This is a genomic window from Streptomyces cinereospinus (assembly GCF_042430725.1).
Classification (GTDB): Bacteria; Actinomycetota; Actinomycetes; order Streptomycetales; family Streptomycetaceae; genus Streptomyces; species Streptomyces cinereospinus.
The window spans coordinates 2626-58747 of sequence record NZ_JBHMCY010000025.1 but is presented as its reverse complement, the minus strand read 5'-3'; the positions used below and the strand labels follow the sequence as shown (position 1 = coordinate 58747).

Below are 56122 nucleotides of genomic sequence, written 5' to 3'. Positions count from 1 at the left end.
GACGCCCGCGGACCTCGCCGCCATCGACCGCCGTCCACCCCCGACGCCCGCGGCCCTCGCCGCCATCGACCGCCGTCCACCCCCGACGCCCGCGGACCTCGCCGCCATCGACCGCCGTCCACCCCCGACGCCCGCGGCCCGGGGCGCCTCGCCCTCAGGCCGCCTCCGGGGCAGGCTGCTGCTCCCCCACAGGACGCTCCCCCACCGGGCGCTGTTCCACCACAGGCCTCTGATCCCCCACGGACCGCTGTTCCCCGATCGCACCCTGCTCCCCGACCGGCCGCTGCTCCCCCACCGGCCGCTGCCCCGACGCCGGCCACTGCCCAGACGCCGTCCGCTGCCCCGGCGCCGTCCGCTGCCCCGGCATCGACAGCCCCTCCGGCAGCACGGGCCTGCCCGGCTCCCAACGCTCCGGACGCGGCCCGGGCACCGGCACCGGCACCGGCAGTGCCGCCAGCGCCGTCGACACGGCGTTGGCCGACCGCAGGTCGAGCCGGGCGCTGGTGCCGCGCGCGCGGTGGCGCATCTCGACGGCCGCGAGGCGCAGCAGCTGGGGCAGCAGGTCGTTGCACCGGCGCACGATCCAGGCGGTGCCCGCGGTGGCCAGCCACAGCAGGCTGGCCGACCTGGTGGGCGGCGGGAACTCGGGGTCGGGCGCGGGCGCGCGCCCCGTCGCGAACCCGGCGTCCGCGAGCAGTTCGTGGAACCGGACGGCCAGCTGCCGGTGCCCCCGCTCCCCCGGGTGCAGCCGGTCGGCACTCCACATGGCCCGGTCGTCGATCCAGTCGCCCTCGGCCGCGTGCAGGTGCACGGCCCCGTAGCGTTCGGAGAGGGCGTGGACCACGGTGTTCACCGCGCGCTGCCGCCGGGCCAGCGGGTGCGCCAGCACCCCCGGCAGTCCGAGCATCCGGCCCGGGTCGGGCAGGCAGGCGGTGAGCACGGCCGTGCCCTGCACGGCGAAGGCCGCGTACACCTTGTCGAGGCGCTCGGTGATGTGGTGGATGTCGAACGTCCGGCGCAGCGTGTCGTTGACGCCGACGAGGACGGACGCGAGGTCCGGTCGCAGGGCGAGCGCGGCCGGCAGCTGGCTCTCCAGCACGTCGCGGGTCTGGGCCCCGCTCACCGCGAGGTTGGTGAAGTCGGCGGGTGGTTCGCACAGGCCGCCGGCGAGCAGCGCGGCCCAGCCGCGCCACCCGTTCCCCACGGGATCGCCCACCCCCTCGGTCAGCGAGTCCCCCAGGGCGACGTAGCGGACGGCTTTCATGCCGCGCCCTCCGCACGGGCGAAGGGGCGCTCGGGCACCGCCGCGTCGTGCACGGCGAGGAAGGCGTCCACCGCCGTGCCCCAGCCGAAGCACTCCGCCCGCGCGCGTGCGGTCTCCCGGCGCTCGCGCTCGGGACGGTCGAGCAGCATCTCCACGGCGTCCGCGAAGGCCTCCCCGTTGTCCGCCGCGGTGGCCCCGGCGGAACCGATCACCTCCGGCAGCGCGGAGGAGGCGCTCGCCACCACGGGCGTGCCGCAGGCCATGGCCTCCAGCGCGGCGAGGCCGAACGTCTCGGCCGGCCCGGGGGCCAGGGCCACGTCGGCGGTGGCCTGGAGCGCGCCGAGCAGGCTGCGGTCGGCGACGTGCCCGAGGAAGGTCACCGGCAGGTCGCGCTCCTGCGCCCGCTTCTCCAGACCGGCGCGCAGCGGCCCGTTGCCGGCCACCACGAGCACGGCGCGCACCCCGCGCTGGCGCAGCGAGTCCAGGGCGTCCAGGGCGGTGCCGGGCCGCTTCTCCACGGACAGCCGGGAGCACAGCACCAGCAGCTTCTCGTCCGCCCGCGCGTGGGTGTCGCGCAGCGCCGGGTCGCGCAGCGTGGGCCGCCGGTTCATCAGGTCGACGCCCAGGGGGGCCCGTACGACGTTGCGGGCGCCGATCCGGACGAACTCGCGTTCGGCGAACTCGGTGGTGCACACGACCTTCGAGTAGGTGTGGGCGGTGCGGACGTTGAGGGCGTCGGCGGCGCGCCGGGAGAGGTTCTCGGACAGGCCCCAGGTGCGCAGCACACCGTCGGCGGTCTCGTGGGAGACCATCACGGCGGGCACCCGGGCGCGCCGCGCCCACTTGCCGGTCCACCTCAGGGTCGTCCGGTCGGACACCTCCAGGCGGTCCGGGGCGAGTTCCTCCAGGAGGGCGGCGACGCGGCGCCTGTCGACCAGGACGCGGTAGCCGCCGGTGCCGGGCAGCACCGGTCCGGGCAGTGTGATCACCCGGCCCTGCTCGGTCTCGCGGTCGCTGTACTTCTCGCCCGGGACGATCAGGACCGGGTCGTGGCCCGCGACCTTGAAGCCCTTGCCCAGCTCGCGCAGCGCGGTGCGCAGGCCGCCGGAGGCGGGGGCGACGAAGTTGGCCAGGCGGACGATGCGCAGGGAGGTGTTCACGCCGCCACCGCCGGCCTGCGCGCGTCGAGCACGGCCTCGTAGTGCGCGAGGAGCTGGTCGCCGACGGCGGCCCAGGTGCGGCCCTCGACGGTGGCGCGCGCGGTGGTCCCGAAGGCGGTGCGCATCGCCGGGTCGGCGGCCAGGGCGGCCACGGCCTCCCGGACGGCGTCCGCGTCGCGCGGCGGGACGAGGAACCCGGTGCGGCCGTGGTCGACCAGGTCCCGGGGGCCGCCGGCGGCGGGCGCGACCACGGGGACGCCGCTGGCCATGGCCTCCTGCACGGTCTGGCAGAAGGTCTCGAACGGGCCGGTGTGGGCGAAGACGTCCAGCGAGGCGAAGATGCGGGCGAGGTCGTCGCCGGTGCGGCGGCCCAGGAAGACCGCGCCGGGCAGCGCCTCGGCCAGCCCGGGCCGGCTCGGCCCGTCACCGACGACCACCAGCCGCACACCGGGCAGGCCGCACACGCCGGAGAGCAGCTCGACGTGCTTCTCGGGTGCGAGCCGCCCGACGTAGCCGACGATCAGCTCGCCGTCGGGGGCGAGTTCCCGGCGCAGCGCGTCGTCCCGCAGCTCGGGGCGGAAGCGCACGGTGTCGACGCCGCGCCGCCACAGGTGCACCCGGGGCACGCCGTGGGCCTCCAGGTCGCCCTGGGAGACGCTGGAGGGGGCGAGGGTGCGGTCGGCGGCGGCGTGCACGGAGCGGATGCGCCGCCAGGCCGCGGCCTCGCCGGCGCCCACGTAGGTGCGGGCGTATCCGGCCAGGTCGGTCTGGTAGACGGCGACGGCGGGTACCCCGAGCCGGGCCGCGGCGGCCATGCCGCGGACGCCGAGGATGAAGGGGCTCGCCAGGTGCACGATGTCGGGCTGGTGCGAGAGCAGCGCGGCGGCCAGGCGCCGGCTGGGCAGGGCGACGCGGACCTGGGGGTAGCCCGGGAGCGGGAGGGAGGGGACGTGGACGACAGGGCACGGCGCGAGGGCGCCCACCTTGTTGCCCGGAGCGGGAGCCGGTGCGACGACGAGGGGAGCGTGACCGCGATCGACGAGGTGTCGGGCGGTCTGCAGCGCGCAATGGGCCACGCCGTTCACATCGGGGGGAAATGATTCGGTCACGATGACGACACGCATAGGGCTGTTGTCGCCACACTGGACGTGGCCGCGTCAACGTCGATCTTTCCGGCCGGGGAACGATCCATGAGCGTTGCACTGCACGCCCGGGCGCGTCGGCCCGCGGCCACGCGCCCCTGACCTCCGGGTCACCCGCCGTTCACCCGGCGGGTACTCCGGTGCCCGGTCACCCGGCGGGTGAGGGGGGCGGCGGTCACATGGCGTCCGGCCCGATCCGGCTGCGTACCGCCGTCTGGACCTCCGCCTCCTCGGCGGGGTCGGAGGCGAGCCGGCGCAGTCGCTCGACGACGCGGGTGTCTCCGGTCTCCGCGTGCCGGGCGGCCAGTTCCCGGGTGGTCTCCTCGCAGTCCCACAGACACTCGACGGCGAAGCCGGAGGGGAAGGACGGGTCGGTGGCGGCGAGGGCGCGGGCGGCCCTGCCGCGCAGATGGGACGAGGCGGTCTCACGGTACACGTGGCGCAAAACCGGTGCGGCGCACGCGATGCCGAGCCGGCCGGCACCGTCGACGAGGGTCCACAGGGTCGGCGCGTCGGGGCCCTCCGCCCGCACCGCCTCCCGGAGGGCGCCGAGCACCAGGCCGCTGTCCTGGGCACCGCCCCGGCAGGCGAGCACCCGCCCGGCGGCGGCGCCCAGCGGATCGGGCCGGCGGGCCCAGCCGCGGGCCCGGGCCACGGCGGCCGCGCCGCGCATCCGTTCGAAGGCGTCGACGGCGGCCTCCACGACCGGCGCCGGGCCGGCCACGACGGCCGCCTCGATCAGGTCGAGCGCCTCGGGGTCCTCGCCGTCGGCGAGGAAGCGCAGCGCGGTGCAGCGGGCACCCTCGCCGCCGTCCCTGGCGGCCTGGACGATCTCGGGCCGGTCCTCGGGTCCGGCGACGGCCGTGAGGCAGCGGGCGGCCGGGACGTGCAGCGCGACTCCGCGTTCGACGCCCTGCTGGGCCCACTCGAACACGGCTCGCACGCTCCAGCCCGGGCGGGGCCCGGCCGGCCGCAGCTGCCGCTGCCAGCGGTCGAAGCAGCCGGCCTCCCGGGCGGCACGCACCCGGGCACCGACGGACACGCGCGGATCGTCGGCCCACAGCCGCCATGGCCTCGGTTCGAAGGCGTCCCGCACGGCGGCGGCCAGTTCGGCCTCGCCCTCGGCGTCGGCCGGGAACCGGGCCAGCACGGGCGCGGCCAAGGCGCGCAGCCCGGCGTCGTCGTCGCGCAGGGCGAGCTCGTCCAGGGCCCAGGCCCAGTTGGCGCCGTGGGCGGCGTACCTGCGCAGCAGGGCGAGCGCGTCGCGCCTGCCGTAGGAGGCGAGGTGGCCGAGGACGGCGAGGGCGAGCCCGGTGCGGGACTCGTCGGTGTCGGCGAGGTCGTCGGGGTCGAACAGGTGCGCCTCGATCGCGTCCAGCCCGCCGTTCAGGTCGAGGTACAGGCGGGCGTAGTACAGGGAGCGGTTCTCCACCTGCCAGTCGTGGCGGGGGTCGCGCAGCACACAGTGGTTCAGGGCGGCGAGCGCCTCGGCGCGGGGGGCGGTGAGCGCGTGCAGCGTGCCGTCGCCGCGGCCCCGCTGGAGCAGGCCGAGCAGCGTACCGCTGGGCGCTATGACCGGATCGAACATGGGAAACACAGCCTCACATCAAGCGTCGACGCAACCGGGGAACGTGCTTTACCTGGCCGCGTGACGACACGTCGGGGCGCCCGCCGTCTTCTGCTTGCTGTAGACCATCTTTCTCTGCCTCTCGTCGGTGGCCCATGCGGGCCGCGTCACGGCCCGCGCGGTGCGGCAACACCTGCCCGGCCATCGCGTCCGTGAATCACGAGGTCATGATGACCCGGCGCTTCTCGATGCCGCGACCGAAATTTCCGGCGACAGTACCGCCTCCCCCGTTTTTCCGTGTCCTGCCCGGCCAAGAGGCCCGTCCTGCCCGGCCGGGTGGTGTCTCAGTGCGCGCCGAACAGTTTCAGCAGCTCCGCCTTGCCGAACATCCGGGCGGTGTCGACGGCCGACGGGGTGCCCGCGGCCGGGTCGGCGCCGCCCTCCAGCAGGGCCCTGATCACGTCTTCCTCGCCCTTGAAGACCGCCCCCGCGAGGGGGGTCTGGCCCCGGTCGTTGACCCGGTCGGCCTCGGCGCCGCGGGCGAGCAGCGCCCGCACCGTCCCGGCGTGCCCGTGGTAGGCGGCGAGCATCACCAGGCAGTCGCCGCGGTCGTTGGTGAGGCCGACCGGGACACCGGCGTCGACGTACGCCACGAGCGCCTCGGTCCGCCCCTGCCGGGCCAGATCGAAGATCTTGGTCGCGAGCTCCACGACCTCGGGGTCGGGGGCTTCAGTCATCGGCCGGACCGCCTCTCATCACGCACGAGTACGAACATCACCTGACCGCACCGCTGGGCTCTACGGGTGAATCGCCAGCGTACTGGCTGTGCGGCGACATGACGGGCCCCGCCCGAGGCAAAGATCACCGTGGCACCCGCCGGACGCAAGCCCACTGCGCCCCGGGCCTCCCCTGCTCGGCCGTCCGGTCGAAATCCACCAGTTTTCACCCACTTGCACCTTTAATCGTATGGATACATCCTGTGAGCCTGGAAGTACTCATGGTGACTGTCCCCCTCGACACCAGGAGACCTCATGATCCTCTCCATCTCTGGCGTGGTCCTGCTCGGCATCGTCGTCTTCATCTTCTGCCGCAAGGACGGACTGAAGTCGTCCCACGCGCTGATCGCGGCCCTGTTCGGCTTCTACCTGGCGAGCACGGCCGTCGCCCCGAGCATCAAGGCGGGCGGCGAGAGCCTGGCGAGCCTGCTGGGCGGTCTGAAGTTCTGACCCGCCGCCCTCCCGGACCCACCACCCCGTCCACCCGCACCTCCAGGAGACACCCGTGGCCCGGCGCCCCCTCCCCCGCATTCTGAGCAACGGCGGCACACAGCTCGCCCGGAGCCGGGATCTGGCCCGGACGGCGGCCGACAGCGCCACCGACGTCCTCCACCCGCTGATCCTGATCACCCGGGGTCTGCGCCGGCTGGCCACGGCCGGACGGCGCAAGTGGGCGGACACCCCCAAGGACAGGCGCGGCCCCCTGCTGTTCCTGGTGGCCTCGGTGATCCTCGTCGTGGCGCTGGCGCCCTACGGCCCGCTGCTCGCCGTCATCGCGCTGATGGCGGCGGCAGCCTGGCAGGGCCGCGAACGCACCCCGCCCACCCCCGAGGGGCCCGACGAGACCCGGCTCCAGCGCCTGCGGTCGCTGTACGAGGCGCTGGTCCCGTTCCTCTCCATCGCCGAGGACCCGGCACCCCTGTACGTCCACGGCGGCGAGTGGGACAAGGCCTTCCCGGAGTACGCGTTCGACGCCACGGGCCGGATCGCGCGGCTGGTGATCCAGTACCCGCCGTACTTCCCGGACGGCGATCCGGAGGCACGCGCGCGGGTCGAGCATCTGCTGACCGCCAAGTCGGGCCGCGGCCGCGAGTACCACTTCGCGTGGCACGAGGAGGGCAACCAGCTCACGGTCGCGGTCCTCGCGCCGCTGCCCACCGACATCGCCGCCCAGCGCTTCGTGACGGCGCCCGGTGAGACGGTCCTCGGTCTCACCGACGCCGGCGAGGTGCAGCGCACGCTGCCGCTCGTGCACGGACCGGAGCGGCGCGACGTGCCGCCCGTCGTCTGGCGCACGGGCATCCGCTCCACCGAGCCCCATCTGCTGGCCGTCGGCCAGCCGGGCAGCGGCACGTCGACCCTGCTGCGCTCCGTGGCGCTGCAGGCGCTGCAGTACGGCGACGTCCTCGTCGTCGACGGCGGCGGCACCGGCGAGTACGCCTGCCTGACGGGCCGGGACGGCGTCCTGGCCGTCGAGTGCGCGCCGGCCGGGGCGCTGGCGAGCCTGGAGTGGGCGGCGACGGAGACGGAGCGTCGGCTGATCGCCGTCAACCGCGCCCGGCAGGCGGGCCATCCGCCGCCGGAGGACACCAAGCGGCCGCTGTGGCTGCTGCTGGACCGCCCGTCCGCGCTGGCCCACGTGGCCTCCGCCGAGGGCCACAAGGACCCGCAGTCCCTGCTCCAGGTGCCGCTGCGGCACGGCCGCGCCGCGAACGTCACCGTGGTCGTCGCCGAGCACCTCGACCATGTGGACGCCCTGAGCGACCCGGTACGGCAGCACACCCGCGCGCGGGTGGTGCTCGGCCCCGCCACCAGGGAACAGCTCGTGACCGTCCTGGGCGCGCCCCCGCACACCACCCCGGTCCCGCACGCCCCGGCGGGCCGCGGCTACGCCCGCCTGGGCACCGGCCCGGTGCTGCGCCTCCAGGTCCCCGCGACCCCCGACCCCTACGACGACGCCACGAGCGACGCCCACCGCCAGGCGGTGCTGGACCTGCTCCCGCCGCGCACCACCCCGGCGGACGCGGAGCCGGACCTGGTCCCGGCGGCGGCGTCCGAGCCGGAACCGGTCCCGGCGGAGGCGGCGGTGGCGGAGCGCTCCTGAGCGGCCGACCGCAGCGCGGCAGCTCCGCAGGCCACGAACCCGGCCGGCCGGCCGCACGACCACCACACCACCAAGCGCTGACCGGCCGCGGCAGCACGGCAGCTCCGCAGGCCACGAGCCCGGCCGGCCGGGCTCGCACGACCACCACACCACCGACCCGACCGGCGGCCGGCCGCCCGCCGCGCTTCCCCTACGCCACGAACGTGCGCGGCGCCTCCGCGCCCACCGTCCCCCCGCTGCGCACCAGCCGGGCCGCCGCGGCCAGCCGGACCGCCGCCTCCCGCGCCACCGCTCCCCCCACGGTGAACGGCAGCCGCACATACCCCTCGAAGGCGCCGTCGACCCCGAAGCGGGGGCCGGACGGCACCCGGACCCCGACCCGCTCGCCCGCCTCCGCGAGCCGCGAGCCGGACAGTCCCCCGGTGCGCACCCACAGCGTCAGCCCGCCCCGCGGCACCTCGAACTCCCAGTCGGGCAGCTCCCGGCGCACCGCGCCGACCAGCGCGTCCCGGTTGTCCCGGGCCTGCCCGCGCCGCAGTTCCACGGCCTGCTCCCAGCCGCCGGTGCCGAACAGCCAGTGCACGGCGAGCTGCTCCAGCACCGGCGTGCCCAGATCGGCGTACGCGCGCGCGGCGACCAGGCTGCGGATGACGTCCGGCGCGGCCCGCACCCAGCCGATGCGCATCCCGGCCCAGAAGGCCTTGCTGGCGGAGCCGACCGTGATCACCGTGGAACCGGCCGGGTCGAAGGCGGACACCGGCCGCGGCATCCGCACGCCGGGGTCGAGCCACAGCTCGTTCATCGTCTCGTCGGCGACGATCACGGTGCCGGCCGACCGTGCCGCCTCGACCAGCTGCCGGCGCTGGTCCTCGCCGGCGAGCGCGCCGGTCGGGTTGTGGAAGTCGGCGACGACGTAGGCGATGCGCGGCGCCGCGTCCCGCAGGACCTGCCGCCAGCGGTCCATGTCCCATCCGGCGAGCCCCTCGGCCATCGCCACGGGCACCAGCCGGGCGCCCGCCGCCCGCATCAGCTGCAGGATGTTGGCGTACGACGGCGACTCGACCGCGATCCGCTCGCCGCGGCCCGCGAAGAGGTGGCAGATGGCGTCGATGGCGCCCATGGCGCCGGTCGTCACCATGATCTGCTCCGGCATGGTGGGGATCCCGCGCGCGGTGTAGCGCTCGGCGAGCATCGCCCGCAGCGCGGGCAGCCCGGCCGGGTAGTCGCCGTGCGTGTGCGCGTACGGCGGCAGCTCCTCCAGGGCGCCCTGCACGGCACGGGTGAGCCAGGGCTCGGGCGCGGGCAGCGCGGCACAGCCGAGGTCGATCATCGAGCCGAGCGCCTCCGGCGGCAGCGGCTCCAGCCCGCGCGCGGGGAGCGGGTTCCCGGCCGGCACGGCGGTCCAACTGCCCGCTCCGCGCCGGGATTCCAGGAATCCCTCGGTGCGCAGCGCCTCGTACGCGGCCGCGACGGTGGTCCGGCTGACGGACAGGGCCAGCGCCAGCTCCCGCTCGGCGGGCAGCCGCGCGGCCACCGGCACCCGCCCCTCCAGCACCAGCAGCCGGATGCCGTCGGCGAGCGCCCGGTAGGCCGGCGGACGGCGCGCGCCGGGGCCGGCCGGGCGGGTCTGCTGCGACTGGAGCTGCCGGGCCAGCTGTGCCGCACCCATCGCCGAGGTCCACTGCCCCATGCCGATCAGTCCACCTTCCCCGAATTGGCCTTTACGTGCGCTGTTCCTCCTGCCACAGCATGCCACGCGTCAGGCCACCCGTACCAACGGCGGTGGAACCGGCCCGCCCGGCGCGGACGGGTTCGCCGCCCCCTCGGCATCCGGCGGCAGCACCGTCGTTGCCACTGGTCAACCCCGGCGCGCGATACTGCGTCCGTGAGCACGCGCATACGCCATCCCTATCTCGACCACCCGGGCCCGATCGCCTTCGCCCACCGGGGCGGGGCCGCGGACGGTCTGGAGAACACCGTGCTGCAGTTCCGGCGCGCGGTGGAGGCGGGCTACCGATACCTCGAGACCGACGTCCACGCCACGCGGGACGGCCGGATCGTCGCCTTCCACGACGCGACGCTGGACCGGGTGACCGACGGGGCGGGCCGGATCGCCGACCTGCCCTGGGCCGAGGTGCGGCGGGCGCGCGTGGCCGGCGCCGAGCCGGTGCCGCTCTTCGAGGAACTGCTGGAGACCTTCCCCGAGGTGCGCTGGAACGTCGACCTGAAGGCCGAGTCGGCGCTGCACCCCTTCCTGAACCTGATCGGCCGCACCGAGGCCTGGGACCGGGTCTGCGTCGGTTCGTTCTCCGAGGCCCGGGTGGTGCGCGCCCAGCGTCTGGCCGGGCCGCGCCTGGCGACCTCCTACGGCACCCGGGGCGTGCTCAACCTGCGGCTGCGCTCCTGGGGCGTGCCGGCGGCGCTGCGCCACTCGGCGGTCGCCGCCCAGGTGCCCGAGACGCAGTCCGGCATCCAGGTGGTGGACCAGCGGTTCGTGCGGTTCGCCCACGCGCGCGGGCTCCAGGTGCACGTGTGGACGATCAACGAGGCGGAGCGGATGCACCGGCTCCTGGACCTGGGTGTCGATGGCATCATGACCGATCGCATCGACACGTTGCGCAAGGTCATGGAGGACCGGGGCGTCTGGGTCTGACGTCCGGGCCGCGCCCGCGCACGGCACTTCTCGGGGAAGCGAGGGCACGGGGTGGACACCGGGACCGTGCGCACGACGGCGGCCGACGACGCGGCCGGGCGGCGGCGCGAGCAGCGCGGCTGGTACTTCTACGACTGGGCGTGCTCCGTCTACTCGACGAGCGTGCTCACCGTGTTCCTCGGCCCCTATCTGACGTCGGTGGCCGAGTCGGCCGCGGACCCGGACGGCTTCGTCCACCCCCTGGGGATCCCGGTCCGGGCCGGTTCCTTCTTCGCGTACGCGGTGTCCCTGTCGGTGATCGTGGCCGTGCTGGTGATGCCCGTGGTGGGCGCCGCCGCCGACCGCACCGGCCGCAAGAAGCCCCTGCTGGGCGCCGCCGCCTACCTCGGCGCCGCGGCCACGGCCTGCATGTTCCTGCTGGACGGCGACCGCTATCTGCTCGGCGGCGCGCTGCTGGTCGTCGCGAACGCCGCGCAGTCCGTGGCGATGATGCTCTACAACTCCTACCTGCCGCAGATCGCTCCGCCCGAGGAACGCGACGCGGTCTCCTCGCGCGGGTGGGCCTTCGGCTACGCGTCGGGCGCGCTGGTCCTGGTCGCCGACCTCGTCCTCTACCTGGCCCACGACACCTTCGGCGTCTCGGAGTCCATGGCCGTGCGGATCTGCCTGGCCTCGGCCGGCCTGTGGTGGGGCACGTTCGCGCTGATCCCGCTCCGGCGCCTGCGCGACCGCCGCACGCCCGCGCGGGAGACGGCGGTCACCGGCTGGCGGCAGCTCGCCGCGACGGTCCGCGACATGCGCCGCCACCCGCTCACGCTCGCCTTCCTGCTGGCGTACCTCGTCTACAACGACGGCATCCAGACAGTGATCACCCAGGCGTCCGTCTACGGCTCCGAGGAACTGGACCTCGGCCAGTCCACGCTCATCGGCGCGATCCTGCTGGTGCAGGTCCTCGCGGTGTTCGGCGCGCTGGCGCTGGGCCGGCTCGCCCGGCGGTACGGAGCCAAACGCACGATCCTCGGCTCACTGGCCGCCTGGACGGTCGTGCTGGCCGCCGGGTACTTCCTGCCCGCCGGGGCGCCGGTGTGGTTCTTCGTGCTGGCGGCCGGGATCGGGCTCGTACTGGGCGGCAGCCAGGCCCTGTCCCGCTCGCTCTTCTCGCATCTGGTCCCGCCCGGCAAGGAGGCCGAGTACTTCTCGGCCTACGAGCTGAGCGACCGCGGGATGAGCTGGCTGGGCCCGCTGCTGTTCGGGCTCACCTACCAGCTGACCGGGAGCTACCGGGACGCGATCATCTCGCTGGTGGCGTTCTTCGTGCTGGGATTCGTGCTGCTGGCGCGGGTGCCGGTGCGGCGTGCCGTCGCGGAGGCGGGGAACCCGGTCCCGGAACGGATTTAGCACTGTCGGCGAAAGGGATGTAGTGTACGCGTTTGGCCTGCCAGGCGTACCGTTACTGCGCGTCAAAGATGCCGAAACGCTGGGTGACATCTGCTGTCAGATGTGACAAACCGGGCGCTGGTGGGTACAACATGGGCGGCTACGACGGCGACGCATGACCCGGAACGGGACTCCGAACGGGAATCTTTACCGCCGACCGGACGTTGACCGGATGACGACGACAGCGACACCTGTCCTGTGGGCGACAAGCCCGGGAGGCACGATTCATGAGTGAGCGAGCTCTTCGCGGCACGCGCCTCGTGGTGACCAGCTACGAGACGGACCGCGGCATCGACCTGGCCCCGCGCCAGGCCGTGGAGTACGCATGCGAGAAGGGGCACCGGTTCGAGATGCCCTTCTCGGTCGAGGCGGAGATCCCGCCGGAGTGGGAGTGCAAGGTCTGCGGGGCCCAGGCACTCCTGGTGGATGGCGACGGCCCGGAGGAGAAGAAGGCGAAGCCGGCGCGCACGCATTGGGACATGCTGATGGAGCGGCGCACGCGCGAGGAGCTCGAAGAGGTCCTCGAGGAGCGGCTGGCCGTTCTGCGTTCCGGCGCGATGAACATCGCGGTGCACCCCCGAGACAGCCGCAAGTCCGCGTAGTTCCTACCGGACCCGGGCGGGGTTTCACAGCACACGCCAGAGGACCGCGGGCGCCGTACGTGAAAGTGACGTACGGCGCCCGCGGTCACTGGTGTGCGGCGGGCGGTCACTGGTGTGCGGCGGGCGGTCACTGGTGTGCGGCGGGCGGTCACTGGTGTGCGGCGGGCGCCCCGTCCGTGGCCGTCGGGGACGCCCGCCGGGCTCAGCGGTTCAGCGGCGGGCGCGGCTCACGCGGGGCGTCGCCCGGCTCCTCCCGGATGACCTCACCCTGCACGACCTTCCCGTCCGGGCGGTGCATGCGGGCCTGCTGGAAGGCGTCGCCGAGGCTGCCGGGCGCGACGCGGCGCAGTCTGCGGTCCACGGCGCGCTCGGCACGGCGGGCGACGGCCTTCCGGACCGGGGGCAGCAGCAGGAGCAGGCCGGCCGCGTCCGAGACCGGGCCGGGCAGGATCAGCAGCAGGCCGCCGAGCATCATCAGGCCGCTACCGCCACCGCCACCGCCACCGCCACGGCCGTCGCCGGACGGCGCCACGCCGCGTTGCAGGGCCTCGTTCAGGTTCTGGAAGGCGCGCCGGCCCGCCCGCTTGACGACCGCCGCGCCGAGCACGAACCCGGCGGCCAGCAGCAGGAACACCGTGAACCCGCCCGCCGCGTCCGCGACCAGGGTGAGCAGCCAGATCTCCAGCACCAGCCACGCCGCGACGCCCAGCGGCAGGAAGGTACGCAGCCGCGAGCGCCGGGGCCGCGTGGCGGTGGAAGGGTTCGGTGCACCAGTCGTCATGCCCACAGTCTGCCCGGCCCCCGCTCAGCACGGGATAAGCGCCCTCCGCTGCCCGCCGGCGCCCCAGCGCGCCCCGCCCCCGTGCGCCCTACGGCCGCGACGGTCCGTCGCCCTTGCCCAGGAACTTGCCGACCCGCTCGCCCACGCCCCAGGTCGTGACCCGCCACAGCGCCTCGACCAGGATGTCGCGGCTCATCTTGGAGTCGCCGAGTTCGCGTTCGACGAAGGTGATCGGGACCTCGACCACGTGGTAGCCGGCCTTAACGGCACGGCGGGCGAGGTCGACCTGGAAGCAGTAGCCCTGGGAGGCGACGTCGTTGAGGCCGAGGCCCTCCAGGGTCTCGCGGCGGAAGGCGCGGAAGCCGCCGGTCACGTCCCGGATCGGCACGTCCAGCAGCACCCGCGAGTAGAGGCTGCCGCCGCGGGAGATGAACTCGCGCGACTTCGGCCAGTTCACGACCCGGCCGCCGGGCACCCAGCGGGAGCCGAGCACCAGGTCGGCGCCCTTGAGCGCGGTCAGCAGCCGGAGCAGCTCCTCGGGCTGGTGGGAGCCGTCGGCGTCCATCTCGATCAGGACGCCGAAGTCGTGCTCGATGCCCCACCGGAACCCGGCGAGATAGGCGGCCCCGAGGCCCTCCTTGCCCCTGCGGTGCAGCACGTGGACCTGCTCGTCACCGGCGGCCAGCTCGTCGGCGAGCTTGCCGGTGCCGTCGGGGCTGTTGTCGTCGGCCACCAGCACGTGCGCCGCGGGGACCGCCTCGCGCACCCGGCCGACGATGGTCTTGATGTTCTCCGCCTCGTTGTAGGTCGGGATGATCACCAAGGCCGTGCCGAGCGGGCCGAAGCGCCTCTCCTGGGCCTCGGCCGGCCGGTTCCCCTCGCCGTCGTTCACTGCTGCCCCTTCATGTCCGTACGCAGAGGTCCACCATAGTGGCCGCGGCCTGCGCCGACGCGACAGAACGTACGCATTGCGGTGTCGATCGGGCGAGCACGGGGCAAGGATGTTCCTTTGGCCCTCTATGCGGCCCCGTCCCGGCTCCCCGCCCGCTTCCCTTTGCCGCTTCCTCCGCGCTCCCGGGCCGGAAGGCGGCTCGGCCCGCTGCGGATGGAGGCCCGGCGCCCTTCGGGCCGACCTGGGACCCGCTGGCTGCGGATCGACCTGAAGCCGTTGTCTACTGAGCGCCCGGGCCCCATCCGGGTCACACCGTGCCGACCTGGCCGGAACGTCCCCCGCCGTGGCGCGGTCGCTGTGCCTGGCTCCCAGTGGCGGTGCCCCGGTGCGGTACACCGTCCCTGACCCAGCGGCGCCGCGAGGAGGGTGCGGACGGTGCCCGGTCGGGCGTCCCGTGGTGGACCCGGCCGAACCTACCGGCCCCGGGCCGCCGCCTGTCAACAGCCGTTCGACCTGGGCGTCTTCCCCTCGTACGGAGGCCCGCCCGGAGGATGCGCAGGTCGTGCGACACCGATTCGGGCGCCGATCCGCGTCGCGCCACCCCGGGAGATCACTCGCTCGGCCGCACGTACACGGTCCGGCCGCCGACGACGGTGCGCAGGCAGACCGGCAGCTCGCGGCCGGGGGTCAGATCGGGCAGTCCGGGGGTGCCGGAGCGCGGGTCGGTGGACCAGCGCGCGACCCGGTCGTCGGGCGCCTGCACCACCAGCTCGCCGGTGTGCCAGACGGCGTAGTCGGCGGGCGCGCCCGGCACCAGGACGCCCGCGTCGTCCCGTCCGACCGCCCGCCAGCCGCCCCGCGTGTGCGCCGTGAAGGCGGCGCGCACCGAGACCCGGTGCTCCGGCGTGCGGTGGAAGGCGGCGGCGCGGACGGTGCCCCACGGGTCGAGGGGCGTGACCGGGCTGTCGGAGCCGAGGGCGAGCGGGACCCCGGCGCGCAGCAGCGCCGCGAAGGGGTTGAGCAGGCGGGCCCGGTCGGCGCCGAGGCGCTGGGCGTACATGCCGTCCGCGCCGCCCCACAGCGCGTCGAAGGCGGGCTGGACGGAGGCGGTGAGGCCGAGTTCGGCGAAGGCCGCGACGGTCTCGGGGGTGAGCATCTCAGCGTGTTCGACGCGGTGGCGGGCGGCGCGGATCCGGGCCAGGCCGAGCTGCTCGGCGGCGGCGCGCACGCCCGCGACGACGGTGGTCACGGCGGCGTCGCCGATCGCGTGGAAGCCCGCCTGGAGGCCCGCCTCGGTGCAGGCGGCGACGTGCGCGGCGACGGCGGCGGCGTCGAGGTAGGCGGTGCCGGTGTGGTCCGCGTCGGCGTACGGCTCGTGCAGACAGGCGGTGTGCGAGCCGAGGGCGCCGTCGACGAACAGGTCGCCGGCCGCGCCGGCCGCGCCCAGCTCGCGCGCCTTGCCGGGGTCGCGCTCGGCCCAGTAGCCGACGACGCGCGGGCCGTCCTGCGCCGCCGCGAGCCGCAGCAGGCCGGTGAAGTCGTCCTCGGAGGAGATCTCCGGGCCGGCGCACTCGTGGACCGTGCCGATGCCGAGGGAGGCGGCGTGCGCGAGGGCGGCGCGCTGGGCCTCGGCGCGCTGGGCGGGGGTCACGGCCGCGAACGCCGCGGCGCGTACGGCGTGGTGGTCGCCGCGGGTGAGCGGCTCGTCCTGCCGCCGCACGCCGGGCACGAGGTCGAGCAGGGCCGTGCTGACCACCGCGGAGTGGACGTCGATGCGGCTGAGGTAGAGGGGGCGGTTGCCGGTGGCCTCGTCCAGTTCGGCGCGGGCCGGGGGCCGGCCGCCGGGCCAGCGCGCGGCGTCCCAGCCGTGGCCGAGCAGGACCCGGTCGTGCGGGCGGGCGGCGGCGAACTCCCGCACCCGGGCCAGCGCCTCGTCCAGCGAGCCGGCGCCGGTCAGGTCGAGGCCGGTGAGGGCGAGGCCGGTGGCGGTGGTGTGGACGTGCGCGTCGGTGAACGCCGGGGTGACCAGGGCCCCGGCCAGGTCGACCACCTCGTCCACGCCGTCCGTGAAGGCGTCGGCCGCGCCCTCGGAGCCGACCCAGGCGATCTGGCCGCGCTCGACGACCATCGCGGTCGCGAACGGGTCGGCGGGGCTGTGCACCTCTCCGCGGCGCAGCAGGACGGTCCTGGTCGGGGCGGTGCGTTCACTCATGGAGGACAGTCTCGCCCCTCACCACCGCCGCGGTGAACGCAGGGCCCCGGTGCGGGGCCCCGGCGCCCGCGAGTGCCCGGCTCCGCCCGCACGCCGGTCACCGGCCCGCGGGCGCCTCACACCCGGGGCGGCCGGGCCTCGTACGGCGTGGACAGCACCACCGTCGTGCGCGTCGACACCCCCGCCAGTGAGCGCACCCGCGCCAGCAGCTCCTCCAGCTCGTGCGGGGTGCCGACGCGCACCTTGAGGATGTAGTTCTCGTCGCCCGCGACGCTGTGGCAGGCCTCGATCTCGGGGACGCCTCCGAGGCGTTCCGCGATGTCGTCGGGGGCGCTGGGATCGAACGGCTTCACCGAGATGAAGGCGGTCAGCGGCAGTCCCACCGCCTCGGGGTCGACCACCGCGGCGTACCCGCGGATGACGCCACGCTGCTCGAGCCGGCGCACGCGCTGGTGCACGGCAGACGTGGACAGCCCCGTGGCCTTGCCCAGGTCGGTGTAGCTCATCCGCCCGTCCTTGACGAGCAGCTGCACGATCTGTCGATCCAGCTCCTCCATGGCGCAAGAACCTACAGTGCGGCTGACCTCATGGGACACCTCAGCACCACAGCTCGTCCCCGGTGCGGACACGCCGGGCGCGGCACCCGCACACAGCGTGTGACGAACGCCACAGGCTTCGAACAGGTCCCGTAATGAAGTCGTGATTACCCCGGAGGGCGGCTGGGAAGTGCTTGCTGTGGTCGAGGCCGCAGCGCCTTCACGGCCCAGCCCGAGGGGGAGAATCCCATGCAGACTGTCAAGCGCCCTGGTCGTAGCGTGCCCAAGCGGCAGCAGCCGGTCGTCGAGCCCGAGCCGGAGGGCGTCGAACCCGACCTCTTCGACGCCGAGGAGGCCGACGAACTCGACGCGTACGACACCTTCGAGATGTACCGGGTGATCTGCCCGGACTGCGCGCAGCCCATCGCCCTGCTCGCGGACGAGGACTTCCTCCCGGAGCACGCGCTGTGCGCCTCACCGTGGAACCCGTTCGGGCTCACGGTCTGCGCCGGTACGGGCCGCCGGGCCGCCGACGCGCGCCCCGCGGACGAGTCCTCCGAGCCGCAGGAGCAGGACACCGCCCTGCTGTTGACGCTCCCTCAGGGACTGGACTGGCGGACGCAGCCCTTCTCGCACGTCGGCGGCCCGGGCTCGCGGCCCATGCGGGTCCCCGTCATGCGCCGCCACGCCGCCTGAGCGGCTCCCGCCGGCATCTCGCCCCCCTTCGACGCGTCACTGCGCGCCGGAGTCGGACCCCGTGAACCCGTCCGGGCCGTGCCGCCCGGGAAAGCGGTGCCCGAACAGGTCGTGCCCGAACAACCCGTGCCCGGCGGAGCCGTGCGCTCGGGTGCCGTGCGCTCGGGTGCCGTGCGCTCGGGTGCCGTGCTCCGGGACGCCGTGCTCGAAGATGCCGTACCCCGTCTCGCCCGCCGGCCGGAAGCGGGCCGCGTGGCCGGTGACGCCGGGCGCGGCGAGGAGGGGGCGCGCGGCCGGGCCGGTCAGGTCGTGGGCGCGGCGGCCGGGGTCGCCGCGGTGTCGCCGGTCACCGGCGGGCGGCCGGCCGGCGGCCGGGGTGAGCGGGGCCGACGTCAGGACCTCCACGTCCAGTTCCAGCGGCTCGCGCGGGTCGCCGAGGCGGATCAGGGCACGTTCCGGGTGCCGGGTGCCGGGGCGGTAGGCGATCTCCGGCCGGACCGGGCCGAGCCGGCGGTCGGGATGGTCCGGGCGCACGACGGTCGCGTCGTTCAGCGCGCGACCGCCGTCGGCGTCCTCCTGCACGATCACCATCAGGAACCGGTCGTCGCAGCGGACGGGGCACCACACCCGCCGCAGTCCCCCGGCCGGGTACTCCCCGGCGAACCGCCCGCCGTCCTCGCCCGGGAGCGGCCGCACGCCCCAGCCGCGGCCGCGGGTGCCGGTCCACTCGCCGGCCCTGAGGCGGATCTCCCGGCCGCCCGCCCGGATCCAGCCGACGCACCGGCCCGCCTGCACGAACCGCTGCCCCCGCGGCGGTCGCCGGCTGCCGCGGGGGCAGCGGCTCCCACAGCGGCGGGAAGTCTGCCGACCAGCGGATCTCGTACGACAGTCCGCCCGGTCGTCAGGGGCGGCGGCGCAGCTCAGCACGTACTCGCGCAAGGGGTGCTCGACCCGGATGCGCAGCGGGCCGACCGCGAGGCGCATCCGGTCGTCGCCGAGGACGTCCGAGGCGCGTACGGCGTGCAGGGTGTCGCCGGTGCGCAGGGTGGCGTACGCCTCGGTCTCCTCGGTGTCGGGGTACACGCCGAGCCCGGTGGCCGGCAGGGCGCGGCCCCCGGTGGTCGAGGACGTGGAGGACGGTGTGGTCGTACGCGGTCCGGTCCTCGGTGGCGACGTGCTTCATCGACAGGGGCACCTGGTGGACCGGGTAGTCGTCGAGCGGCACCGGACGGTCGTCGGCCACGGCGGACCTCCCCGGACGCAGTGGGGTTGACGGTATGTCAGCAGCGCGGCGGCGGCCAGGGACGGAACAGGACGGTGCGTGAACTCACGCCCGATTCCCCGGGCGGGCGACCTGTCCTACCGTCGCGTTGCCCAGGTATGACCCCCACCTCCTCCACGACCGGGCGTCAGTACCGCGCGCACGTTCCCCGGTACGCAGAATCGCTTCCGCGCCCCCCGCACGCCCCGCACGCCCCCCCCCGCAGGCTCCCGTCCCGCCGCCGCCTCCCCAGCCGCTCCCCGACCCGCCGGTCCACCGCGAGCTGATGCGCAGCTGGGCCCACCGCGGCCGCACCCTGCCGGGGCGCCACGACCCGGAGTGGGTCCGGCTGGCGGCGCCCCTGGTCGGACCGGGGCAGTTCAGCGCGTCTCCGGGCCCGCGAGGTGACGGGCGATGACCATCCGCTGAATCTGGTTGGTGCCCTCGACGATCTGGAGGACCTTGGCCTCGCGCATGTACCGCTCGACCGGGAAGTCGGCGGTGTAGCCGTAGCCGCCGAGGATCTGGACGGCGTCCGTGGTGACCTTCATGGCGGCGTCGGTGCAGTGCAGCTTGGCCATCGCCGCCTGCCGGGCGAACGGCCGCCCGGCGTCGCGCAGCCGTGCCGCCGCCAGGTACAGCGCGCGGCCCGCCTCGATCTGCGTCGCCATGTCGGCGAGCAGGAAGCGCAGCCCCTGGAAGTCGGCGATCGGCCGCCCGAACTGGCGGCGCTCGGCGGCGTAGGCGAGGGCCTCGTCGAGCGCCGCCTGGGCCAGCCCGATCGCGCAGGCCGCGATGCCGAGCCGCCCGGAGTCGAGCGCGGCCAGGGCGATCGCGAAGCCCTGCCCCTCCTCGCCGACGCGCCGGGCGTCGGGGACGCGCACACCGTCGAGGTGGACCTGGGCGGTGGGCGAGCCCTTCATGCCCATCTTCCTCTCGGGCGCCGCCGCGCTCAGCCCCTCGGCGCCGCCGGGCACCAGGAAGGCCGTGATGCCGCGCGGGCCCTCCCCGCCGGTGCGGGCCATGACGGTGTAGAAGTCGGCGACACCGCCGTGGGTGATCCACGCCTTGGTGCCGGTGATCACCCAGTCGTCGCCGTCGCGGACGGCCCTGGTGCGCAGGGCGGCCGCGTCGGAGCCGGAGGCCGGCTCGGACAGGCAGTAGGCGCCGAGCAGGCCGCCGCCGAGCATCGCGGGCAGGTGCTCGGCCCGCTGCTCCTTGGTGCCGTGGGTGGCCAGGGCGTAGGAGGCGAGGGTGTGCACGCTGACGCCGAGGCCGACCGTCAGCCGGGCCGCGGCGAGCTCTTCGAGGACCTGGAGGTAGACCTCGTACGGCTGGTCGCCGCCGCCGTAGTCGGCGTCGTACGGCAGGCCGAGGAGTCCGGAGCGGGAGAGCAGGGTGAAGACGTCGCGCGGGAAGCGTCCGGCGTCCTCCTCCTCGGCCGCGCGCGGGGCGATCTCGCGCTGGGCGATGTCGCGGACGAGCGAGATCAGGTCCCGTGCCTCGTCCGTGGGCAGTAGCCGGTCCACCTGCTGCGGGGCGCGGTCGGGCATGGCGACGCTCTCCTCCCTCTCGGGCGCGGCGGCGGACGTGCGCCATGGGTGGGCGGCTCCGCCGGGTCTCACTGTCGCGGCCGATGCTCCGGCTCCCGGGTCGCGGAAAGACGCTGACCAGCGGCTGCGCGCTGTGAGTATGCCCGATCGGACGCACCGCGTCACCAGTTAACGACCGCTTACTTCAGGATCCTCCCGGCCCGGCATCTTGGTCCGCACCATTGACCGACTGGTCTAGTCCTCCTACTGTGGCGGATCACCAACGCTTCATCGCGTTCATGCCAATCGGCAGTCCCCCTCTCCCCCACGAGGAGACCCTCCGATGCACATCCGTCTCAGCCCCCGCGCCCGCTTCCGGGCGCTCGTCGCCGCCGCCTGTTCCGCCGCCCTCGGTGCCGGTCTCCTCTCCGGCGTCGGCGCCGCCACGGCCGCGCCGGCCGCACCGGCCGGGGAGCAGGCCGCCGGTTCCAGGGTCGTCGGCTACTTCACCGAATGGGGCACCTACGACCGCAAGTACCTCGTCAAGAACATCGAGACCTCCGGCTCCGCCGCCGAGCTCACCCACATCAACTACGCCTTCGGCAACGTCACCGGCGGCAAGTGCGCGATGGGCGACGCCTACGCCGCCACCGACCGCACGCACACCGCCGCCGAGTCGGTGGACGGTGTCGCGGACACCTGGGACCAGCCGCTGCGCGGCAACTTCAACCAGCTGCGCGAGCTGAAGAAGAAGCACCCCGGTCTCAAGGTCCTCTGGTCGTTCGGCGGCTGGACCTGGTCGGGCGGCTTCGGCGAGGCCGCGAAGAACCCGGCCGCGTTCGCCCAGTCCTGCTACGACCTGGTCGAGAACTCCCAGTGGGCGGACGTCTTCGACGGCATAGACATCGACTGGGAGTACCCGAACGCCTGCGGCGCCGGCTGCGACACCAGCGGCCGGGCGGCGTACAGGAACCTCATGGCGGCGGTCCGCGCCACGTTCGGCTCCGGCAACCTGGTCACCGCGGCGATCCCGGCGGACGCGGCCGCCGGCGGCAAGATCGACGCGGCGGACTACGCCGGCGCGGCCCAGTACGTCGACTGGTACAACCCGATGACGTACGACTACTTCGGCGCCTGGGACGCGACCGGGCCGACCGCCCCGCACTCCCCGCTGACCTCCTACTCGGGCATCCCCAAGGCGGTCAACCACACCTCCGCGACCATCGCCAGGCTCAAGGACCTCGGCATCCCGTCCGGCAAGCTGCTGCTCGGCATCGGCTTCTACGGCCGCGGCTGGACCGGCGTCACCCAGGCGGCCCCGGGCGGCACGGCCACCGGCCCGGCGGCCGGCACCTACGAGCAGGGCATCGACGACTACAAGGTGCTGAGGACCAAGTGCCCGGCGACCGGCACGGTGGGCGGCACCGCCTACGCAAAGTGCGGCAGCGACTGGTGGAGTTACGACACCCCCGCCACCATCGCGACCAAGATGGCGTACAAGAACCAGCAGGGCCTCGGCGGCACCTTCTTCTGGGAGCTGAGCGGGGACACCGCGAACGGTGAGCTGATCAAGGCGATCAACTAGTCCCGCGGCAGGCAACGCCTGCCCGTGGCGGAGCGGCGTCCGGTGCGGGAGTGCGTGCCGGGCTTCGCGACGGGGCGAACGTTGCCTGCCGCGGCACTAGCCGTGCCGGGGGCGGGGGTGCGCGAGACCTCCGCCTTTCCCGTGTGCTCCCCCACGCGGCTGCCCGCGCTGCTTCACGCGCCCCGGCGGGCGGGCTCCGGGGCCGGATACGCGGGGTCCAGCTCCTCGATCGCCCGCAGGGCGCCGCCCAGGGTCTTCACCAGCAGCTCGCACATGGTCTCGCGGGTGAGCCCCGGCCGGTCGATCCAGTCCAGGGTGGTGCCCTCGACAGCGCACACCCAGCCGAGCAGGCCCATCCGCGCCACCGGCGCGATCTCCCGCCGGCCGTACGCCCCTTCGGCGACGGTCGCGACGATCACCTCGCGCACCCCGTCCCGGATGGCCTGCACCTCGGTGTCGAAGCCGACGCCGCCGCTGACGATCGTGCGGTAGGCGGCGTGGTTGTGCTCCGCGTAGCGCAGATAGCCGTCGATCGTGCGGTGCACCCGGTCCACGGGCGCGAGCTCCAGACCGCCGGCCGCGAAGGCGACCAGGTCGGCGACCGAGTCCTGCACGATGGCCAGGTAGTAGCCGCGCTTGGACCGGAAGTAGTAGTAGATCAGCCCTTTGGCGACATGGGCCTGGCGGGCGATGTCGTCCATCGAGAGCGCGTCGTAGGACGTGTCGGCGAACAGCCTCCGCCCGATGGCGAGGAGCTCGGCGCGGCGCGCCGCCGACCGTTCGGTGCCGCGCGCCCGGGGCCGGGCGGCGTCGCGCTGGTGGCTGATATTCACTTTCGACCCTGGTTTTAACGGGCGGCGGGACCTCCGCAGTATGGCAGGTCAACCTGCCCGTCGGATCACAGCAGTCCCAGCTGGGTCACCAGCATCGCCAGCACCACGACGAGGACCCAGCCCATGACGTGTTCGACGATCTTGGGGCCGTTGTCCGAGGGGCCGCCGGTGCGGACGCGGGCGGCGGTGGCTGACTGTGCGGTCATGGCTTCTCGCTGTGGGTCGTGCGTGCAGTGGACTCCCCCCACCGTGCTCCCCCTCCGTGCTGTCCACCTTGCCACCGGGAGCGGCTTCCGGGCCGGAGAGGTTGGTCACAGCGGACGGTCCCCGGCACGTGGCCGGGGACCGTCGCGGCGCGGTTCAGCGCACGCCCACCGCCGCGAGCGCCAGCAGCTGGCCGGCGGTCGGACGCGCCGGGAAGAACAGGTAGCAGACGCCGCCGGTGCCGGAGACGACCTTGCCGGAGGCGTTGTACCGCTTGGTCCGCAGCCAGATGTTCTCCCACTCGCGCCGGTCGTAGACCCGCCGCACCGCCTCGTTGCTCGGCGACGCCGGGTCGTTGGCGATCACGTCGCCGTCGGCGGTGAAGCCGATCACGGTCATCAGGTGGCCGGAGGTGCCGTAGCCCGCGCCGGTCAGCTCCTTCTCCAGGAAGGACTGGGAGGTGATGACGGGGATGCCGGCCACGATCAGCGTCTCCAGGTCGGCGAGCGAGCCGAGCCGGGTGACCACGCCCTGCAGGCCCGGGAAGGTGGCCGCGTAGGCGGCGTTGAAGGGCCAGTTGCCGCAGCCGGCGTACTGGTGGTCGTACGTGGCGCGGGCCGCGTGGCACACCTGCGGGTCGGCGTAGGCCGGATCGACCCAGGCCAGCTGCTCGGCGGTGAGCCGGCCGCCCCAGTACTCGACGACCATCTGCGAGGAGGTGGGGCTGCACCAGGCCTCGCCGCCGTTGTCGTACTCGGGGTACTGCCCCTGGTGGATCTCCTGCGAGTACCTCGGCACGATCAGTTCCCGGGCCGGCCTAGGCGTGGAGGCCGGGACCGTGAAGCGGTCGGGGACGTCGGAGCCCATCGCGCCGAGCCGCCAGACCGTGGGCGTGAGCGCGGTGCCGGGCGTGCGGAAGAGCGTCAGGCGCAGGCGGTAGGCGGCCACGCGCAGGCCCGAGGACGGGTCGTCGACGGCGAGGGTGTCCGTCCAGACGGTGCTCCTGCCGTCGCTCTGGCCGTCCACCGAGGTGCGCCTGATGTCCTGGTCGCCGGCCGCCCAGCGGCCCATGACGTACCAGGGGGTCTGAGTGCCGTCGGAGTAGGTGCCGCGCAGGTCGGCCTGGATCCAGGTGCCGGCCGGGGTGTGCGCGTTCCAGGAGGCGATCAGCTCGGTGGCGGGGACGGCCGGCCGGTGCTCCGGACCGGTCCAGGTCGCGTACTCCCAGGCGGCGGTGGTGCCGGTGTGCGGGTCCGGGTAGGCCGTGGTGCCGGCCGGGACGGCGATCGCCACGCCCGGACGGGCGCCGGGGACGGCCCGGGTGCCCTCGTGGCCTCCCCCGCGCCAGTCGGTGTACGTCGTCCAGAAGCGGTTGTCGACCGGGCCGGCCGGCGTCCTGGCGGGGCCGGCCGTCACCGGGTCGCCGGCGTGGGCGGACGGGGCGGCCGCCGCCGGGCCCGCGCCGCCCGCGACGGCGGTGGCGACCGCGGCGGCCAGGAGGGCTCTGCGGGAGGGCTGTGCGGCTCTGCTCATGGGCGGATGACTCCCGGGGTCCGAGTCGGGGCGGGTCCAGTGCACGGATGTGTGGGCCAACTATGGCCGCCCGAGCCCGCCACGGCCAGCACTTCGGGCCGTGCCACGCCCGCCGGCATTGGCCGGGACCACTGGCAAGGGCTGGGGGATGATGGGGGCGTGTCGCACCCGTACCGCCCCGCCCCGGCCGCCGCGCTCCGCGGGCTCGCCCGCCTGCTGCGCGCCCTGCCCCCGTCCTGCGGCCCGGTCCGCCTGATCGGCGTCGACGGGCACGCGGGCTCCGGAAAGACCACCTTCGCCGGGCGGTTGGCGGACGCGCTGGGCGGCGCGCCGGTGCTGCACCTGGACGACATCGCCAGCCACGACGAGTTGTTCGCCTGGACGCCCCGGCTGCTCGGCCAGGTGATCGAGCCGCTCGGCCGGGGCGAGACCGCCCACTACGCCCCCTACGACTGGCGGGCCCGCCGGTTCGCGCCGCCCCGCCCGCTGCCGCCCGCGCCGGTGATCCTGGTCGAGGGCGTCGGCGCCGGCCGGCGCGCCCTGCGCCCGCATCTGGCGCGGCTGCTGTGGCTGGAGATGCCCAGCGAGGACGCCTGGGCGCGGGGGCGGTCCCGGGACGGGGAGGAACAGCGGGACTTCTGGGCGGGGTGGGTCGCGGCGGAGCGGCGGCATTTCACCGAGGACCCCTCACGGCCCTTCGCCGACCTGCTGGTGCAGGCGGTGCCGAAGGGATACGAGGTGCTGCCGGGACCCGTGGGAGCGCCGGACGCGGACCGTTCGGTGACCGAGGGTGACGGGCCGTCCGTGGTGTGCTGAGGCGGTGAAAGACCCTTGCGGCGGAACTCTGCCGAGTGCTCCAACTCGGCTTGACCGGGGGGCCGTACAGGACTTACGTTCTCAATGTGCGGCCGCACCCGGTCGCCGGCAGACGCGGAGCCCCCGGTTGTTCCCCCGTGATCGGGGGCTTCGTTCTGTCCGCGCGCACCTCCGCCGGGCGCTCCGAGGCGTGATCCGCTCACCCTCGGTCACCAGACGCGGCGCGCCCCTTCTGCTCCCACCTCGCCGAACGCGCACTGCCGCACCCTACGGCGGGCACCGGCCCGCGGGTACGATGCCCTCGGTGCGACCTGTGCACGGCTGCTCCGCGCACCGTCGCAACTCCGGTCCGCGGCACAGAGTTTCGACCCAAGTCGGCCGGCGGGCGACGGCCCGGCGGCGAACCAGCGGGGGCTCGCTTTGTGGGGGGACGTGATGGACTTCGGCACGCAGGGCCCCGAGGCCCCGGCCGACCTGGCCTGGCTGCGCGGCGTGGACGCCTACACCGTGGGCGCGTACCCGCAGGCGGAGGAGGAGTTCCGGGCCGCGGTGCGGCTGGACCCCGGGATGGCCGACGGCTGGCTCGGGCTGCACGCGCTGCGGGTGGACACGACCACCGCGCTGCTCAGGATGTTCCGGCACCGCGACCGCTTCGGTGAGCAGCGCACCCGGCACCGGCGCACGCTGAACTCCTGGTACTGGCTGGGCTGGTGGGTGCAGCCCGTGCTGGAGAGCCCGCGCGACCTGCTGCTGGCGCACGCCTCGCACTGGCTGGACGGCCGCCACGTCCCCGAGCTGGACCGCGCGCTGGCGGGCCTGCCTCCCGTCGACACCGACCCGCAGGTGCGCTTCCTGCACGCCTGCCGCGCCTATCTGGTCAAGGACTGGGAGCAGTTGGTCCGGCACACCGACCCGCTGCTCGGCGACGCCCTGCTCGGCATCGAGGCCGGCCTCTTCGGTGGCATGGCCCGGGTCCGGCTGGAGATGTACGGGCAGGCCGAGCCGCTGCTGTCGGCGGCCCTGATGCGCTGCCGCAGCGAGCAGCCGCAGCGCAAGGAGCTGCGCTACTGGCTGGCCCGCGCCCACGAGGGCACCGGCCGCACCGCCGCCGCGCTCCCCCTGTACCGGGCGGTGCACCGCGTCGACCCGGCTTTCATGGACACCGCCGCCCGGCTCGCGGCGATCGCCGAGGGCGACGGCTACGACGAGTCCGCCGACCTCGCCTCGATCGCGCTTTCCGGCGCCGGGCAGGACTTCGCCGACGGCCCCGACGCGCTCGACCCGCTGTTCGGCGCCGAGGGCCGGGACCTGAGACTGCCCGACCCCGCGCCGCCGCCCGCCGGCCCGCCGCCCGCGGTCACCGATCCGGCGGTGCGGGAGAAGGCGACGGTGCCCTCCCCGCCGGCGCCCGCCGGTCCGGCCGACCCCGCCCTGCTGGAGGAGGCGCTCGCCGAACTGGAGCGCATGGTGGGTCTGGAGCCGGTGAAACGCCAGGTGAAGGCCCTGTCCGCGCAGTTGAACATGGCCCGGCTGCGGGCCGGTCAGGGGCTGCCGGTGCAGCCGCCCAAGCGGCACTTCGTCTTCTCCGGCCCGTCCGGCACCGGCAAGACCACGGTCGCCCGCATCCTCGGCCGCGTCTTCTACGCCCTCGGGCTGCTCGGCGGCGACCACCTCGTGGAGGCCCAGCGGGCCGACCTGGTCGGCGAGTACCTCGGGCAGACCGCCGTGAAGGCCAACGAGCTGATCGACTCCGCGCTCGGCGGGGTGCTCTTCGTGGACGAGGCGTACTCGCTGTCCAACTCCGGCTATGGCAAGGGCGACGCGTACGGCGACGAGGCGTTGCAGGTGCTGCTGAAGCGGGCGGAGGACAACCGGGACCACCTGGTGGTCATCCTGGCCGGCTACCCGGAGGGCATGGACCGCCTGCTCGCCGCCAACCCCGGGCTCTCCTCCCGCTTCACGACCCGCGTGGACTTCCCCTCGTACCGGCCCCTGGAACTCACCGCGATCGGCGAGGTGCTGGCCGCCGAGAACGGCGACCTGTGGGACGAGGAGTCGCTGGAGGAGCTGCGGTCCATCGCGGGCCACGTGGTCGACCAGGGCTGGATCGACGAACTGGGCAACGGGCGGTTCCTGCGGACGCTGTACGAGAAGAGCTGCGCGTACCGGGACCTGCGGTTGTCGACCTGCCCGGGCGCGCTGTCGCGGGAGGACCTGGCGACGCTGCGGCTGCCGGACCTGATGCAGGCGTACGGTGAGGTGCTGTCGGGGAGGGGCCCGCAGGACCCGTCGGCCAGGTGACGGATCCCGCGGCCCCGGTGCTCGGCCGGTTTCAGCCGGCGAGCACCTCCTCGCCCGAGCGGGGCCCGGACACCGCGGGCGCGGGCGGCGCCGCCCGGTGCGCCGGATCCCGTACCTCACCGACCAGCAGTTCCAGGACGTCCTCCAGCGCGACCAGCCCCAGCACCCGCCCGGAGCCGTCCGCCACCTGCGCCAGGTGCGTGGCGGCGCGGCGCATGACGGTGAGCGCGTCGTCCAGGGGCAGCTCGGACCGCAGGGTCGTCATGGGGCGCCACAGATGCTGGGGCACGGCCCGTTCCGACTCCTCCAGGTCGAGGACGTCCTTCACGTGCAGATAGCCCATGAAGGCCCCGTTCTCGGCGGCCACCGGGAACCGGGAGAACCCGGTGCGGGCGGTCAGCTCGATGATCCGGCCGGGTGTCACCGAGGGCCTGACCGTGATCAGCGCCTCGCGCCGCAGCAGGACGTCGGTGACCGGGCGGGAGCCCAGCTCCAGGGCGTCCTCCAGGCGTTCGGCCTCCTCGGGGTCGAGCAGGCCGGCCTGGCCGGCGTCCTCCACGAGCCGGTTGAGCTGCTCGCTGGTGAACACCGCCTCCACCTCGTCCCTGGGCTCGACCCGGAACAGCCGCAGCACGCCCTGGGCGCAGGCGCCGAGGGCGACCGTGACCGGCCGGCAGAGACGGGCGAAGGCGACCAGGCCGGGGCTCAGCCACAGCGCCGCCTTCTCCGGCGCCGCCATCGCCAGGTTCTTCGGGACCATCTCGCCGATGACGAGGTGGAAGAAGACGACGGTGGCGAGCGCGATGACGTACCCCAGCGGGTGGATCACCGCGTGGGGCAGGTGGAGCCGGGCGAAGACCGGCTCCAGCAGGTGCGCCACGGTGGGCTCGGCGACCGCGCCCAGGGTCAGCGAGCAGACCGTGATGCCGAACTGGGCGGCGGCCATCATCTGCGGCAGCCGCTCCAGGCCGTGGAGCACCTGGCGGGCCCGGGCGGTGCCGAGCGGTTCGATCTGGCTGCGGCGGACCGAGACCAGCGCGAACTCGGCGCCGACGAAGAAGCCGTTGGCGAGCACGAGCAGCGCCGCGAACAGCAGGTGGAGCACGCTCATCGCACCGCCTCCACGACCGGGGCGGTGCGCACGACGCGTACCCGCTCGGCGCGGTAGTGCCCGACCTGGCGCACGGCCAGCCGCCAGCCGGGCAGTTCGACCCGGTCGCCGACGGCCGGGATCCGGCCGAGCAGGTCGGCGACCAGGCCGGCCACCGTCTCGTACGGGCCCTCGGGCACGTCCAGGCCGGTGCGCCGCAGGACGTCGACGCGGCAGCTGCCGTCGGCGTCCCAGGCGGGGCGGCCGTCCTCCGGCGGGGCGGAGGCCAGTTCGGGCAGGTCGTGACCGTCGTGCTCGTCCCGCACCTCGCCGACGAGCTCCTCGACGATGTCCTCCAGGGTGACGACACCGGCCGTGCCGCCGTACTCGTCGACGACGACCGCGATCGGCTGCTCGCTGCGCAGCCGGGCGAGCAGCGGCCGGACCGGCAGCGTCTCGGGGACCAGCAGCGGCGGCCGCGCGATCCGCCCGACGGGGGTGCGCAGCCGCTCCGGCGCGGAGACGGCGAGCGCGTCCTTGAGGTGGACCATGCCGACGACCTCGTCGATCCGCTCCCGGTAGACGGGGAAGCGGGACAGGCCGGTGGCCCGTGTCAGGTTGACCACGTCCTCGGCGGTCGCCGAGGACTGCAGGGCACTCACCTTCACCCGCGGGGTCATGACGTGCTGCGCGGTCAGCTCACCGAGCGACAGGGTACGGACGAAGAGGTCCGCGGTGTCCTGCTCCAGGGCGCCGGCGCGCGCCGAGTGCCGGGCCAGCGAGACGAGTTCGCCGGGGGTGCGGGCGGAGGCCAGCTCCTCGGCGGGCTCGACGCCGAGCGCGCGGACCAGACGGTTGGCGACGCCGTTCAGGGCGGCGATCACCGGCCTGAACGCGCGTGCGAACGCATACTGCGGGCCGGCGACGAACCGCGCGACCTGCAAGGGGCGGGACACCGCCCAGTTCTTGGGGACGAGCTCGCCGACCACCATCTGCACCGCCGAGGCCAGCAGCATGCCGATGGCCACGGCCACTCCGGACACCGCGCCGTCGGGGACGCCGGCGGCGGTGAGGGGGCCGTCCAGCAGCCGGGCGAGGGCGGGTTCGGCGAGCATGCCGACGACCAGGGAGGTGAGGGTGATGCCGAGCTGGGTGCCGGAGAGCTGGAACGACAGTTCCTTCAGCGACTCGACGACCCGGCGGGCCCGCCGGTCGCCCTCGGCGGCGGCCTTCTCGGCGTCCGGGCGGTCGACCGTGACGAGGCCGAACTCGGCCGCGACGAAGAAGCCGTTGGCGAGGATGAGCAGGAAAGCGGCTGCGAGCAGCAGCAGGGGGATGGTCATGAGGCCGCCGCCTCCGCACTGGGTCGGCAGGGGGCGGCGCAGGTACTGCAGGACGGTCCGTCCATCGCCGGAAGGGGTCACTCCTCGGGTAGCAGGAACCCCCGCGCACCGGCCGGCACCACGGGGGCGGAGGCGTCACGGACGGCGCCTCCGCCACCAGATTAATCAAGACACCGGCCGGTACGGCAGGGCGAACGGCTCCGCGTCAGTCCTGACGGGCCCCGGACCGGGCCTCGACCAGGGCGCGCAGGGCGCGCGCGTCGGCGATGGCCTGGGCCTTGGCGATGCCGGGCTGGATGCCGATCGCGGGCAGGCTGGTGCCGTCGCTGAGGTCCAGGAACACCCACGGGTCGCCGACCCGCAGGTGCACCTGCACGATCTGCGCCCACTCCAGCCGGCGGGTGCTGGCGAAGTTCACGACGGTGACGCCGGTCTCCTCGGCGATGACCTTGGGGCGGGCCAGCGTCAGTGCCACACTCGCCAGCACGGCCGCCGTGCAGACGAAGGTGAGCCGTTCACCGGGGCCCAGCCGGTCCAGCAGCAGCGCGATCGACGACACGACGACGAAGATCAGGACGGCCAGGCAGAGCAGGACGGCGCGGGTGCGGCGCGGCCGGAAGGTGACGGGCAGCGCGGGCAGGTCCGACATCGGTGCGGTGTTCCTCAGAGGCGGCAGGCGTGGATGGCGGTGGTCAGGATGGCCCGGGCACCGATCTCGTACAGGTCGTCCATGATGCGCTGGGCGTTCTTCGCGGGGACCATGGCGCGGACCGCGACCCAGCCCTCGTTGTGCAGGGGCGAGATGGTCGGCGACTCCAGACCGGGGGTGAGCGCGACGGCCTTCTCCAGCTGCTCCACGCGGCAGTCGTAGTCCATCATCACGTACGTCCGGGCCACCAGGACGCCCTGGAGCCGACGCAGGAACTGCTGCACCTTGGGCGCCTCGCCGTCCGCGCCGGTACGGCGGATCACCACGGCCTCGGACTGCATGATCGGCTCGCCGACGACCTCCAGGCCCGCGTTGCGCAGGCTGGTGCCGGTCTCGACGACGTCCGCGATGACCTGGGCGACACCGAGCTGGATGGCGGTCTCGACGGCGCCGTCCAGATGCACCACGGAGGCGTCGATGCCGTGTTCGGCGAGGTGCCCGGCGACGATGCCCTCGTAGGAGGTGGCGACCGTGGTGCCCTTCAGGTCCGCCAGACCGGTGACGGTGCCCGGCTTGGTGGCGTAGCGGAAGGTGGAGCGGGCGAAGCCCAGCGGCAGGATCTCCTCGGCGTCGGCGCCGGAGTCGACCAGCAGGTCGCGGCCGGTGATGCCGATGTCGAGCTGCCCGGAGGCGACGTAGATCGCGATGTCCCGGGGGCGGAGGTAGAAGAACTCGACGTCGTTGCCCGGGTCGACGATCCGCAGTTCCTTGGAGTCGCGGCGCTGCTGGTAGCCGGCCTCATGCAGCATGTCCGCCGCAGGGCCGGAGAGGGAACCCTTGTTGGGGACGGCGATGCGCAGCATGAGGTCGGCTTCCTTCGTTCGCAGGGTGTCGCGGTGGGGTGGGGGTCGGCTTCAGAGGTGGGCGTAGACGTCGTCGAGGGAGATCCCGCGCGCGACCATCATCACCTGGACGTGGTACAGCAGCTGCGAGATCTCCTCCGCGGCCGCCTCCTTGCCCTCGTACTCGGCGGCCATCCAGACCTCGGCGGCCTCCTCGACGACCTTCTTGCCGATGGCGTGGACGCCCTTCTCGACCAGCTCCGCGGTACGGGAAGTGGCGGGGTCGCCGTGGGCGGCCTTGTGCTGGAGCTCGGTGAAGAGCTCCTCGAACGTCTTCTTGGACATGGTGCCGCCCACTCTACGGGGTGTGCCGCCCGGTCTAACGCCAGGGTTCGGATACTGAACGGAGCGTAGCCGCGGTGGCCACCGCCGCGGTCACCGCCTCGTGCCCCTTGTCCTCGCTGGAGCCGTCCAGGCCGGCCCGGTCCAGGGCCTGCTCCTCGGTGTCGCAGGTGAGCACGCCGAAGCCGACGGGGACACCGGTGTCGACGGAGACCTGGGTGAGGCCCTGGGTCACGCCCTGGCACACGTAGTCGAAGTGGGGGGTGCCGCCGCGGATGACGACGCCGAGGGCGACGACCGCGTCGTAGCCGCGGCCCGCGAGGACCTTGGCGACGACCGGCAGCTCCCAGCTGCCGGGGACCCTCAGCAGGGTCGGCTCGTCGATGCCCAGGTCGTGCAGGGCGCGCAGGGCGCCGTCGACCAGACCGTTCATCACCTTCTCGTGCCACTGCGCCGCGATGACGGCGACCCGCAGGTCACCCACGTCGCGTACGGACAGTTCCGGTGCGCCCTTGCCGCTCACGTTGTTCCTCGTTCTCGTTGTTCTTGTTGTTCTTGTTGCTCTTGTTGTTCTTGTTGTTCTCGTGCCGCTGTGTCACTGGTTGCCGCAGGTGGTCACAGCGGGCGTGTCCAGCCAGGGCAGGTCGTGGCCCATCCGGTCCCGCTTGGTGCGCAGGTAGCCAAGGTTGTGCTCGCCCGCCTGTACGCGCATCGGCTCGCGCCCGGTGACCTCGATGCCGTACCGGACGAGCGCGTCGGTCTTCTCCGGGTTGTTGGTCATCAGGCGCACGCTGCGCACGCCGAGGTCGGCGAGGATCTGCGCGCCGGCCGCGTAGTCCCGGGCGTCGGCGGGCAGGCCCAGCTCCAGGTTGGCGTCCAGGGTGTCCCGGCCGTGCTCCTGGAGTTCGTAGGCGCGGAGCTTGGACAGCAGGCCGATGCCGCGGCCCTCGTGCCCGCGCAGGTAGACCACCACGCCCCGGCCCTCGTCCCGGATGCGTTCCAGGGAGGTCTCCAGCTGGGGGCCGCAGTCGCAGCGCAGGGAGCGGAAGACGTCGCCGGTGAGGCACTCGGAGTGGACGCGGACCAGGACGTCCTCGCCGGTGCCCAGTTCGCCGTGGACGAGCGCGACGTGCTCGACGCCGTCGACGGTGGAACGGTAGCCGTACGCCGTGAAGGTGCCGTGGGCCGTGGGCAGCCGGGTCTCGGCCTCGCGGCGGACGGTGGGCTCGGCGCTGCGGCGGTAGGCGATCAGGTCCTCGATGGAGATGATCGTCAGGCCGTGCTTGCGGGCGAACGGGACCAGCTCGGGCAGGCGCAGCATCCGGCCGTCCTCACCGGCGATCTCGACGATGGCGCCGGCCGGACGCAGACCGGCGAGGCGGGCGAGGTCGACCGCGGCCTCGGTGTGGCCGTTGCGGGTGAGGACGCCGCCGGGCCGGGCGCGCAGCGGGAAGACGTGGCCGGGGCGGACGAGGTCGGTGGGCTCGGCGGTGCCGCTCGCGAGCAGCTGGAGCGTGGTCGCCCGGTCGGCCGCGGAGATGCCGGTGGTCACCCCGTGGGCGGCGGAGGCGTCCACCGAGACGGTGAACGCGGTGCTCATCGACTCGGTGTTGTCCTCGACCATCTGCGGCAGCCGCAGCCGGTCCAGTTCCTCGCCCTCCATCGGGGCGCAGATCAGGCCGCGGCACTCGCTCATCATGAAGGCGACGATCTCGGGGGTCGCCTTCTCGGCGGCGATGACGAGGTCGCCCTCGTTCTCGCGGTTCTCGTCGTCGACGACGACGACCGGGCGGCCGGCCGCGATGTCGGCGACGGCCTGCTCGACCGGGTCGAGGGCGAGGTCGAAGTCGTCCGTGCTGCAGAGGACGGGGGCCGCGGTCATGCCGGTGCTCCTTCCGGGACGGGCCGCGCGTCCCGGCGGGAGCGCAGCCACCAGTCGCGCATGCCCCACAGGACGAGCGCGCCGTAGATGACGTAGACGAAGCCGGAGAAGGCGAAGCCGTTGGCGAAGTTCAGGGGCACGCCGACCAGGTCGACGAGCAGCCAGGCGAACCAGAACTCGACCATGCCGCGCGCCTGGGCGTACATCGCGACGACGGTGCCGACGAAGATGTACGCGTCCGGCCAGGGGTCCCAGGACAGTGCCGGGTACGCCGTGAACAGGCCACCGACGGCGAGGGTGCCGAGGGCTGCCGCGGCGAGCAGGATGCCGCGCTCCCGCCAGGTGGCGAAGCGGACGGCGATCGAGCCGTCCTGCGCCTGCCGCCGGCCGCGGTTCCACTGCCAGAAGCCGTATCCGGCGACGAGCATCACCACGATCTGCTTGCCCGCGCTGCCGGAGAGGTGGGCGGTGGCGAAGGCGGCGAACAGGATCAGGCCGGAGACGAACTGGGCGGGCCAGGTCCAGATCGAGCGGCGCCAGCCGAGCGCCAGGGCGGTCAGGCCGATCACGTTGCCGATCATGTCCGACCACATGATGCGCTGGCCGAAGAGGCTGAAGGCCTCGGAGTTGAGCCAGTTCACCGGATGGCCTCCCGACCGGCCAGCAGCCGCTCCACGTACTTGGCGATGATGTCGACCTCCAGGTTGACCGGGTCGCCGGGCTGCTTGCGGCCGAGGGTGGTCAGGGCGAGGGTGGTGGGGATCAGGCTGACGGTGAAGTGGTCGGCGCCCGCCTCGACGACGGTGAGGCTGATGCCGTCGACCGTGATGGAGCCCTTGTGCACGACATAGCGGGCGAGGTCCTCCGGGAGCGAGATCCGCACGATCTCCCAGTGCTCGGACGGGGTGCGCTCCAGGACGGTGCCGGTGCCGTCGACGTGGCCCTGCACGATGTGGCCGCCGAGGCGGGCGCCCACGGCGGTGGGCCGTTCGAGGTTGACCCGGGAGCCGACGGTGAGGACGCCCAGGCTGGAGCGCTTGAGGGTCTCGGCCATGACGTCGGCGGTGAACTCGTCGCCCTCGTGTTCCACGACGGTGAGGCAGACGCCGTTGACGGCGATGGAGTCGCCGTGCCGTGCCCCTTCGGTCACGACGGGGCCGCGGAGCCGGAAGCGGGAGGCGTCGCCGAGATTCTCGACGGCGGTGACCTCACCCAGCTCTTCGACGATTCCGGTGAACACTTCCCGGGTCCTCCTGCCTCTTCGGGCACGGACTCCGGGGCTGTCGGGACGACAGAGGAAACGAGCGAGAACACCGGGGGCGACACCGGACGGAGCCTCCCCGCGGGGGACGACCACCATCGGCGGCGCGCACGGATGCCCACTCGCCGCGCACTGCCTCCCATCCGGACTTTAACCGTCGGTCCAGGAATTGCACCTGGTCAACCGGCCGCTGGAGGCGACCGGGTCGCGGACTGTAACCGCCGGTTCGGACTTTCACCGACCCCGGAGTGCGCTGCTACTGGTACAGGGCAAGTGTGCCACGCCGGGTCGGAATCCAGACGGGCGGGCGGTGTGGAGTGGCTCACAAGGCGCGCAGTCCCGGACGTCTCGGGCGGGACGGGCCCCCAACTCCCGTCCGCGCCCGTCCGCTTGGATTGGTGCAGACCTGTTGACGCATTGGTCTACTCCTTTCTGGGGTCTGCGCAACTCCGTGGAGAGGAACCGGCCGTGCCGTCCTTCGCGCGGCACAGATCCGGCAACCGGGTCTCGGACAAGGCGCTGTCCACCCGGGCCGTGAACATCGGCGTGGAGTCCGGGGAGTTCGGGCTCGGCGGGTCCAACTACCCGATCGCCCCCGAGGTGAAGTTCACCGACAACACTGGGACGACGCTGCCGGGCGGTACGGCGTTACGGTTCGACCACTCCACCGCGGCTCCGGCCGACGCCTCCGGCCAGTCGGGCTTCGGCGCCAGGGTGACCAGCAGCGACCACACCGGGTCGCCCGTGGGCGGGCCCGGGGGCGACTTCCACGGGTCTCGCTGAAGCTGCCGGCCCGGCGGACCCCGGCGCCCGGCGCGTCGGTGGGGCTGTCGTTCGACTCCTGTCTGCCGGTGTCCACCCCGTGGAACCGGACGGTGGACGTCTCCGGCACGACCTACCCGCTCACCTACGCGCTCGCCGGGAACCTGGCGCGCGGCACCACGGTGGTGGAACCGGGCTCGGGCACCCCGCCCTCGCCGGACCCGACGACCCCGACCCCGGGCGCCTGCTTCCCGCCCGCGTGGCGCGCGAGCGCGGAGTACGGCGGTGGTTCGGCCGCGTCCCGCACGGGGCACTCGTGGAGGGCGAAGTGGTGGACGAAGGGCGAGGAGCCCGGAACCACCGGTGAGTGGGGGGTCTGGCAGGACCTCGGCGCCTGCTGACCCCGGCCAGGACGGGCCCGGCGGCGGTGACGACGGCCCTTGCCCGCCGCCGGGTCTCACCATCCCCGACCTGCGAGCGGTGCCCGACCCGGACAAGCTGGAAGGCGTACGGCGTCAGCCCGCGCGGCCGTGCAGCGCCGCCCCGCGGTTGTCCCGGCGGCTGCTCGGCCCCCCGGCTGGCGAAGAGCGCTCCCCGGGAGCGCGCGGCGTCCTAAGGGGCTGAACAGCATGACCACGATCCTGGTGACCGGCGGCACCGGAACCCTCGGCCGGCACGTCACCGAGCGGCTGCGCGCGGACGGGCACGACGTGCGGGTGCTCAGCCGGCACGCCCAGCCCTACGCCGTCGACCTGCGCGAGGGCGGCGGCGCGCTGGACGCGGCCGTCGCGGGCGCGGACACGGTGGTGCACTGCGCGAGCACGCCGCGCGGCGGTGACGAGGAGGCGGCGGCCCATCTGACCGCGGCGGCGCGGCGGGCCGGAGTGGGCCATCTGGTCTACATCTCGATCGTCGGGGTCGACCTGGTGCCGTTCGGCTACTACACGACGAAGCACGCCGTGGAGCGGCTCGTCGAGGAGTCGGGGCTGGGCTGGACCGTGCTGCGGACGACGCAGTTCCACGACTTCCTCGTCCGGCTGTTCGACAGTCTGGCCAGGCCGCCGGTCATGCCGCTGCCGGCCGGCGTGCGGGACCAGCCGATCGAGGTCGCGGAGGTCGCGGCGCGGCTCGCGGAGCTGGCCGCCGGCGGGCCGGCCGGGCGGGTCGCGGACATGGGCGGGCCGGAGGTGCGCACCGTCGAGTCGCTGGCCCGCTCGTACCTCAGGGCCACGGGCCGCCGGCGGGCGGTCGTGCGGGTACCGCTGTGGGGGCGCGCGTACCGGGCCTTCCGCGCCGGTGGGCACCTCGCGCCGGAGCACGCGGTGGGCAAGGGCACCTTCGAGGAGTACCTGGCGGTGCACGTCGGCGGCCACCGGGCGTGAGCTACCGGCCCGGGGGCGCGAACAGCTCGTCCTGGGCCCGGTCCCGCGCGGTCAGCAGCGCCCCGCGCAGTACGGCGGCGCCGCCCAGGGCACCGGCCCGCACCTCCGTGACCAGCGGTGACATCCGCCGCACCCGCTCGAGAACCAGCCTGGCGAGTACCTCGCCCCCGGCGTGGCCGACCTCCCCGCCGAGCACCACGCACCCCGGGTCCAGGACCGCCACGACGGAGGCGACGCCGAGGCCGAGCCGGTCGGCGAGGGCGTCGAGGAAACGGGCGTCGGCCGACCCGCCCGGGGGCGCCGCGAGGGCGCCGCCGCCGGCCGGCACCGCCGCCACCGCCCCCCGCACCAGCTCGGCGGCTCCCGCCCGCCCGCCGGCCGCACGGACCCCGCATGCCCGGGCCAGCTCCACGACGGCCCCGGCCGCCGCCAGCGAGTGGAAGCCCCCCGTGCAGTCCGTCGCCGACGGCGGCCCGTCCGTGCCCGGCACCGGCAGGAACCCGATCTCCCCCGCGCCCCCGGACGCACCCCGCCGCAGCGCCCCGTCCAGCACCACGGCCGCACCCGTCCCCCGGCCGAGCCACAGCAGGACGAAGGTGTCCCGGTCGCGGGCGGCCCCCTCCCGCTGCTCGGCCAGCGCCGCGAGATTGGTCTCGTTCTCGACGATGACGCGGGTGTCCGGCAGGCGCTCCTGCAGGGCCGCGACCAGCCGGCGGTGCCAGGCGGGCAGGCCGGAGGAGTCGCGCAGGTCGCCGGTGCCGGGGTCGATCAGGCCGGGCGCGCCGATGCCGACGGTGTGCAGCCCTCCCCACTCCCCGACGCCCTCGCGCGCGGGCGCCCCCGCCGCCCCCGCCTGCTTCGCCGTCCGCTCCACCAGCGTCACCGCCAGCTCCACCGCGGACCCGGTGCCGGTGTCGTCGCCGATCGGCACGGAGGCCTCGGCGAGCACCCGGCCGAGCAGGTCGGACACGACCACGGAGACGCCCTCGGTGCGGACGTCGAGGGCGGCCAGGTGGGCGCGGTCGGCGACGATGCCGTACAGCTTGGCGTTGGGCCCGCGCCGCTGCTCGCCCGCCTCGCCGACCACGTCGATCAGGCCGGCGGCGGAGAGGCGGTCGACGAGGTCGGCGACCGTCGGCCGGGACAGGCCGGTCAGCTGCTTCAGCTGCCCGGCCGTCAGCGGGCCCTCCTGCTGCAGCAGCCGCAGGGCGAGCCGGTCGTTGATGGCCCGGGCGGTGCTCGGGGATGCGGGCATGCCGGGATCCTTCCAGATGACGCCTCGTGCCACGCCCCACCGGGCGTCTCCGCCACCTATCTATCAGGCAGGCTCCCTGATAGTTTACCCGCGGACAGGGCCGATGACGGGACGGGACGAGGGGCGGGAACATGAAAGACGTGGTCCACGAGCACCGAGAGGTGATACGCGCCCGGTACGCCGTGGCCGCCGTGTTCGCCGTGCACGGCGGGGTCACCGGCTCGTTCGCCACCCGGGTGCCGTGGATCCAGGACCACGCCTCGGTGAGCCCCGGCCAGCTCGGCCTCGCGCTCGCCTTCCCCGCCCTCGGCGCCTCCCTCGCCATGCCGCTGGCGGGCCGGGTCAGCCACCGCTTCGGCGCCCGGACGGCCCTGCGGGGGCTGCTCGTGCTGTGGACGCTGTCGCTGACCCTGCCCTCCCTCGCGCCCAACCTGCTCGCGCTCTGCCTGGCCCTGTTCACCTTCGGCGCCACGGCCGGCATGTCGGACGTCGCGATGAACGCGCTCGGCGTGGAGGTCGAGAACCGCCTCGGCCGCTCGATCATGTCCGGCCTGCACGGCATGTGGAGCGCGGGCGCGCTGGTCGGCTCGGCCGGCGGCACGCTCGCCGCCCACCTGGGCACGGACGCCCGGCTGCACCACACGCTGGCGGCGGCCTGCCTCACCCTGCTGGGGCTGGTCGCCTGCACCTGGGTGCTGGACCTGCAGCCCGCCGAGGACGAGGAGCCGCCGCCCCGGTTCGCGCTGCCGCCCCGGTCGGCGCTGCTGATCGGCGCGGTCGGGTTCTGCGCGGTGTTCGCCGAGGGCGCGAGCCTGGACTGGTCGGCCATCTACCTGGAGGACGAGCTGGGCGCGTCGGCGGGGCTCGCCGCGGCGTGCACGACCGGCTTCACGCTCACCATGGCGCTCGCCCGGATGGCGGGCGACAAGGTGGTGGACCGCTACGGTTCGGTCCGCACGGTGCGCACCGGCGGGGTCCTCGCCACCGTGGGCGGCGCGCTGATCGTCCTCGGCGACCACCCGGTGACGGCCATGGCGGGCTTCGCGCTGACGGGGCTGGGCATCGCCGTGGTGGTCCCGCTGTGCTTCGCCGTGGCCGGCCGCAGCGGCCCGAACCCCAGCCAGGCCATCGCGGGCGTCGCGACCATCACCTACACCTCGGGGCTGATCGCCCCCAGCGCGATCGGCACGCTGGCGCAGGCGACCAGCCTGGTGGTGTCGTTCGCCCTGGTGACCGTCCTGTCGGGCGGCCTCGCGGTGTTCGCGGGCGTGCTGCGCTCCGGCGACCGGGACCGCCCGAAGGAGGCCGGCGGCCGCCGGCCGGTACGGAGCGACCGCGACCAGCCGTGACAATGGTCCGGCACTGCACGTACGACGAAAGCGACACCTGACATGGATCTCGGCGTCCGCTGGAAACTGCACGGCGACGGACGCACCCCGGCGCCCGGAACGGTGGTCCGGCCCGACGAACGGCTGACCTGGCCGCGCACCGCCGGGCTGGGCGCCCAGCACGTGGTCGCGATGTTCGGGGCCTCCTTCGTGGCGCCGGTCCTGATGGGCCTGGACCCCAACCTCGCGATCATGATGTCGGGCGTCGCCACGGTGGTCTTCCTGCTCGCCACCCGCGGCCGGGTACCGAGCTACCTGGGCTGCTCGCTGTCCTTCGTGGGCGTCGCGGCGGTGATCCGGGCCCAGGGCGGCACCAGCGCCACGGTGACCGGCGCGGTCCTCGTGGTCGGCGCGGTGCTCCTCTTGGCGGGGCTCGCCGTACGGCGCTTCGGCGCGCGGATCATCCACGTGACCATGCCGCCGATCGTCACCGGCGCGGTGGTGATGCTGATCGGCTTCAACCTCGCCCCGGTCACCGCCTCCACCTACTGGCCGCAGGACCAGTGGACCGCGCTGCTGGTGATGCTCATCACCGGTCTGGCCGTCGTCTGTCTGCGCGGCTTCTGGTCCCGGATCGCGATCTTCCTGGGCCTGCTCTTCGGCTACGGCGTCTCCTGGGCGCTCGACCGGATCTTCGGCCGCATCCACTCGGCCGACGCGAGCGGCGAGGTCACCGACCACTGGCGGCTGGACCTCTCCGGCGTCGCCGACGCCGACTGGATCGGCCTGCCCTCCTTCCACGGGCCGTCCTTCGAGTGGTCGGCGATCCTGGTCGCGCTGCCGGTCGTGATCGCGCTGGTCGCGGAGAACGCCGGGCACGTCAAGGCGGTCGGTGAGATGACCGGCGACCCGCTGGACGACAAGCTCGGTACGGCGATCGCCGCCGACGGCGTCGGCTCGATGCTGTCCACCGCGGCCGGCGGCCCGCCCACCACGACGTACTCCGAGAACATCGGTGTGATGGCCGCGACCCGCGTCTACTCCACGGCCGCCTACTGGGCCGCCGCCGGCTTCGCCCTGCTGTTCGGGCTCTGCCCCAAGTTCGGCGCGGTGGTGGCCGCGATCCCGGGCGGGGTGCTCGGCGGCATCACCGTCATCCTGTACGGCATGATCGGCCTGCTCGGCGCCCAGATCTGGATCAACGCCAGGGTGGACCTGCGCAATCCGCTGAACCTGGTACCGGCCGCGGCGGGCGTCATCATCGGCGTCGGCAACGTCTCGATGACGTTCACCGACACGTTCTCGCTGAGCGGCATCGCCCTCGGCACGCTCGTCGTCATCACCGGCTACCACGCGCTGCGGGCCTTCGCCCCGGCGCATCTCAAGACGCAGCGGCCGCTGCTGGACGAGGGCACGTCCCGCTACGACGACGAGGCCACGCCGTAGGCGTACGAGGACGTACGAGGACGCCGAGCCGCGGGCCCGCGCGCGGGAGCGGCGTTCCCCCGTTCTGGGGAAGCGCCGGGCCCGCCGGCCCCGGGGCCGGTCCGGGGCTGGGACCCTGCCCCCATGACGCAGTTGGAAGAGTTCACCACTCCCGTGGACGCGGTCGTCTCCCGGATGCGCGCGCTGGCCGCGGCCCTGCCCGCACAGGACGGGGTCGCGGTCTTCAACCGCGTCTACCTCGCCGTCACCGAGGCCGTCGACCACCACGTCGACGCCGGGTGCTTCCCGGACCCGCGGGCCGCGATCACGCTGGACGTGCGGTTCGCGGAGCGCTACCTGGCGGCCGTGGACGCGGTCGCGGCGGACCGCCGTCCGCCGGCCTGCTGGCAGCCGCTGTTCCAGCTCCGCCGCCATCCCGGCGTACGGCCGCCGCAGTTCGCGCTCGCGGGCATCAACGCGCACATCGGGCACGACCTCGCGCTCGCCGTCGTGGACGCCTGCCGCACGCTCGACTGCGAACCGGTCGAGCTGGAGGACGAGTTCGACCGCGTGGGCGATCTCCTCGTGACGCTGGAGGAGCACATCCGCGAGGATCTGATGCCGGGTCCCGACCTGCTGCAGATCGCCGACCCGCTCACGCATCTGCTCGGCGCGTGGAGCCTGGAGCGCGCGCGGGACGCCGCCTGGTCGGCGGCGCGGGCGCTGTGGGCGCTGCGGCGGCTGCCCGAGCTCGCGGCCGAGTTCACCGAGCGGCTGGACGCGGCGGTGGGCCTGGCCGGCCGGATGATGCTCACGCCGCTCCCCGACTGACACGGCACCCGGAACTCCCGTACGCCACTCGGGCGTTGACCATCGGTACCCCGACTGCGAAGGAGCACACGGCATGGCGATCCGGCTCGGCCTCGGCCTCCCCCAGATGCGGCAGTACGGCCTCGGCAGGGACGTGCCCGACGTGGCCCGCGCGGCCGAGCGGATCGGCTACGACAGCCTGTGGGTGTTCGAGCGCGCCCTGTTCCCGGAGCCCGCCACCCAGGGCCTGTACGGCGTCGAGGGCCTGCCCTGGCCGGACGCCTACCGGCACGTGGCCGACCCGCTGGTGACGCTCACGCTGGCGGCGGCGGCCACCGAGCGGGCCGAGCTGGGCACCGGCGTGCTGGTGGCGCCGCTGCACGTGCCGTTCCAGCTCGCCAAGGCGCTCGCCAGCCTGGACGCGGCGAGCGGCGGCCGGGTGGTCGCCGGGTTCGGCACGGGCTGGTCCCTCGACGAGTACGCGGCGGCGTCGGTCCGCCCGTTCGAGGAGCGGGGCCAGGTCCTGGACGAGCTGATCGGGGTGTGCCGCGCGGTGTGGGGCCCGGACCCGGTCCGCTACGACGGGCGGCTCACCAAGGTCGAGTCGGCGGCGGTCGGCCCCAAGCCGGCCCGGCCCATCCCCGTCCTGCTGCCGGCGAACGGCCCCAGGGCGCAGCGCCGGCTCGTCGACCACGCCGACGGCTGGCTGCCGGTGGGCATGGACGCCGACGCCCTGGCCGCGCAGTGGCACCGGCTGCGGGAGCTGGCCGACGAGCGGGGCCGCACGGAGCCGCTGCGGACGGTGGTGCGGGTGAACGCGGAGTACGCGCCGAAGCCGTACGAGGGCCCGGACCGCCGGCCCTTCCAGGGCAGCGTCGACCAGATCGTCGAGGACCTCGTGCCGTACGCCGCGATCGGCCTGGAGGAGGTGCTGGTGGATCTCCAGAGCACCCCGAGGGACGCCGAGGAGCTCAAGGACGTGGCCGCGCGGGTCTACGAGAAGGCCCGCGCGGCCGGGGTGTGAGGCCCGGCCGGCGTCCGGCCGGTCAGTCCTCCGGGAGCTCCACCGGCGCGATCTCGTCGTAGACGTCGCCGGGGCCGGGGTTGGCCGCGTCGGTCTCGCCGCCGAAGTGGTGCATGACGCCCCAGACCGCGTTCAGCGCGGTCTGGACGGCGCCCTCGGCCCAGCCCGCCGTCCAGGAGATGTCGTCGCCGGCGAGGAAGAGGCCCCGCCTGTCCTCGGGCAGCCGGTCCTGCATGAAGTGCGTGAACAGGCGCCGCTGGTAGCGGTAGTGACCGGGCAGGTTGGCCTTGAACGCGCCCATGAAGCAGGGCTCGTCCTCCCAGGAGACCGTCACCGGGTTGCCGATGACGTGCTTGCGGATGTCGACCTTCGGGTAGATCTCGCCGAGCGACTTCAGCATGACCTCCATCCGCTCGCCGGCGGACAGCGGCAGCCACTTCAGGCTGTCGTCGCACCAGGTGTACGACAGGCAGATCACGGCCGGCTTGTCCGGGCCGTCGTCCAGCAGGTAGGTGCCGCGGGTCATCCGGTCGGTGAGCGTCATCGACATGACGTCGCGGCCCGTCTCCTCGTCCTTGTCCAGCCAGAACGGCCGGTCCACGGGCACGAAGAGCTTGGAGGACTCCATGTAGTGGGTGCGCTCGATGGCGGTCCAGTGGTCGATCGGGAAGAGCGAGTCGTCGCACTGGATCTTCGACAGCAGCATCCAGGACTGGGCGGTGAAGACCGCCGCCCGGTAGGTGCGGATGTCGCCGTCGGCGTCCGTGACCGTGATGCCGTTGCCCGCGGTGCGGTTCAGCCGCGTCACGGCCGGGCGGGGCTCGCCGCCCTCGTGCAGCGAGGCCAGCGAGGTGCCGTACGGCCAGTGCACGATCTTCTCCGGCTCGCGCTCCCACAGCCGCAGCGGCAGCTGCTGGGAGCCGCCGACGATGCCGCGGTGGTGGTCGTCGGCCTCGGTGTAGACGACCCGCAGGATCTCCAGGACGGAGTTGGGGAAGTCGGTGTCCCAGCCGCCGGTGCCGAAGCCGACCTGGCCGAAGATCTCCCGGTGCCGGAAGGACGTGAAGGCGTCGGAGTCGCAGAGGAAGCCGTAGAAGGTCTGGTTGTCGAGCTTCTCGACGAGCTTCGCCCAGATCTCGCGGATGCGCGGCACGTCCCGCTCGCGCATCGCCCGGTTCATGTCGGAGAAGTCGGCGCCCTCTTCGAGGCACTTGTTCCACGCCTCGGCGACGTCGCGGTAGACCTGCGGCAGGTCGTCGATGGTCTCGGCGTAGTGCGACTCGCCCTTGAGGTCCACGACGGTCGAGGGAGTGGCCTCGGCCAGCGGGTTGGGGAAGGGGCGGGTCGTGAGGCCCACCAGGTCGATGTAGTGCTGCAACGCCGTGGAGGACGGCGGGAAGCGCATCGCGCCCAGCTCGGCGGTGAGCGACTCGTCGCAGCCCTCGAAGCCCACGGTGCGCAGCCGGCCGCCGATCCTGTCGGCCTCGTGGACGACGGGCTTGAGGCCCATCTTCATCAGCTCGTAGGCGGCCACGATGCCGGACAGGCCGCCGCCGATGACCGCGACCTCCGTGCCGTGCTCGGTCGCCGGGATCTGGCCGAGGCCCGCCGGGTGGGCGAGGAAGTCGTCGTACGCGTACGGGAAGTCCGGGCCGAACATGGTGATCGGCGGCTGCTGCTCGTCTGCGTGCTCGACGGCGTTGGGCACCGTGGACGTCATGGGGTACGGACTCCTTGCGCGGAACGAGGATCAGAGGGGTGTGGGAGGAGGTTCAGATCAGGGACCCGTAGAGGCCGGGGCGGCGGTCCTTCAGGTAGGGGCCGGCCTCGCGGGAGGCGGCCAGGAAGGCGGGGTCCACGTCGGCGAGGACGAGTTCCGGGCCGCGCCCGGCCCGGGCGCGGGCGAACCCGTCCGGCCCGGCGAGGGCGGACAGCCCCACGAACTCGAACTCGCCCTCGTGGCCGACCCGGTTGACGTACGCCACGTACATCTGGTTCTCGAAGGCCCGCACCGGCACCAGCGACTCGGCGACGAACTGGTACGGGTGCATCTGCGCGGTCGGCACCAGCAGCAGGTCGGTGCCGGCGAGGGCGTGCGCGCGGACGTTCTCCGGGAACTCGACGTCGTAGCAGATCATGATCCCGACCCGCAGGCCGCCCAGGTCGGCCTGGACGACCGGCTGCTCGCCCGGCGTGAAGTGGTCGCGCTCGAAGCAGCCGAAGAGGTGGGTCTTGCGGTAGTTGGCCAGGCGGGTGCCGTCCGCGGAGATCAGCTGGGCGGAGTTGAAGACCGCGTCCGCGGCGCGCTCCGGGTAGCCGTACGCGATCGCCAGGCCGTGCCGCGCGGCGATGCCGGCGATCGCGGCGGCGGCGTCCCCGTCGGCGGGCTCGGCCAGGCGGGCGATGCCGTCGCCGATCGCGTACCCGGTCAGGAACATCTCCGGCGTGACCAGCAGCCCGGCACCCGCGGCGGCGGCGCGGCCCGCGGCCTCGTCGAGGACCTTCAGGTTCTCGGCGGTGGAGCCGGGCCGGCCGGAGCTCTGGAGCAGGGCGGTACGCATGGGTGTTCCTCACCGGTACGGATGGGTGTGGGGGCCACGTAGACCGTACGGGCGGCGGGCGCACCCGGACAAGGAGCAGCCGTTGCGCGCTGACGAGCTGATCGTTGCGTCCGTTCCGGCCCACTCGGCGATTCGTTGCGCGCCCCCGGACGTGCGGTCCCGGCTCTCGGCAGGCTGGGGAACTCCCCGGCGCGGGACGGCACGCGGCACCGGGGGTTCCCACGCCGGGCGGGACGGCACGCGGCACCGGGGGTTCCCACGCCGGGCGGACCGGCACGCGGCACCGGGGCTCCGGACCGGGCTCACGCCCCCGGCGGCGCCGCGCCCGGTGCCCCGGAAGGAACGGGGTCGCCGCGCGCCGGTGTCAGGTGGGCGAGCCCGAGGAGAAGCGCCGCAGCAGCGGCGACAGCACGAGCACGGACTTGGTCCGCTCCACGAACGGCTCTCCGGCGATCCGCTCCAGGACCCGTTCGAAGTGCCGCATGTCGGAGGCGAAGACCTGGGCGATCGCGTCCGCGTCCCCGGTGACGGTGGACGCGGCCACGACCTCCTGGTAGCGCTCCAGGCCCCGCTGGATGGTCTCCGGCGAGGTGTTGCGGCGGCAGTGGATCTCGACGAACCCCTCGGTCTCCCAGCCGAGCGCCGACGGGTCCACCCGGACGGTGAACCCGGTGATGGCGCCGGTGGCGCGCAGCCGGTCCACGCGCCGCTTCACGGCCGGCGCGGACAGGCCGACGAGCTGCCCGATGTCCGCGTAGGAGCGGCGGGCGTCCTCGGCGAGGGCGTGCACGATGCGTTCGTCGAGATCGTTCAGCACTGCGGGCGGTTCACTTCACTTCGGGTCCGGCGAGACGGGAACGGCGGTGGCCGTACAGGAAGTAGAACACGAGACCGGCGGCCATCCAGCACCCGAAGACCACCCAGGTCACGGTGTCGAGGCTGAACATGTTGTACGCGCAGAAGGCGAAGCCCAGGACCGGCAGCACGGGCCCGAACGGTACCTTGAAGGTGCGCTCCAGCTCCGGCCGCCGGTAACGCAGGACGATCACCGCGATGTTGACCAGGGCGAAGGCGAACAGCGTGCCGATGCTGGTGGCGTCGACCAGCTTGCCCAGCGGGATCAGGGCGGCGAGCACGCCGCAGAACAGCGAGACGATCACGGTGTTCAGGCGGGGCGTGCCGGTCTTCTCGTGCACCGTGCCGAGCGCCTTGGGGACCAGGCCGTCGCGGGACATCGCGAACAGGATGCGGGTCTGGCCGTAGAGCACGGTGAGGACGACGCTGGCGATGGAGATGACCGCGCCGAGGGCGAGCAGCGTGCCCCAGAAGGTCTGGCCGCTGACGTCGTTCATGATCGCGGCGAGGGAGGCCTCGGAGCCCTCGAACTCGGTCCAGTTCCAGGCGCCGACCGCGACGGCCGCGACGAGCACGTACAGCGCGGTCACGATGATCAGCGACAGCATGATCGCCCGGGGCAGGTCCTTCTTGGGGTCCTTCGCCTCCTCACCGGCGGTGGAGGCGGCGTCGAAGCCGATGTAGGAGAAGAACAGCGTGGCTCCGGCGGCGCTGACGCCGGCCATGCCCAGCGGCATGAAGTCGGCGTAGTTGCCGGACTCGAAGCCCGTGAAGCCGATCGCGCAGAACAGCACCAACGCGGCGATCTTGACCGCGACCATGACGGTGTTGGCGCGGGCGGACTCGCGCACCCCGCCGAGCAGGAAGACCATCGCCAGCAGTACGACGATCAGCGCGGGCAGGTTGATGACACCGCCCTCACCCGGCGCCGAGGACAGCGCGGAGGGGATGGTGACACCGATGGTCCCGTCGAGCAGCTCGTTGAGGTACTCGCCCCAGCCGACCGCGACGGCGGCCACCGACACGCCGTACTCCAGCACCAGGCACCAGCCGCAGATCCAGGCGACGAGTTCGCCCATCGTTGCGTACGCGTACGAGTACGAGGAGCCCGCGACCGGGATGCTGCCCGCCAGCTCGGCGTAGGACAGGGCCGAGAACAGCGCCGTCAGACCGGCGATGACGAACGCCAGGGTGACCGCGGGGCCGGCCTCGGGGACGGCGTCGCCGAGGACGACGAAGATGCCGGTGCCGAGCGTGGCGCCGATGCTGATCATGGTGAGCTGCCACAGGCCGAGGGAGCGGCGGAGCGACCCTCCCTCACCCTGGCCGCCCTCGGCGACCAGGTGTTCCACGGGCTTGCGGCGCATCAGGCGCGCACCGAACCCGAGGGGCGCGGGGCCGGTCTTGCTGCTGTGCTGCGGGGGTGCGCCTTGGTCGAGCACGCGCTGGCTCCTTTGTCGCTGCCGGTCAGGCGGACGGGGACCGGCGGCACCCCGGGACGACCGGGGACCCACCGAGCGGAGTCCCCGCCACGCCACGTACGAGGCGACAGCCTACGAGCACCGGCGTTGCCGGTGTAATGCAGCAACCTTGCGCATGTCCGCACGATCATTGCGTTCCCGGACGGCGGGCGGGTGTTTCGTTGCACGGCGGCTGTCGACTGTTGCGTGTCGGACATCCCGGGTTCACCCCGGACAACGCCCCGGCCGGACACGGACGGCCCCCGTGGGGCCTCGTCCGAGGTCCGGCGGGGGCCGCGCGCAGGGCAGTCGATCAGTTCCAGCTGGCGTACAGCGGCTTGCCCTCGGCGTAGCCGGCGGCGCTCTGGACGCCCACGACGGCCTTGTCGGCGAACTCCTCCAGGGAGGCCGCGCCGGCGTAGGTGCAGGACGAACGGACGCCCGCGATGATCGAGTCGATCAGGTCCTCGACGCCGGGGCGGTCCGGGTCGAGGAACATCCGCGAGGTGGAGATGCCCTCCTCGAACAGGCCCTTGCGGGCCCGGTCGTACGCCGACTCCTCGGAGGTGCGGTTGGCCACGGCGCGCGCGGACGCCATGCCGAACGACTCCTTGTAGAACCGGCCGCTCGCGTCCTGGTGCAGGTCGCCCGGCGACTCGTACGTCCCGGCGAACCAGGAGCCGATCATCACGTTGGACGCGCCGGCGGCCAGGGCCATCGCCACGTCGCGCGGGTGCCGGACCCCACCGTCCGCCCACACGTGCTTGCCGTACTTCTTCGCCTCCGCGGCGCACTCCAGCACGGCCGAGAACTGGGGCCGGCCCACGCCGGTCATCATCCGGGTGGTGCACATGGCGCCCGGGCCGACACCGACCTTGATGATGTCGGCGCCCGCCTCGATCAGGTCGCGCACGCCCTCGGCCGAGACGATGTTGCCGGCCACGATCGGCACCTCGGGGTCGAGAGCGCGCACCACCTTGATCGCGGCGATCATCGACTCCTGGTGGCCGTGGGCGGTGTCGATGACGAGGGTGTCGACACCCGCGTCGAGCAGTTGCTCGGCCTTGCCCGCCACGTCGCCGTTGATGCCGACGGCGGCGGCGATCCGCAGCCGGCCCCGGTCGTCGACGGCCGGCGTGTACAGCGTGGCGCGCAGCGCGCCCTTGCGGGTGAGGATGCCGGCCAGCCGGCCGTCGGCGTCGACGGCGGGGGCGTAGCGCCGGTTGTGGTGGTCGAGGGTGTTGAACGCCTCGCGGGGGTCCATGCCGGCGTCGAGCAGCAGCAACTCGTCCTTGGACATGACCACTTCGAGCTGGGTGAAGCGGTCGACGCCGGTGAGGTCCCGGTCGGTGACGACACCGATCGGGCGGTGCTCCTCGTCCACGACCACACCGGCGTTGTGCGCCCGCTTGGGCAGCAGGGCGAGCGCGTCGGCGACGGTCTGGTGCGGCGCCAGCACGATGGGGGTGTCGAGGACCAGGTGACGGCTCTTCACCCAGGAGACCACGTCGGTGACGACGTCGATCGGGATGTCCTGCGGGATGACCACGAGACCGCCGCGCCGGGCCACGGTCTCGGCCATACGACGGCCGGCGATGGCGGTCATGTTGGCGACGACGAGTGGAATCGTGGTGCCCGTGCCGTCCGGGGAGCTGAGGTCGACGCCCTGACGGGAGCCGACCGCGCTGCGGCTCGGCACCATGAACACGTCGTCGTACGTCAGGTCGTACGAGGGCCGGAGGTCGTTGAGGAAACGCACGTGCTGCACATCCCAGTCGTTCAGAGGTGGCCCCCGGACAGGACAGCCAGGGGGAAGAGCACGTACTTCATTCTCCCATGGCGACCGTCATGCCCGGCCCGGTGACTTCATCCAGGCAGGTCAGGGGTGCTTTCGGAGGATCCTCCAGCACGAGGGACGCGGCCGGCCCGGGCGTCGCGGCCGGCCCGGGCATCGCGGCCGGCCCGGGCATCGCGGCCGGCCCGGGCATCGCGGCCGCGGCCTGCGCGGACACCCGCCGGGCGGTCTCCCGCTCCCCCGGCCGCGCCGTCGCCCGCGACCGCCCGTCCCGTACCACGGCCGGGCCGCCCCGGCCCCGTCGCCGCCGCGGGGACGGGCCGCGGCGGCGTACCGTCGCGGCCCACCCGGGTGACGTCCCGTCAGTTCCCGTCCGGGTCGGCCCGGTTCAGCGCCGGCCGCGGCGTCGGGCCGGCCGTCATCAGGTAGTCGGCCGCGGAGGTGTCCGTGACCAGGCTGGTGACGAGCCCCGACCGCAGCACCGCGTCGATCGCGGCCGCCTTGCGCTGCCCGCCCGCTATCGCGACGACCTCGGGAACACGGCGGAGCTGGTCGGCCGTGACCGTGATGCACCGCTCCCCCAGGTCCCGCCCGACCCGGCGCCCGTCGGCGTCGAAGAGGTGCGCGGACATCTCGGCGGCGACTCCGAGGGAGGCGTAGTGCGAGCGCTCCTCGTCGCTGAGCATGTCGTGCACCGTGGAGATGCCCGGCTCCCAGGAGCCGATGGAGACACAGGCGACGGTGACCTTGTCGAAGTACTCGAAGGCCCGGGCGATCCCCGTCTGGTGGCGCAGCGCGGCCGCGGTGGCGGCGTCCGGCAGCAGCATCGGCGCGTAGATGGGGTGGGCGTCGCCGCCGGAGACCTGCGCGGCCCGGCGGACGGCCTCGACGGAACCGCGCTCGGCGGTCCCGGCGTCGTACACGCCCGTCAGCTGCACCACCGTGCAGGGCGGCAGCTTGTCGAGGGCGGCGGCCATGTGGATGGTGGACCGGCCCCAGGCCAGCCCGAGCACATCGCCCTCGTCGACCAGCTCGCCGAGCAGGTCGGCCGCCACCTCGCCCAGGTTCTCGGGGTCGGGGGTCTCCTCGGCCTCGGCCGGGGACTCGACCACGACGGCGTGCCGCAGGCCGTACCGGGCGCGCAGCGCGTCCGAGCGCTCCGCGTCCAGCTCGGCCGGCACCCGGATCTCGATGCGTACGAGATCCCGTTCGAGGGCGGTCTCCAGGACCCGGGCCACCTTGAAGCGGCTGACGCCGAACTCCTCGGCGATCTGGATCTTGGACTTCCCCTCGAGGTAGAAGCGGCGGGCCATGGCCGCCGCCTGCACCAGCTCAGCGGGTCCCATCCGCATGGCTGACCGGCCCGCCGACATACCCGACACGGCGATCTCCTCACTGCTGTTCACACTCTGGATTCGCCGTTCATCCTTGCAGATCCGGCGCGCTCGATCAGCCCTGCTGGGCGCCCGACGGGCGCCGTTCACGTAACCGTGGCTCAGTGGTCGCACGCCCATGCCGCGTGTTCCGTCGCGGCCTGTGCCTTGGCGCGCAGGGCACGCACCGCGGCGGCCGGGTCGGCGGCCCCGTACACGGCGGAACCGGCCACGAAGACATCGGCGCCCGCCTCCGCGCACCGCTCGATCGTGGCGTCCGAGACCCCGCCGTCGACCTGCAGCCACAGCTCCAGACCGTGCTTGGCGATCAGCTCCCGGGTGCGGCGGATCTTGGGCAGCACGATGTCGAGGAACGCCTGCCCGCCGAAGCCCGGCTCGACCGTCATGATCAGCAGCATGTCCAGCTCGGGGAGCAGGTCCTCGTACGGTTCGACGGGCGTCGCCGGCTTCAGCGCCATGGACGCGCGGGCGCCCTTGGCCCGGATCTCCCGGGCCAGCCGTACCGGCGCGGCGGCCGCTTCCACGTGGAAGGTGACCGAGGAGGCACCCGCCTCGACGTACTGCGGGGCCCACCGATCGGGGGCCTCGATCATCAGATGGCAGTCCAGCGGGGTGTCCGTCGCACGGGCCAGGGACTCCACGACCGGCACGCCGAGCGTGAGGTTGGGGACGAAATGGTTGTCCATGACGTCGACATGGAGCCAGTCGGCCCCTTCGACCGCCCGCGCCTCGTCGGCGAGACGGGCGAAGTCGGCGGACAGGATGCTGGGGTTGATCTGCACGGCCATGCCCCAAGCGTATGCGCTGCGCGGTGTTCGGGAGCCCTTGGGCGACGAGGGGCCTCGGGGCTGGGGCCCCTGGAAAGCCGGGGATCCTCGGCAGGAGGACGGCCCTCGGGGCTGGGGCCGCATGCGAGGGGGTCTCGGGGGGCGGGGCCCTCGGGGTGTGCAGGGCCCCGGATCGCGCAGGGGTGCGGCCGGTCCGGCGTGCCACGGGCTCAGCCGGTCCGGCGGAGGATCGCCAGGTACATCGCGTCGGTCCCGTGCAGATGCGGCCACAGCTGAACGTCCGGACCGTCCCCGAGGTCCGGTACGCCGGGCAGCAGCGGCCGCGCGTCCACCAGCTCCGTCGCCGGGAACTGCTTGAGCACGTCGGCGACCACGGCCCGGGTCTCCGCGAGGTGCGGCGAGCAGGTGGCGTACCCGACGACACCGCCGACCCGGACCGACTCCAGAGCGGTGCGCAGCAGCCCGCGTTGCAGCGGGGCGAACCCGTCGAGGTCCTCCGGGCGGCGCCGCCAGCGCGCCTCGGGCCGCCGGCGCAGCGCGCCGAGCCCGGTGCAGGGCACGTCCATCAGCACCCGGTCGAACGAGCCGGGCCGCCACGGCGGCCGGGTCCCGTCGGCGGCGATGACCTGGTACGGCCCCGGGTTGCCGTGCAGCGCCCTGGCCACCAGCCCCGCCCGGTGCGGCTGCTTCTCGGAGGCGAGCAGCGTGGCGCCCCGCCCGGCGGCGAGCGCGCCGAGCAGCGCCGCCTTGCCGCCCGGTCCGGCACACCCGTCCAGCCACTTCCGGTCGGGCCCGTCGAGCGGGGCGTCGGCCAGGGCCAGCGCGACCAGCTGGCTGCCCTCGTCCTGCACGCCGGCCCGGCCGTCCCGGACGGCCTCCACCGCGCCCGGCTCCCCGCCCTCGGTGAGCCGCACGGCGTACGGCGACCAGCGCCCCGGCTCGGCGGCGTCCTCGCGCAGCAGCTCGTCCGTGGTGGACCGGCCCGGCCGCGCGACCAGCGTCACCTCGGGCCGCTCGTTGTCGGCCGCCAGCAGCTCCTCGATCCCGCTCCGGCCGCCGCCGAGCGAGTCCCACAGGGCGGAGACGACCCAGCGCGGGTGCGAGTGCACGACGGCCAGATGATCCTCGGGGTCCTCGTCGTAGGGCGGCGCGACCTGCTCCAGCCACCCGTCGAGATCGTGCCGCGCGACCTTGCGCAGCACGGCGTTGACGAACTTGGCCCGCCCGTCGCCGAGCACCACCCGGGCCAGTTCCACGGTGGCCGACACGGCCGCGTGCGAGGGGATCCGCGTGCCCAGCAGCTGGTGCGCGCCGAGGCTGAGCACGTCCAGCACCGGCGGGTCGACCTCCCGCAGCGGCCGGTCGACGCACTCCGCGAGCACCGCGTCGTACGTGCCCTGCCGGCGCAGTGTCCCGTACACCAGCTCGGTCGCCAGCGCCGCGTCCCGCCCGTCGAAGGTCCCGCCCTCCCGGGCCTTGCGCAGCAGCGGCGGCAGGACGAGGTTCGCGTACGCGTCCCTCTCGTCGACGGCCCGCAGCGCCTCGAAGGCGAGGATGCGGACGGGGTCCTTCTTGGGCCGACGGTAGGGCTTGCCGGGCGTGCGGGGCCGACGGGAGATGTCACTCACGTAAAGGTGCTCCGGAGTTCTGTATACGGTGTGCACCCCAGCCTACGTCGCACCGCCCCGGCGGCGGCTCAGCCCCCGAGCCTCTCGCCGTCCGCGATCCGCACGCCGCGCGCCCAGTCCGCCGCCCGCATCGGCTTCTTGCCCTGGGCCTGCACCCACAGCAGCTCGACGGCGTGCGAACCGGTGCCGACGTGCACGGTGTTCTTGCCGGCGGACAGCTGCCCCGGGGCGAGGTCCGCCCGGTCCGGCACGAGCGCGACCTGCACCAGCTTCAGCCGCTCGCCCCGGAAGGTGGTCCAGGCACCGGGCGCCGGGGTGCAGCCGCGCACCACCCGGTCCACCCGCAGGGCGGGCGTCGCCCAGTCGATCCGGGCGTCCTCGACGGTGATCTTCGGCGCCAGGGTGACCCCGTCGGCGGGCTGCGGTACGGCGTTCAGGGTGCCGTCCGCGATGCCGTCCATGGTCGCGGCGAGCAGCCCGGCGCCCGCGAAGGCGAGCCGGGTCAGCAGGTCGCCGCTGGTGTCGGCGGGGCGGATCGTCTCGGTCACGGTCCCGTAGACGGGTCCCGAGTCGAGCCCCTCCTCGATCAGGAAGGTGGACGCGCCCGTGATCTCGTCGCCCGCCATGACGGCGTGCTGCACGGGCGCGGCGCCGCGCCAGGCGGGCAGCAGCGAGAAGTGCAGGTTGACCCAGCCGTGGGCCGGGATGTCGAGGGCCACTCTCGGCAGCAGCGCCCCGTACGCCACGACGGGGCAGCAGTCCGGGCCGATCTCCCGCAGCCGCTCCAGGAACTCCGGCTCCCGCGGCCGGGCCGGCTTCAGCACCTCGATGCCGGCCTCCTCGGCCCGCTCGGCCACGGGGGACGCGACCAGCCTGCGGCCCCGCCCGGCCGGCGCGTCCGGGCGCGTGACGACGGCGACCACCTCGTGCCGCCCGGAGTCGAGCAGGGCGGCCAGAGCGGGAACAGCGACCTCGGGGGTACCGGCGAAGACGAGCTTCATGGGCGGACACGGGCCTCTCGGCTGGGTGGGTCAGGGGCAACGCACCAGTCTAGGAGCCCGGATGACCGCGCCGGCGCACCAGCTCCGGGGAACGGCGCGCGCACAAGCCCCCGCGCCCCCACACCGTGACCCCCGGCCCCCGGACGCGTTGGTCAAGAAAGAGTTGACCAACGGGCCGCCCCAGCGGCCCGATCCTTTCTCCTCAACGCCGGTTCGAGAGGCTTGTTCATGGCCGACCACGCAACCCACGACGCCCAGGCTCGGGCCAGCCTGCACTTGCTGGTGCGGGACATCGAGCGGGTCCGCCGGCAGGTGGACGCACTGCGCACGCTCACCGCCCAGCTGGGCAACGTCTACCGCCCGCGCCGCTCCGGGCCCGCCACGGGCTTCGTCGTCTACGGACGCGCTCCCGCCCCGACGGTCCGTCTCGCCCAGGAGCTGCGGGACAGCGTCGAGACCCTGGTCACGGCCGCGGTGGACTTCGACCGTTCACTCGGCTTCTCGTGGGACGCGGTGGGCTCCGCCCTGGGCGTCACCAAGCAGGCGGTGCACCGCCGCTACGGCTCCCGCCGCGCCACCGCGCAGGCGGCGGCCGAGGCCGACCGGGCCGCGGAGGGGTCAGGGACGCGCACGCTGAACGTCGGCACGGGCATCCCCGCCGTTCCGACGGTCCCCGCGGCCCGCTCGATGCCGACCCAGCCCACGGCGGGCAGCCCGTCGCTGCGCGACGAGGTCCGTCCGACCGCCTTCCCCGGCCCCCGCAACGGCTGACCCCGGCCACCGGCCCCGCCCTCCCGCTCCCACCGGGAAGGGCGGCCGTCCGTCCGATCCGCGTCCCAGCCGACGCCAGAGGGCGTCCCTCCGGCTCGCTCCACCCCCTCACGCGGCACCGCCGGCCCCGCCTCGAACGCCCGCCCGGGTACGGGGTTCAGCCGCCCCACCCGGCGTACCCGACAGGGCAGCCACCCCTCCGGCCCCGGCCGACGCGGATCGCACCGAACCCCCACGCACCCGGGACCTCCACGACAGCCGAGCCCCGAGCCACCTGCCCGGCCCTCAGCCCTCGTGGTCCCCGGGTACGAGGGCCACGCCACTGCCGGGCGGACCGGCCCGCACCCCGCAGGACCGCCGCGACAGCCGAGCCCCGAGCCGCCGGCCCCGCCCACCCGGCAGGCAGGCAGCCACCCCACCGCTCCCGGCCGATACCGGGCGAACCGGCCCGCACCCCGCAGGACCACCGCGACAGCCGAGCCCCGAACCGCCGGCCCCGCCCACCCGGCAGGCAGCCACCCCACCGCTCCCCGCCGATACCGGGCGAACCGGCCCGCACCCCGCAGGACCACCGCGACAGCCGAGCC

The 56122-nt window shown here is 74.1% G+C and carries 48 protein-coding genes, 2 pseudogenes and 1 riboswitch; of the genes and pseudogenes, 16 read left to right on the top strand and 34 right to left on the bottom strand.

What is annotated here, in order from left to right:
• Positions 1 to 439: 439 nt before the first annotated feature.
• The 5 genes and pseudogenes from ACFF45_RS15435 to ACFF45_RS15415 form a co-directional block, all read right to left on the bottom strand.
• Positions 440 to 1264, bottom strand: a pseudogene (locus ACFF45_RS15435) (SGNH/GDSL hydrolase family protein); the annotation flags it as partial.
• A complete protein-coding gene (locus tag ACFF45_RS15430) occupies positions 1261 to 2424 on the bottom strand; it encodes a glycosyltransferase (RefSeq protein ID WP_381346598.1) in 1164 nt (387 codons plus the stop codon). The gene ACFF45_RS15430 and the pseudogene ACFF45_RS15435, both read right to left, overlap by 4 nt.
• The gene (locus ACFF45_RS15425; RefSeq protein ID WP_381346597.1) at positions 2421 to 3548 is read right to left on the bottom strand and encodes a glycosyltransferase family 4 protein; all 1128 of its coding nucleotides are present in this window, start codon (positions 3546 to 3548) and stop codon (positions 2421 to 2423) included. Before ACFF45_RS15425 ends, ACFF45_RS15430 begins: the two co-directional genes overlap by 4 nt.
• Before the next feature lie 193 nt (positions 3549 to 3741).
• Positions 3742 to 5154: a HEAT repeat domain-containing protein gene (locus ACFF45_RS15420; protein WP_381346596.1), complete on the bottom strand. Its 1413-nt coding sequence runs from the start codon at positions 5152 to 5154 to the stop codon at positions 3742 to 3744.
• 323 nt (positions 5155 to 5477) lie between these two features.
• Positions 5478 to 5870, bottom strand: coding sequence for an ankyrin repeat domain-containing protein (locus ACFF45_RS15415; RefSeq protein WP_381346595.1), 393 nt, complete (start codon positions 5868 to 5870; stop codon positions 5478 to 5480).
• 294 nt (positions 5871 to 6164) lie between these two features.
• Between ACFF45_RS15415 and ACFF45_RS15410 the strand changes: the two genes are divergently transcribed.
• Entirely contained in the window at positions 6165 to 6359 is a 195-nt protein-coding gene (locus ACFF45_RS15410) for a hypothetical protein (RefSeq protein WP_218513552.1), read from the top strand.
• A 55-nt stretch (positions 6360 to 6414) separates the two neighbouring features.
• On the top strand, positions 6415 to 8013 hold the full coding sequence (locus ACFF45_RS15405; protein WP_381346594.1) for a hypothetical protein: 1599 nt from the start codon (positions 6415 to 6417) through the stop codon (positions 8011 to 8013).
• Positions 8014 to 8203: 190 nt separating this feature from the next.
• Here ACFF45_RS15405 and ACFF45_RS15400 read toward each other — a convergent pair whose 3' ends face one another.
• Complete coding sequence (locus tag ACFF45_RS15400; protein ID WP_381346593.1) at positions 8204 to 9703, bottom strand: SCO1417 family PLP biosynthesis transcription factor; 1500 nt, start codon at positions 9701 to 9703, stop codon at positions 8204 to 8206.
• Positions 9704 to 9898: 195 nt separating this feature from the next.
• Between ACFF45_RS15400 and ACFF45_RS15395 the strand changes: the two genes are divergently transcribed.
• From ACFF45_RS15395 to ACFF45_RS15385, 3 genes are all read left to right on the top strand, one after another.
• Entirely contained in the window at positions 9899 to 10666 is a 768-nt protein-coding gene (locus ACFF45_RS15395) for a glycerophosphodiester phosphodiesterase family protein (RefSeq protein ID WP_381346592.1), read from the top strand.
• 51 nt (positions 10667 to 10717) lie between these two features.
• The gene (locus ACFF45_RS15390) at positions 10718 to 12064 is read left to right on the top strand and encodes an MFS transporter (protein ID WP_381346591.1); all 1347 of its coding nucleotides are present in this window, start codon (positions 10718 to 10720) and stop codon (positions 12062 to 12064) included.
• Positions 12065 to 12330: 266 nt separating this feature from the next.
• Complete coding sequence (locus ACFF45_RS15385; protein WP_003977404.1) at positions 12331 to 12705, top strand: RNA polymerase-binding protein RbpA; 375 nt, start codon at positions 12331 to 12333, stop codon at positions 12703 to 12705.
• A gap of 202 nt (positions 12706 to 12907) precedes the next feature.
• Here the strand turns inward: ACFF45_RS15385 and fxsA are convergent, their stop codons facing one another.
• The 4 genes from fxsA to ACFF45_RS15365 form a co-directional block, all read right to left on the bottom strand.
• The gene (fxsA, locus tag ACFF45_RS15380; RefSeq protein WP_381346590.1) at positions 12908 to 13486 is read right to left on the bottom strand and encodes an FxsA family membrane protein; all 579 of its coding nucleotides are present in this window, start codon (positions 13484 to 13486) and stop codon (positions 12908 to 12910) included.
• Between the two features lie 88 nt (positions 13487 to 13574).
• Positions 13575 to 14378, bottom strand: a complete 804-nt coding sequence (locus ACFF45_RS15375; protein WP_381346589.1) for a polyprenol monophosphomannose synthase — start codon at positions 14376 to 14378, stop codon at positions 13575 to 13577.
• 610 nt (positions 14379 to 14988) lie between these two features.
• Positions 14989 to 16590, bottom strand: a complete 1602-nt coding sequence (locus ACFF45_RS15370; RefSeq protein ID WP_381346588.1) for an amidohydrolase — start codon at positions 16588 to 16590, stop codon at positions 14989 to 14991.
• Positions 16591 to 16706: 116 nt separating this feature from the next.
• A complete protein-coding gene (locus tag ACFF45_RS15365) occupies positions 16707 to 17147 on the bottom strand; it encodes an Lrp/AsnC family transcriptional regulator (RefSeq protein ID WP_381346587.1) in 441 nt (146 codons plus the stop codon).
• 228 nt (positions 17148 to 17375) lie between these two features.
• Between ACFF45_RS15365 and ACFF45_RS15360 the strand changes: the two genes are divergently transcribed.
• Complete coding sequence (locus ACFF45_RS15360) at positions 17376 to 17822, top strand: hypothetical protein (RefSeq protein WP_381346586.1); 447 nt, start codon at positions 17376 to 17378, stop codon at positions 17820 to 17822.
• A 36-nt stretch (positions 17823 to 17858) separates the two neighbouring features.
• Here the strand turns inward: ACFF45_RS15360 and ACFF45_RS15355 are convergent, their stop codons facing one another.
• Both ACFF45_RS15355 and ACFF45_RS15350 read right to left on the bottom strand, forming a co-directional pair.
• Positions 17859 to 18905, bottom strand: a complete 1047-nt coding sequence (locus ACFF45_RS15355) for an Rv3169 family protein (protein WP_465269418.1) — start codon at positions 18903 to 18905, stop codon at positions 17859 to 17861.
• A 558-nt stretch (positions 18906 to 19463) separates the two neighbouring features.
• Positions 19464 to 20636, bottom strand: coding sequence for an acyl-CoA dehydrogenase family protein (locus tag ACFF45_RS15350; RefSeq protein WP_381346585.1), 1173 nt, complete (start codon positions 20634 to 20636; stop codon positions 19464 to 19466).
• Between the two features lie 322 nt (positions 20637 to 20958).
• On the opposite strand from ACFF45_RS15350, the gene ACFF45_RS15345 reads away from it, so the two are divergent.
• On the top strand, positions 20959 to 22200 hold the full coding sequence (locus ACFF45_RS15345) for a glycoside hydrolase family 18 protein (RefSeq protein WP_381346584.1): 1242 nt from the start codon (positions 20959 to 20961) through the stop codon (positions 22198 to 22200).
• A 173-nt stretch (positions 22201 to 22373) separates the two neighbouring features.
• Here the strand turns inward: ACFF45_RS15345 and ACFF45_RS15340 are convergent, their stop codons facing one another.
• The 3 genes from ACFF45_RS15340 to ACFF45_RS15330 form a co-directional block, all read right to left on the bottom strand.
• Positions 22374 to 23033, bottom strand: a complete 660-nt coding sequence (locus tag ACFF45_RS15340) for a TetR/AcrR family transcriptional regulator (protein ID WP_381346583.1) — start codon at positions 23031 to 23033, stop codon at positions 22374 to 22376.
• 65 nt (positions 23034 to 23098) lie between these two features.
• On the bottom strand, positions 23099 to 23239 hold the full coding sequence (locus ACFF45_RS15335; protein WP_381346582.1) for an SCO1431 family membrane protein: 141 nt from the start codon (positions 23237 to 23239) through the stop codon (positions 23099 to 23101).
• 154 nt (positions 23240 to 23393) lie between these two features.
• Positions 23394 to 24770 (bottom strand): C39 family peptidase, encoded by a 1377-nt coding sequence (locus ACFF45_RS15330; protein ID WP_381346581.1) that lies wholly within the window; start codon positions 24768 to 24770, stop codon positions 23394 to 23396.
• A gap of 159 nt (positions 24771 to 24929) precedes the next feature.
• Here ACFF45_RS15330 and ACFF45_RS15325 point away from each other — a divergent pair, with 159 nt between their 5' ends.
• Both ACFF45_RS15325 and ACFF45_RS15320 read left to right on the top strand, forming a co-directional pair.
• Positions 24930 to 25586 carry a uridine kinase family protein gene (locus tag ACFF45_RS15325; RefSeq protein WP_381346580.1) on the top strand — a complete coding sequence of 219 codons (657 nt, stop codon included), beginning with the start codon at positions 24930 to 24932 and terminating at the stop codon, positions 25584 to 25586.
• A gap of 435 nt (positions 25587 to 26021) precedes the next feature.
• Positions 26022 to 27887, top strand: a complete 1866-nt coding sequence (locus ACFF45_RS15320; RefSeq protein WP_381346579.1) for an AAA family ATPase — start codon at positions 26022 to 26024, stop codon at positions 27885 to 27887.
• Positions 27888 to 27918: 31 nt separating this feature from the next.
• Here the strand turns inward: ACFF45_RS15320 and ACFF45_RS15315 are convergent, their stop codons facing one another.
• From ACFF45_RS15315 to ACFF45_RS15275, 9 genes are all read right to left on the bottom strand, one after another.
• Complete coding sequence (locus tag ACFF45_RS15315; protein ID WP_381346578.1) at positions 27919 to 28998, bottom strand: hemolysin family protein; 1080 nt, start codon at positions 28996 to 28998, stop codon at positions 27919 to 27921.
• Positions 28995 to 30320 carry a hemolysin family protein gene (locus ACFF45_RS15310; RefSeq protein ID WP_381346577.1) on the bottom strand — a complete coding sequence of 442 codons (1326 nt, stop codon included), beginning with the start codon at positions 30318 to 30320 and terminating at the stop codon, positions 28995 to 28997. Before ACFF45_RS15310 ends, ACFF45_RS15315 begins: the two co-directional genes overlap by 4 nt.
• A gap of 205 nt (positions 30321 to 30525) precedes the next feature.
• Positions 30526 to 30969 (bottom strand): PH domain-containing protein, encoded by a 444-nt coding sequence (locus tag ACFF45_RS15305; RefSeq protein ID WP_381346576.1) that lies wholly within the window; start codon positions 30967 to 30969, stop codon positions 30526 to 30528.
• Between the two features lie 14 nt (positions 30970 to 30983).
• Positions 30984 to 31832 carry an ATP phosphoribosyltransferase gene (gene hisG / locus ACFF45_RS15300; protein WP_381346575.1) on the bottom strand — a complete coding sequence of 283 codons (849 nt, stop codon included), beginning with the start codon at positions 31830 to 31832 and terminating at the stop codon, positions 30984 to 30986.
• A 51-nt stretch (positions 31833 to 31883) separates the two neighbouring features.
• The gene (locus tag ACFF45_RS15295; protein WP_048458133.1) at positions 31884 to 32156 is read right to left on the bottom strand and encodes a phosphoribosyl-ATP diphosphatase; all 273 of its coding nucleotides are present in this window, start codon (positions 32154 to 32156) and stop codon (positions 31884 to 31886) included.
• A 34-nt stretch (positions 32157 to 32190) separates the two neighbouring features.
• Positions 32191 to 32676: a 6,7-dimethyl-8-ribityllumazine synthase gene (ribH, locus tag ACFF45_RS15290; RefSeq protein WP_381346574.1), complete on the bottom strand. Its 486-nt coding sequence runs from the start codon at positions 32674 to 32676 to the stop codon at positions 32191 to 32193.
• Positions 32677 to 32748: 72 nt separating this feature from the next.
• Complete coding sequence (locus tag ACFF45_RS15285) at positions 32749 to 34035, bottom strand: bifunctional 3,4-dihydroxy-2-butanone-4-phosphate synthase/GTP cyclohydrolase II (RefSeq protein WP_381346573.1); 1287 nt, start codon at positions 34033 to 34035, stop codon at positions 32749 to 32751.
• On the bottom strand, positions 34032 to 34676 hold the full coding sequence (locus ACFF45_RS15280; protein WP_381346572.1) for a nicotinamide mononucleotide transporter family protein: 645 nt from the start codon (positions 34674 to 34676) through the stop codon (positions 34032 to 34034). The genes ACFF45_RS15285 and ACFF45_RS15280 overlap by 4 nt, the downstream gene beginning before the upstream one ends.
• Entirely contained in the window at positions 34673 to 35275 is a 603-nt protein-coding gene (locus ACFF45_RS15275; protein ID WP_381346571.1) for a riboflavin synthase, read from the bottom strand. Before ACFF45_RS15275 ends, ACFF45_RS15280 begins: the two co-directional genes overlap by 4 nt.
• Positions 35276 to 35421: 146 nt before the next feature.
• Positions 35422 to 35552, bottom strand: a riboswitch (FMN riboswitch).
• A 239-nt stretch (positions 35553 to 35791) separates the two neighbouring features.
• On the opposite strand from ACFF45_RS15275, the pseudogene ACFF45_RS15270 reads away from it, so the two are divergent.
• Both ACFF45_RS15270 and ACFF45_RS15265 read left to right on the top strand, forming a co-directional pair.
• Positions 35792 to 36459 (top strand): annotated as a pseudogene (locus ACFF45_RS15270) (chitinase C-terminal domain-containing protein); the annotation flags it as partial.
• Positions 36460 to 36687: 228 nt separating this feature from the next.
• Complete coding sequence (locus ACFF45_RS15265; protein ID WP_381346570.1) at positions 36688 to 37440, top strand: SDR family oxidoreductase; 753 nt, start codon at positions 36688 to 36690, stop codon at positions 37438 to 37440.
• 1 nt (position 37441) lies between these two features.
• Here ACFF45_RS15265 and ACFF45_RS15260 read toward each other — a convergent pair whose 3' ends face one another.
• Entirely contained in the window at positions 37442 to 38695 is a 1254-nt protein-coding gene (locus ACFF45_RS15260; RefSeq protein ID WP_381346569.1) for an ROK family transcriptional regulator, read from the bottom strand.
• Between the two features lie 131 nt (positions 38696 to 38826).
• Here ACFF45_RS15260 and ACFF45_RS15255 point away from each other — a divergent pair, with 131 nt between their 5' ends.
• The 4 genes from ACFF45_RS15255 to ACFF45_RS15240 all read left to right on the top strand — a co-directional run bounded on the left by ACFF45_RS15255 (position 38827) and on the right by ACFF45_RS15240 (position 43282).
• Complete coding sequence (locus ACFF45_RS15255; protein ID WP_381346568.1) at positions 38827 to 40044, top strand: MFS transporter; 1218 nt, start codon at positions 38827 to 38829, stop codon at positions 40042 to 40044.
• A 42-nt stretch (positions 40045 to 40086) separates the two neighbouring features.
• Positions 40087 to 41469 (top strand): uracil-xanthine permease family protein, encoded by a 1383-nt coding sequence (locus tag ACFF45_RS15250; RefSeq protein WP_381346567.1) that lies wholly within the window; start codon positions 40087 to 40089, stop codon positions 41467 to 41469.
• Positions 41470 to 41592: 123 nt separating this feature from the next.
• Positions 41593 to 42279 (top strand): DUF5995 family protein, encoded by a 687-nt coding sequence (locus ACFF45_RS15245; protein WP_381346566.1) that lies wholly within the window; start codon positions 41593 to 41595, stop codon positions 42277 to 42279.
• A 73-nt stretch (positions 42280 to 42352) separates the two neighbouring features.
• Entirely contained in the window at positions 42353 to 43282 is a 930-nt protein-coding gene (locus ACFF45_RS15240; protein ID WP_381346565.1) for an LLM class F420-dependent oxidoreductase, read from the top strand.
• A 22-nt stretch (positions 43283 to 43304) separates the two neighbouring features.
• On the opposite strand, the gene ACFF45_RS15235 is transcribed toward ACFF45_RS15240, so the two are convergent.
• From ACFF45_RS15235 to fmt, 9 genes are all read right to left on the bottom strand, one after another.
• On the bottom strand, positions 43305 to 45002 hold the full coding sequence (locus ACFF45_RS15235; RefSeq protein WP_381346564.1) for a flavin monoamine oxidase family protein: 1698 nt from the start codon (positions 45000 to 45002) through the stop codon (positions 43305 to 43307).
• A gap of 52 nt (positions 45003 to 45054) precedes the next feature.
• On the bottom strand, positions 45055 to 45843 hold the full coding sequence (locus ACFF45_RS15230; RefSeq protein ID WP_381346563.1) for a carbon-nitrogen hydrolase family protein: 789 nt from the start codon (positions 45841 to 45843) through the stop codon (positions 45055 to 45057).
• Positions 45844 to 46207: 364 nt separating this feature from the next.
• On the bottom strand, positions 46208 to 46660 hold the full coding sequence (locus tag ACFF45_RS15225; RefSeq protein WP_381346562.1) for an Lrp/AsnC family transcriptional regulator: 453 nt from the start codon (positions 46658 to 46660) through the stop codon (positions 46208 to 46210).
• 10 nt (positions 46661 to 46670) lie between these two features.
• A complete protein-coding gene (locus ACFF45_RS15220) occupies positions 46671 to 48140 on the bottom strand; it encodes an amino acid permease (RefSeq protein WP_381346561.1) in 1470 nt (489 codons plus the stop codon).
• A gap of 331 nt (positions 48141 to 48471) precedes the next feature.
• Positions 48472 to 49926: a GuaB1 family IMP dehydrogenase-related protein gene (locus ACFF45_RS15215; protein WP_381346560.1), complete on the bottom strand. Its 1455-nt coding sequence runs from the start codon at positions 49924 to 49926 to the stop codon at positions 48472 to 48474.
• A 389-nt stretch (positions 49927 to 50315) separates the two neighbouring features.
• The gene (locus ACFF45_RS15210; protein ID WP_381346559.1) at positions 50316 to 51359 is read right to left on the bottom strand and encodes a sugar-binding transcriptional regulator; all 1044 of its coding nucleotides are present in this window, start codon (positions 51357 to 51359) and stop codon (positions 50316 to 50318) included.
• Between the two features lie 89 nt (positions 51360 to 51448).
• Positions 51449 to 52135, bottom strand: a complete 687-nt coding sequence (gene rpe / locus ACFF45_RS15205; protein WP_381346558.1) for a ribulose-phosphate 3-epimerase — start codon at positions 52133 to 52135, stop codon at positions 51449 to 51451.
• Between the two features lie 209 nt (positions 52136 to 52344).
• Positions 52345 to 53763 carry an RsmB/NOP family class I SAM-dependent RNA methyltransferase gene (locus tag ACFF45_RS15200; RefSeq protein ID WP_381346557.1) on the bottom strand — a complete coding sequence of 473 codons (1419 nt, stop codon included), beginning with the start codon at positions 53761 to 53763 and terminating at the stop codon, positions 52345 to 52347.
• 68 nt (positions 53764 to 53831) lie between these two features.
• The gene (gene fmt, locus ACFF45_RS15195; RefSeq protein ID WP_381346556.1) at positions 53832 to 54764 is read right to left on the bottom strand and encodes a methionyl-tRNA formyltransferase; all 933 of its coding nucleotides are present in this window, start codon (positions 54762 to 54764) and stop codon (positions 53832 to 53834) included.
• A 228-nt stretch (positions 54765 to 54992) separates the two neighbouring features.
• Between fmt and ACFF45_RS15190 the strand changes: the two genes are divergently transcribed.
• Positions 54993 to 55535, top strand: a complete 543-nt coding sequence (locus ACFF45_RS15190; RefSeq protein ID WP_381346555.1) for a hypothetical protein — start codon at positions 54993 to 54995, stop codon at positions 55533 to 55535.
• Positions 55536 to 56122: the final 587 nt, after the last annotated feature.

Bases quoted from the DNA above. Each gene is read 5' to 3' on its own strand.
- ACFF45_RS15425 (WP_381346597.1), bottom strand. From the start codon at position 3,548: ATGCGTGTCGTCATCGTGACCGAATCATTTCCCCCCGATGTGAACGGC.
- ACFF45_RS15420 (WP_381346596.1), bottom strand. From the start codon at position 5,154: ATGTTCGATCCGGTCATAGCGCCCAGCGGTACGCTGCTCGGCCTGCTC.
- ACFF45_RS15415 (WP_381346595.1), bottom strand. From the start codon at position 5,870: ATGACTGAAGCCCCCGACCCCGAGGTCGTGGAGCTCGCGACCAAGATC.
- ACFF45_RS15410 (WP_218513552.1), top strand. From the start codon at position 6,165: ATGATCCTCTCCATCTCTGGCGTGGTCCTGCTCGGCATCGTCGTCTTC.
- ACFF45_RS15400 (WP_381346593.1), bottom strand. From the start codon at position 9,703: ATGGGGCAGTGGACCTCGGCGATGGGTGCGGCACAGCTGGCCCGGCAG.
- ACFF45_RS15385 (WP_003977404.1), top strand. From the start codon at position 12,331: ATGAGTGAGCGAGCTCTTCGCGGCACGCGCCTCGTGGTGACCAGCTAC.
- fxsA (WP_381346590.1), bottom strand. From the start codon at position 13,486: ATGACGACTGGTGCACCGAACCCTTCCACCGCCACGCGGCCCCGGCGC.
- ACFF45_RS15370 (WP_381346588.1), bottom strand. From the start codon at position 16,590: ATGAGTGAACGCACCGCCCCGACCAGGACCGTCCTGCTGCGCCGCGGA.
- ACFF45_RS15365 (WP_381346587.1), bottom strand. From the start codon at position 17,147: ATGGAGGAGCTGGATCGACAGATCGTGCAGCTGCTCGTCAAGGACGGG.
- ACFF45_RS15360 (WP_381346586.1), top strand. From the start codon at position 17,376: ATGCAGACTGTCAAGCGCCCTGGTCGTAGCGTGCCCAAGCGGCAGCAG.
- ACFF45_RS15350 (WP_381346585.1), bottom strand. From the start codon at position 20,636: ATGCCCGACCGCGCCCCGCAGCAGGTGGACCGGCTACTGCCCACGGAC.
- ACFF45_RS15345 (WP_381346584.1), top strand. From the start codon at position 20,959: ATGCACATCCGTCTCAGCCCCCGCGCCCGCTTCCGGGCGCTCGTCGCC.
- ACFF45_RS15335 (WP_381346582.1), bottom strand. From the start codon at position 23,239: ATGACCGCACAGTCAGCCACCGCCGCCCGCGTCCGCACCGGCGGCCCC.
- ACFF45_RS15330 (WP_381346581.1), bottom strand. From the start codon at position 24,770: ATGAGCAGAGCCGCACAGCCCTCCCGCAGAGCCCTCCTGGCCGCCGCG.
- ACFF45_RS15320 (WP_381346579.1), top strand. From the start codon at position 26,022: ATGGACTTCGGCACGCAGGGCCCCGAGGCCCCGGCCGACCTGGCCTGG.
- ACFF45_RS15315 (WP_381346578.1), bottom strand. From the start codon at position 28,998: ATGAGCGTGCTCCACCTGCTGTTCGCGGCGCTGCTCGTGCTCGCCAAC.
- ACFF45_RS15310 (WP_381346577.1), bottom strand. From the start codon at position 30,320: ATGACCATCCCCCTGCTGCTGCTCGCAGCCGCTTTCCTGCTCATCCTC.
- ACFF45_RS15305 (WP_381346576.1), bottom strand. From the start codon at position 30,969: ATGTCGGACCTGCCCGCGCTGCCCGTCACCTTCCGGCCGCGCCGCACC.
- hisG (WP_381346575.1), bottom strand. From the start codon at position 31,832: ATGCTGCGCATCGCCGTCCCCAACAAGGGTTCCCTCTCCGGCCCTGCG.
- ACFF45_RS15295 (WP_048458133.1), bottom strand. From the start codon at position 32,156: ATGTCCAAGAAGACGTTCGAGGAGCTCTTCACCGAGCTCCAGCACAAG.
- ACFF45_RS15285 (WP_381346573.1), bottom strand. From the start codon at position 34,035: ATGACCGCGGCCCCCGTCCTCTGCAGCACGGACGACTTCGACCTCGCC.
- ACFF45_RS15265 (WP_381346570.1), top strand. From the start codon at position 36,688: ATGACCACGATCCTGGTGACCGGCGGCACCGGAACCCTCGGCCGGCAC.
- ACFF45_RS15260 (WP_381346569.1), bottom strand. From the start codon at position 38,695: ATGCCCGCATCCCCGAGCACCGCCCGGGCCATCAACGACCGGCTCGCC.
- ACFF45_RS15255 (WP_381346568.1), top strand. From the start codon at position 38,827: ATGAAAGACGTGGTCCACGAGCACCGAGAGGTGATACGCGCCCGGTAC.
- ACFF45_RS15250 (WP_381346567.1), top strand. From the start codon at position 40,087: ATGGATCTCGGCGTCCGCTGGAAACTGCACGGCGACGGACGCACCCCG.
- ACFF45_RS15245 (WP_381346566.1), top strand. From the start codon at position 41,593: ATGACGCAGTTGGAAGAGTTCACCACTCCCGTGGACGCGGTCGTCTCC.
- ACFF45_RS15240 (WP_381346565.1), top strand. From the start codon at position 42,353: ATGGCGATCCGGCTCGGCCTCGGCCTCCCCCAGATGCGGCAGTACGGC.
- ACFF45_RS15235 (WP_381346564.1), bottom strand. From the start codon at position 45,002: ATGACGTCCACGGTGCCCAACGCCGTCGAGCACGCAGACGAGCAGCAG.
- ACFF45_RS15230 (WP_381346563.1), bottom strand. From the start codon at position 45,843: ATGCGTACCGCCCTGCTCCAGAGCTCCGGCCGGCCCGGCTCCACCGCC.
- rpe (WP_381346558.1), bottom strand. From the start codon at position 52,135: ATGGCCGTGCAGATCAACCCCAGCATCCTGTCCGCCGACTTCGCCCGT.
- fmt (WP_381346556.1), bottom strand. From the start codon at position 54,764: ATGAAGCTCGTCTTCGCCGGTACCCCCGAGGTCGCTGTTCCCGCTCTG.
- ACFF45_RS15190 (WP_381346555.1), top strand. From the start codon at position 54,993: ATGGCCGACCACGCAACCCACGACGCCCAGGCTCGGGCCAGCCTGCAC.